The organism is Bacteroides sp. (assembly GCF_030151085.1).
Classification (GTDB): Bacteria; Bacteroidota; Bacteroidia; order Bacteroidales; family Bacteroidaceae; genus Bacteroides.
On the sequence record NZ_JASLER010000047.1, the window covers coordinates 1 to 57,671 of the forward strand.

The window sequence follows — 57,671 nt, forward strand, 5'->3', positions numbered from 1 at the left end:
TTCTTCAATTTCACCACTGTTCATTTTCTGGAACAGTTCAAGGGTTTCATTGATGGGGCGGTCACGATAAGGACTGTTTACTCCCGGTTGTGTGGGGGTACCTTTTTGAGCGGCAATCTGTTCGGATGTCTGCTCGTCTATATATGCTTTACCTTCTTTAATGAGATGAATGGCGAAATCCCATAATTGTTGAAAATAGTCGGAAGCGTAGTATTCGTTACCCCACTGGTAGCCCAGCCATTGGATATCTTCCTTGATGGCTTCTACATATTCTACATCTTCTTTGGTGGGATTGGTATCATCGAAACGCAGGTTGCAGACGCCACCATGAGCAGCAGCGATACCGAAATCAAGGCAAATGGCCTTGGCGTGTCCGATGTGAAGATAACCGTTAGGCTCCGGCGGGAAACGTGTTTGTACTTTTCCACCGTTTTTACCTTCTTTTAAATCGTTTACTACTATTTGCTCTATGAAGTTCAGGCTTTTCTTTTCACCTGTTTCTTCGCTTTTCATTTCTGCCATAATGCTATCAGTATAATCATTTTGTGGCACAAAAATACGACTATTTTTTTGTATATTGTTATTTCACGGGAATATATCCACTCTTTTTAATGATTTCTTGACCTGCAGGGGACAATATGAACTGAAGCAGAGGATTTGTTTGTTCAGAGTTTTTCTTGTTATAATAATAGAATAACGGACGTACAATGGGATAAGTTTTATTAATTGCATTTTCGAGTGTAGGAGTCGCAAAATGCTTATTATCGTATGATATGGCAAGTGGCTTGATGCGTGGAGATACGTATGCAAGACCTACATACCCAATGGCTCCGCGAGTCTGACTGACAGATTGTATAATGGCTCCTGTTGCAGGCATGGAGAGACTGCTACTCATATAGTTTTTGTTTTTCAGGACGCTTTCTTTGAAGAACTCGTATGTACCGGAGGAAGTTTCACGGGAGTAAACTACGATTTTACGATCATCGCCACCTACCTGTTTCCAGTTGGTGATTTTCCCCCTGAAGATATCTTCCAGCTGTTGACGTGTCAGTTGTTTCACAGGGTTGGAAGGATGAACCACAACGGCAAGTGCATCATAGGCAATAGGGACTTCTTCCAAATCTTCGCCGGCAGCTTTAGCTTTCATCTTTTCGCTGAACTTGATACCGCGGGATGCCATGGCAATATCCGTTGTTTCATCTAGTAGGGCTGATATGCCTACACCTGTTCCTCCTCCGGTGACGGTGACACGTGCATTCGGATTTATAGCCATAAAACGTTCTGCAGTCTGTTGTGCGATAGGAAGTACCGTATCACTACCTTTGATGCGTTGCGCCTGTATGCCGGTTGTGGCAGTAGTCAGGGCAAGTAATAAAAAAAATGTTCTTGCTTTCATATTAAAGTTAGAATTATGCATGCTGCAAATTAAAACAATGAATATTACAATATTGTTACATAGATAGCGATCTTATTTATTGTAACAGGTTTGTAACAGGTTTGAAACATTTCTTTCAAACGTTAGTCACATCATTTTAATAATTAGCTCGTTCCTTTGCATTCAGAAAATCAATAGGTAACATGAAAAAGATTTTTGAGAAGATAGTAGAAGGTATATTGGCTTGTAGCGGATTTGTGACAAGCCTTACCATAGTGCTTATTGTCTTGTTTCTTTTTTCCGAAGCATTTGGCTTATTCAGCAGTAAAGTGATTGAAGAGGGTTATGTGCTGGCATTGAATAAAGATAATAAAGTGAGCGAGCTTTCTCCGACTCAGATAATGGGCGTTTTCGATGAAGAGATTACAAACTGGAAGGAATTAGGTGGAAAAGATCTCCCTATTCAGCTTTTTCGTTTAGAAGATGCTACACATTACTTTACTGAAGAAGAACTTGGTGCTTCCTACGAAAATGCGGGTGCTTGCATTACAAAGTTGGTAGAGAGTGAGCCGGGCATGATTGCTTTTGTGCCGCAACAATTCATAGTCCGACCGGACTCTGTACATTTATTGAAAGACAATACGATTTCAGTAAAAGATGTTTTTGCTGGTGCTGAATGGTTCCCAACCGCCACTCCTGCTGCACAATTCGGCTTTCTGCCATTGATAACGGGAACTCTATGGGTCAGCCTCTTTGCAATTATTTTTGCTCTCCCGTTCGGTTTGGCAGTTGCTATTTATATGTCCGAAGTCGCAAACTTCAAAATACGAAATCTATTGAAACCCGTTATTGAGCTATTGAGTGGTATTCCTTCGGTGGTATATGGTTTCTTTGGATTGATAGTCATTGTACCTTTCTTGCAGAACGTTTTCGATTTACCGGTGGGAGAGAGTGGGCTGGCAGGTAGTATCGTGCTGGCAATTATGGCATTGCCTACCATTATAACGGTGACGGAAGATGCTATGCGCAATTGTCCGCGAGCTATGCGCGAAGCTAGTCTTGCACTGGGTGCGTCGCAATGGCAGACTATATATAAGGTAGTAATACCTTATTCTATATCAGGTATTACATCCGGTGTAGTGCTGGGTATTGGGCGTGCTATAGGAGAAACGATGGCGGTATTGATGGTAACCGGTAATGCAGCTGTAATCCCTCATACCATTCTGGAACCCTTACGTACTATTCCTGCAACAATTGCTGCGGAGTTGGGAGAAGCTCCTGCAGGCGGTCCTCACTATGAGGCACTTTTCTTACTGGGTGTAGTGTTGTTCTTTATCAGTTTGCTGATTAATTTTACGGTAGAAGCCGTGTCATCTAAACGAAAATGAGTATGATAAACAAGAAGCATCTTTCACAAAATATAGCGTTCGGTTTGTTCCGCTTACTTAGCTTGAGCGTGGTAGTGGTACTTTTCGCTATTCTTGGTTTCATTATATATAAAGGTATAGGCGTTATTAATTGGGAGTTTCTAACTACCGCTCCAACAGATGGTATGACTGCCGGTGGTATATGGCCTGCCATTGTGGGTACTTTCTACTTGATGGTAGGTAGTGCGCTCTTTGCTTTCCCGATAGGAGTAATGAGTGGTATCTATATGAACGAATATGCTCCGAAAGGATGGGTTGTACGTTTTATCCGTATGATGACGAATAACTTGAGTGGTATTCCTTCCATCGTATTCGGATTATTTGGTATGGCCTTATTTGTTAAATACATGGATTTTGGAGATAGTATTTTGGCAGGTTCACTCACGTTGGGGTTGCTTAGTATGCCGTTGGTAATACGTACCACTGAAGAAGCATTGAAAGCCATACCTGATAATTTGCGTGAAGGCAGTCGCGCATTAGGGGCTACCAAACTTCAAACGATTTGGCATGTTATTCTACCGATGGGGATGCCCAATATCATAACCGGATTGATTTTGGCATTGGGACGTGTGTCCGGCGAAACGGCACCTATCCTCTTTACATGTGCTGCATATTTCTTGCCACAGCTACCGGATAGCATACTTAGTCAATGTATGGCATTGCCCTATCATTTGTATGTCATTGCTACCAGCGGCACAAATATGGAAGCCCAGCTCCCCATAGCATACGGCACTGCTTTGGTATTGATTGTAATCATTCTCTTGGTTAATCTGTTGGCAAATGCTTTGCGGAAATACTTTGAGAAGAAAATAAAAATGAACTAATTTAAATTGTACATTCTAAAATCGAACAATAAAATGGAGAATAAGATAGAAACCCGTGAAGTCAACTTTTGGTATGGCGATTTCCATGCCTTGAAGGGGATCAGTATGGATATTGAAGAGAAGTCCGTAGTTGCCTTTATTGGTCCGTCGGGGTGTGGTAAATCTACCTTCCTTCGTCTGCTGAATCGGATGAATGATTTGATTCCCAATACCCGCCTGACCGGAGAAATCCGAATAGACGGACAGAATATTTATGGAAAAGGAGTCCAGGTAGATGAACTTCGCAAGAATGTAGGCATGGTATTCCAGCGACCCAACCCCTTCCCGAAAAGTATCTTTGAGAATGTAGCATACGGTCTTCGGGTAAATGGCATCACTGATAACTCCTTTATTCGCCAGCGAGTAGAGGAGACTTTGAAGGGTGCAGCCCTTTGGGATGAAGTAAAGGACAAACTGAAAGTTTCTGCATACGCTCTTTCCGGCGGTCAGCAACAACGTCTTTGCATAGCCCGTGCCATGGCGGTTTCACCTTCTGTTTTGTTGATGGACGAACCGGCCTCTGCACTCGATCCTATCTCCACAGCTAAAATAGAAGAACTTATTCACGAGTTGAAAAAGCAATATACAATAGTTATAGTAACACACAATATGCAGCAAGCGGCACGTGTCAGTGATAAAACAGCTTTCTTCTATTTGGGTGAGATGGTCGAATTCGACGAAACCAAGAAAATATTTACGCATCCTAATAAGATAGAAACACAGAATTATATCACAGGGCGTTTCGGGTAGCGCCGTCTATTTTTGGTGTGGCTATATCCCATCTTTTGCCATCGTATTGGCAAAGTTTTGCCAACACGATGGCAAGGTCTTGCCAATACGATGGCAAAGCTTTGCCACTTCAATGGCAAGAATTAATAGAAAGCTAAGTAGAATTCTCCATTTATAGTAATAAAGTAATTTTAAAATAGAAACATTATGGTAAAGTTTATCGAATCGGAACTCGTCTTACTGAAGAAGGAAATAGACGAAATGTGGACCTTAGTCTATAATCAGCTCGACCGTGCAGGAGAAGCCGTGCTTACTATGGACCGTGAACTGGCACAACAAGTACTAGTGCGTGAACGTCGCGTTAATGCCTTTGAATTAAAAATAGACAGTGATGTCGAAGATATTATTGCTCTTTATAATCCGGTTGCCATCGACCTGCGTTTTGTCCTCGCCATGCTGAAAATAAACACTAATCTGGAACGTTTGGGTGACTTTGCCGAAGGTATCGCACGTTTTGCCATTAACTGTACAGAGCCTGCTTTGGATGGTGATTTAGTGAAGAAACTTCGTCTGGAAGAGATGGTTTCCGAAGTACTTTCTATGCTCGAACTTGCTAAGACTGCTCTTAAAGATGAGAGTCAGGAACTAGCCACAGCTGTATTTGCTAAAGATAACTTAGTAGATGAAATCAATGCTCATGCCACAGCTGTTCTTTCAGAATATATCAGTGAACATCCGGACAGTGTGCTTGCCTGTTTAAATCTGGTTAGTGTCTTCCGTAAACTAGAACGCTCCGGAGACCATATCACGAATATTGCCGAGGAAATTGTCTTCTTTATTGATGCCAAAGTGTTAAAACATAGTGGTAAAACAGACGAACAATATCCAAATGATAAGAAATAAGCTAAATTTTAGGATAATTTTAGGGTTTAATCGAAAATAACCCTATATTTGTCCATTGAAAACGATTGCAGGTGTAGAAAAGTGCTTTGAAATGATAATAAAATCAAAAGATTCTTCAAAAAGATGTTATAAGACATGTTTTTTAATTTGGTTAGTATCACGAAAAGCCGCTATATTTGCAACGTTATCCTGAAAACAATCTTTTTACCTTAAAAAAAAACTAATACCTATTGAAAACTGAAAAATGGGGCTTTGTGAAAAGCTCCATTTTTTTTGTGCCTATATGAAGTCATTTTCGTATCTTTGTCAGGAAGAAAATCATTAATAGAAAACTGCTAAATTATAGATAGACTTATGTTTTCCGGAATAGTAGAAGAATGTGCCACATTGGTGGCAATGGTTAAAGACCAGGAGAATGTACATTTCACTTTTAAATGTTCATTCGTAAATGAATTGAAAATCGATCAGAGTGTTTCTCACAATGGTGTGTGTCTTACAGTTGTCAGTATGACGGACGAAACCTATACGGTTACTGCTATGAAGGAAACTTTGGATCGCTCCAACTTAGGATTACTGAAAGTGGGAGATGAGGTGAATGTTGAGCGTAGCATGATGATGAACGGACGTCTGGATGGACATATTGTTCAAGGGCATGTGGACCAAACAGCTAACTGTATCGATATAAAGGATGCAGAAGGCAGCTATTATTTTACTTTTCAATATGCTTTTGATAAGGAAATGGCAACTCGTGGTTATATAACAGTAGATAAAGGTTCGGTAACAGTGAATGGTGTGAGTCTGACTGTATGTAATCCTACTGACAACACTTTCCAGGTAGCTATAATCCCTTATACATTTGAACATACTAACTTCCATACTTTCAAAGTAGGAAGCGTGGTTAACTTGGAGTTTGATATCATTGGCAAGTATATCAGTCGTATGATACAATATAAATAGAGATACCGATAAGTACTTCTTAAAAGAAAAAACGTCTACTTCTTGGAAGCAGACGTTTTTTCTTTTTATTTAATAGTACGTGCCGGTGGAATAGGAGCATCCATTATTGCACGAGTATTTGGCTGATCGTACTTAGGACCCGGTATTAGCGGACTGTAATACAAAACGTGGCGCATGCGCTCGCGTTGGTCAGGAGTGAATTCGTTACCCCAAGTCCAAACGTAGTCCATGATATTGCGCGAAGAGAATTCGCTGCCTGTGATACTGGTACGTTTTATTAATTCGGAAAACTTCCTGTCTTTCGATGGTGTAGTTGTATTGTACACATCCAACCATTCTTCATACCCTTTGCGGTCGTAGTTTGGGGTGTCTTCACAATAATCGGTATCCTCACGCCAACTTATCTTTTTTTCCTCATTATCCACTCCAAAAGCATGATACAAACCGATGTAGTGAGCTAGCTCATGAGCGATTGTTACGGTTATATCAGCGGGGTCAGCGTAACCATACTCCGGCATCCGGTCAATGTAACTATTATTGATAGATACGCAGTGAGGATAATCCAATTTGGAGTTGGCAAAGTATCTGTCTCCGCTATAGAGGCCGTCCAGTGGGTGGCGGGAAGATGCGTAAGGAATGTAAGATATACCTAAAACATTATCTTCTTCAAATGTATAGAGAAAGATGTTGATGTATTTGTTTAGATCCCATAGTAAAGGAATAGCTTCTTTATTATCTGCACTCATAAAGTCGTCGCAGCTCATCACCGGAGTACTCCATTTGATACGGTTTATACCGGGTTCGGCAAGGGTTTTTCCATTAGGATCCGTGGTAGCCATTACGAATTCAAGATTGAGGTTGACACTTTGCTTTTCTTTATCGCCATCATCGAATGTATTGGCGTATTTCTGATTACAGATACTGATGATTTGGGCTAGCAAATCTGCGTTAGGGTTTTGATTTGCATCGTTTGCATTAGTGTATAGGACATGGAAAATGACTGGTAACTTATAATGGTTTTCAGCATCTTGGGTGACTTTAACTTTGAGGGTGACGGTAGGGGCAGTGATAGTAAGGATAGCATTTCGTTCCTGAGAACTCTCGTTGGAAGTGAGGTGGATACTCAATGTAGCTTTGCCGGTACCTTGTAGCTTATTGGGTACGCACCAAGTGGCGTCACTGCTGACTTCCCAATTATCTTGACTGTTAATCTCAAGAGTAATGTCTGTTTCGGTAGACGCTACATCGAACGAATTGGCGGAAAGAGTCATCTTATCGACATCGTTATCTTCCTTACATGCTCCAACTGCGAAAAGTAGGAGAATAGATAATATCAGAAATAAAGGATTGGTTTTCATGAAATTTAAAAATTAAACTGTTTGGGCAAAGATAACTCTTTTCCTAATTAAACAGAATAATTCTTTCATTAGTTCGGGCTATTCTGCAATTTATAAGTCTTTCAGTAAAACTTTGCTTGCACTCCTATAATATTCTTCCCGTGCATCGAGCAAAGCTCTCCATTGTCCACTGAATTCATTCTCTTTGTCAATCTTGAAGTCTTCGGAACCATGTGTATCCAGTCTATCTAGTAAGAGGGCTACATTAAGTTTGTTGATGTCTATTGAAGGCTGATAAGCGATGTCTTCGCTTTTTTCATCGGTCACCACTTCATGTAACAGATTTATTTCCTGCAACTCATAGAGGGTTTGATTCGTCAGACGTATTGGAATCTGGCACTCTTCGGAAATGTCTTCTGCGGTATATGGAGGAAGATCGGTTTCAAAACGCTTCGCTATGAGGGACATAATGAGGATAGAAATAAAATCACGGTATCGGCGGCTGATATTGCGTGCATCTTTATCGAAACTGAAGTTCCTTATATTTTGTCCGGCATACGTCAATTCTGCACCAAAGAGGCAGATAGTCCAGGAGATTTGCATCCACAACAAGAACATCGGAAGAGCGGCAAAGCTACCATAGATTGCATTATAACGGGATACCCACAACTGGCTGCTAATGTACAGGAACTGAAAAGCCTGATGCGCTGTACCTGCCAGAATACCTGATATTAATGCATGCTTGAACTTGACTTTTGTATTAGGCATGTAAACGTATAGCCCGGTAAACATAAACCAAGTCAATGCAAAAGGAATCAGCCTGACTAAGAACTTACTGAGTGGAGCAAGTAGGGCAAAGTCCGCTACATTTTTTAGCATCGTACTCATGAAGATAGAAAGACCTCCGGATACAACAAGCAAGATGGGTATCAACAAAAGCATGGAGAAGTAATCTGTGATTTTGCGGAACATACTGCGTGCTTTCTTTACCTGCCAAATGCGGTTGAAGGTGATTTCCATGTTGTTGATCAAGTTGAGTACCGACCACAACAACATAACCAAACCCACTCCGATAAATATTCCGCTTTTGGTTTGCGACAAGTATGAGTTTACAAATTGCAGGATAACTTCGGTTGTTTCTGTTGGACCACCAAAACCGCTGATTATTTGATTCTCCATCAGGCTGTCGAATCCAAAACCACGTGCTATGGCAAACAAGATAGCAAGTATGGGCACAATGGCTAGTAAAGTACTATACGTAAGTGCTGATGCCTTATTGACGAGCCGGTCTTTAGTAAAACGGTTGATGCAAAGATAAATGGTCTTTATGATATTGTACACCGAGAATGTAGTCCGGGTGACTTCATCTTCCGTAATACGCCAAATGTCGTAAGTGAGGAATTTCCAAAGTTTGGCTATTCGTTGGTCCATTGAACTTAAATTACAGATTACTAACTACTAATTACGAAATACATACTACAAAACACTTGGTGATGTGATAATGTTAAGGCACAGTCGTAATTTGTATTTAGTAATTCGTAATTATTAAAAAAAAGCAGTCAGTCTGTAAGCCGAGTTCTGTTCCTTATATAATAAGGTGTCTATCATTTATCTGAGCCGCATGTCACCACACAGGCTTTAGCGGTCTACCCTCCGACATGGAGCGAGCAACTCTCATAACGTCGGTATACATGACCTTACAACTCCTAAGACACACAGCCCTTGTGTCACCACAAGACTGGTGGGCTCTTACCCCACCTTCTCACCCTTACCGTAGCCTGAAAGACTAAGGCGGTTATTTTCTTCTGCGTTACTCTACCCTCACGGACAGCTTTCTGTTAGGAAGTAGGATGCTCTATGTTGCCCGGACTTTCCTCATACGCACGAGGCGCAAGCGACAGACCGACCAACTGCTTTAGGAGGGCAAAGATACGAAATAGCAGGAGAGGGCACAACTTTTTAATGATAAATTCTATTTCGCTGATTTAAGCACCATGTATGAAACTTGATTCAAGGAACGAGGTTATGTTTTATTTGGAATGGAGAACCTCTTCTACTTTTTCGTTAATTCCCGATCCTCGAAGCTGATTGTCTATGATGGTTCCGTCCGGTCCTATGAGCATGATTCGTGGGATACCTGAAAAACCATATAGTTTCATCGGGGTCATGCCTGCATTAATCATTCCTTTCCAATTTATTTCGTGATTCTTAAACATCTTTTGGGAGTTTTCCGGTTTATCCCATACGGCAACCGTTACCATATCAAACTGTTCTCCCTTGTACTGCTCATAAATATTTTTCAGATTAGGAATTTCTGCCAGACATGGTGCACACCAGCTGGCACTGAAGTCAACAATTACATATTTGCCTTTTCCCACATAATCTGACAGCCTAACTTTATTTCCTTCTAAATCTTCTGCCTCAAAATCTATGAAAGGATTACCGGGGGACATCTTACGCGAGGTATTGATTTGAGCTATTTGTTCCTTAATTTGCTGACGTGAAAGAATCCATTCTCCCAAATAAGGATAAATCTCATCTAAGCTCTTCGGTGAAGCCCAACAGAAATAGGCTTGACAAATGGCAGCTCCTAATTCGTTATTCGAGTTTTGGAGGATGAACGGTTTTAAAGTTCTGCATCGTATGCGTTCTTGTGTTTTTATATCATCCAACTCATTCTGCCGTTTAATGCGTTCCTCTCTACTTATGTTTTTATCTTTAATAATGCTTTGTCGGATAGAATCCAACTCATTATGTATCTGGTCTTCCGCTTTACTCATTTGGGCGTACCTCTCATTCAAAAGCGTACCCGAAGGGAAATTATGTGTGAGCATATCTACATGTATTTCACCTTTTTCTATGATGAAATTGGCATAAGTTCCGGCTCCTTCTATCCGGCAATACATAGCGCTGTCAGCGGTACCATTATACAGGAACGAATTACCGACTATTTTTATAGTATCTATAAGCTTGTTATTGTCATAGCGTTGTATGCTAACTTTAGCACCATCAAAAGTTTTCGAAGGTAGTTTTCCTTTCAATGTGTATGAAAAAGTAGTTTGTGCATAGCTCTGCACAGATAATAGGCAGGTGATAAATAAGAGTATATTTTTCATAAATCAAATATTTAGTGTTTGGTAACTGATAAAAGAAGTATTACTTTTCTTTGGTACGCAAAATACACATTTTATTATAAGAAATGAAATCTGAAATCGAAAAATAACTATCTTTAGTCTTCTGTATAGTCATGAACTATCCTTAGCCATTGTCTCTAACTCTTTATGTTTAATAAATCTGAAAATATGTATCTCTTTCGGAAATATTTTGTAGCTTTGCTAACACTAACAACCCCCAAATAAATGTAGCCCATGAAAACGTTATCTTCCTTTTTGGCTTTATTTCTCTTTATTCCTCTTTTTGCGTTCGCTTCGGAAGTAGGAGACCGTACTTTACCTGTAGAAGTGGCACAACTCTCTGACAGTTTGAAACGTGTATATGCTCCGGACAAGCGTGTGGCTCTGTTCGATGTAGATTATTCTTTTGCCGGTAAATACGTGATGTTACGTGGTGTAACTACTTCGGCAGAAGCAAAAGCGGCATTGTTGCAAGGATTGGCAAAGGCAAATTACAAAGTGATGGATTGCCTGCAACTCTTGCCTGATGAGGAAGGGTTGGAAGGTAAAACCTACGGTATTATAAATGTATCAGTAGCTAATCTGCGTGTAGATCCTGATTTTTCTTCGGAAATGATGACCCAAGGCTTGATGGGAATGCCCATACGGGTACTGCAACGTGATGGCTGGTATCGTATTCAGACCCCGGACAATTACATCACATGGGTTCACTCAGTAGGCATTCATCCGGTTACTAAAGCGGAACTGACTGCATGGAATAATGCAGAAAAAATAGTGGTGACTTCGCATTACGGATTTGTTTATTCCCAACCAGATCAAAACTCACAAACCATCTCAGATGTTGTTGCTGGTAATCGTTTGAAGTGGGAGGGAACAAAAGGTGCTTACTATAAAGTGACTTATCCTGATGGTCGTCAAGGTTATATCTCCAAATCGATTTCCATGCCTGAGAAGAAATGGCGTGCAGGTTTGAAGCAAGATGCTGCCAGCATTATCCATACAGCTCATACATTGATGGGAGTTCCTTATCTTTGGGCAGGTACTTCCTCTAAGGGAATAGATTGCAGTGGATTCATGCGTACTATTCTTTTTATTCACGACATCATTATTCCGCGTGATGCTTCTCAGCAGGCATACGTAGGCGAACATATTGATATTGCGCCGGATTTCAGTAATCTGCAACCCGGTGACTTGATTTTCTTTGGACGTAAAGCAACGCCTGAACGCAAGGAACGTGTAGTACATGTAGGAATGTATATCGGTAATAAACGTTTCATACATTCGCAAGGTGATGTGCATATCAGCAGTTTTGCACCAACAGATGAGTTGTTTGATGAATACAACCTCGGACGTCTTTTATTTGCAACCCGTGTACTACCTTATATAAATAAGGAAACACCGCTCAATACAACAGCTACCAATCCATATTATAAATGGTAGACCGAACATTAAATATTAATCATTAAATATAATACCACATGCAAAATCGAAGAGATTTTCTGAAAACCGCTGCTTTTGCCACACTTGGCTCAGGCGTGGCTATTAATAGTGTTTTTGCAGGAGAAAACAATAGTCCCTCCTTGTTTAACATTAATAAGAGCGGAGTAACTCCGAAAATGAAACTGAACTTCTTTCCATACGAGTTGAAACTACGTCATGTATTTACGGTGGCTACATACTCACGTACTACTACTCCGGATGTACAGGTGGAAATAGAATATGATGGTATTACCGGTTATGGCGAAGCATCTATGCCTCCTTATTTGCAACATGAGTTAGGCACGATGGATAGCGTGTTGGCTTTCTTGAAGAAAGTGCAAGACACTATTGGCCAGTTCTCCGATCCTTATCAACTGGAAGATATTCTGGCTTATATAGACAGTCTTTCTCCCGGAGATGCTGCTGCAAAAACTGCGGTTGATATAGCGCTTCACGATCTTGTAGGCAAGATGCTGCAAGCACCATGGTATAAAATATGGGGATTGGATAAGGAAAAAGCTCCTTCAACTACATTTACTATTGGCATAGATACGCCGGACGTAGTACGCGAAAAGACAAAAGAATGCATCGGGAAATTTAATATTCTTAAAGTGAAATTGGGACGTGAAAACGACAAAGAGATGATTGAAACCATACGTTCAGTCACCAGCCTTCCAATAGCTGTAGATGCTAATCAGGGATGGACCGACCGGAAGTATGCCCTCGATATGATTCACTGGCTAAAAGAAAAAGGCATTGTTATGATAGAACAACCCATGCCCAAGGAGCAATTGGATGATATAGCTTGGGTTACCCAACAAAGCCCGTTGCCAATATTTGCCGACGAATCTGTACAACGCCTGAAAGATGTGGCTGCATTGAAAGGTGCATTTACTGGTATCAATATCAAGTTGATGAAATGCACCGGTATGCGTGAAGGCTGGAAAATGGTGAACCTAGCACATGCTTTGGGCATGCGCGCCATGGTAGGTTGTATGACTGAAACCTCTTGTGCTTGTTCTGCTGCCGCCCAATTCTCTCCGGCTGTTGACTTTGCTGATTTGGATGGGAATTTGTTGATTGCCAACGACCGTTTCAAAGGAATGGAAGTGGTAAGAGGCAAGATAACATTACCCGATTTGCCCGGTATTGGAGTCGTTAAATTGTAATCACTATTCACTATGAAAAACTTATTATATATCGTTTTCTTATTCATTCTTGCTTCTGCTTGCAACACGAAGCCGGAGAACCAGTCTTATAGCTGGGATGAAGACCTTCACCAGCGCCTGCTTACTGATTTTTGTATGACGGAAGCTCAAGTGAAAGATTACATCCGCAAGTATATTCCTGATGTTACGGATGAGCAGATGCATCAATGGGAAGCTTCTAAAGCTTTGGAATGCATGACTCTGGATGGTGAAAAACGTTATTTCCGTAATGCCGGTCCTAACTTGTTTCGTGTAGATTCTGCCTGTTATGATATTAAGATAGCAAAAGAAGGAACTGCTTTGGGAGGTAGCGAAAAAGTGAATATGGAAAACTTGCCCGAGATTATTGCTGCGGCTAAAAAAGAAGGAAATCCCATTGTCGCCCCCAAACGTATGCGCGTTACTTATACCTTAACGGTAGACACTAATGCCGTACCTGCCGGAAAAGTAATCCGTTGTTGGTTGCCGTTCCCTCGTGCCGATCAAGCACGTCAACAGGATGTTAAGTTTATCTCTGCTAGTGAATCGGAATATACTTTCTCTCCCAAAGATAGCCGCCACAGTACACTCTATATGGAGAAACGCGCTGTTAAAGGTGCACCGACTGTATTCTCCGAAACATTTGAATATACATCCAACGGCGAATGGTTCAATCTGAAAGCGGAAGATGTTCTGCCTTACGATACAACTTCTGCTTTATATAAAGAATATACAGCCGAACGTGAGAAACATATTATCTTTTCACCTCGCTTGCGTGAACTTGCTGCCAAATTGACAGCCGGCGAAACTAATCCTTATTTAAAAGCCAAACGTATTTTCCGTTGGGTAAATGATAACTTTCCATGGGCGTCCGCACGCGAGTACTCCACTATAGAGAATATTCCGGAATATGTGCTTGACAACCGTCATGGTGATTGTGGTCAGGTAAGCCTGTTGTTTATCACTCTTTGCCGTATCAGCGGTATTCCGGCACACTTTCAGAGTGGTTTCATGATGCATCCACGCGCATGGAATCTGCACGATTGGGCGGAAATTTATTTTGAAGGTGTAGGATGGGTGCCGGCCGATCAATCATTCGGTATTCCTACTTTTGCCCGTAATGCCGATGAAGAGAACTTCTTCCTAGGTGGGATTGACTCTTGGCGCATGATCGTAAATACGGATTTCGGTATGCCGTTAGTCCCCGAAAAGAAATACCCACGCAGTGAGACTGTAGATTTCCAGCGTGGCGAGGTGGAATGGGAGGGAGGCAATCTCTACTTCCCGCAATGGGACTATCACATGGACATTAATTATCTGAATTACTAAGTATTTACGTCTTCTCTAAACAGATCATCTGTTTAGCCCAAATGCATCATCTGTTTGCCCCAAACGCATCATTCGTTTGCTCCAAACAGATGATGCGTTTTTTCTATACTCTATATGTCAGTCTTTTAACAGTCAGTAATCGTGCATAAATGCTAAATTGTCAGTCTCCGTCGTTAACCGCTGTTAAGTCCCAAATAGTCACTGTTAAAAGTGGACAAAAAAGAGTGACAAGCGGAATAACTGAACGTTTTTTGTCGTTATTTTAACGTCGAAAGGTTAAATGAGATTTGAATATTAACAATTAAAGATCGAATAAAATTAGTATGAAACAGACAACAAAAAACATCCTTGGAGTTGCGGCTATCGTGCTCCTGAGCTCGGGAGTGGCTGGTATCACCACTTATAAGATGCTGAAGAAGGAAAGACCTGCCGCATTCAGCGAATTGTTCGAACAGAATCCTGGCAATTTGAAGCTAGCAGCATACAATGCAGTAGATGCTCAGCCTGTGGATTTGACTCAAGCTGCGGAGAACTCAGTTCACGCTGTAGTACATATACGTGCAAAACAATTGGCTAAAACTCAAACTGTACAAGGTGGTGGCGGTATGCCGGAGGATATCTTCGAATTCTTCTTTGGTGGCCGTGGTCAGCAACGTCAGATGCAGACTCAGCCTCGTGTCGGATTTGGTTCTGGTGTTATCATCTCCAAAGATGGTTATATCGTAACTAACAACCACGTAGTGGAAGGTGCAGATGAAATAACCGTTAAGTTGAATGACAATCGCGAATTGATAGGTCGTATTATCGGTACTGATCCCAGCACTGACTTGGCTTTGATTAAGATTGAAGGTGATGATTTTCCGACTTTGCCGGTTGGTGACTCCGAAGCACTGAAAGTAGGAGAGTGGGTATTGGCAGTAGGTAATCCGTTCAACCTGAACTCTACCGTAACAGCCGGTATTGTAAGTGCAAAAGCACGTTCTATCGGTGGACAAGCATCCAATGGACAAGGAGCGAATATTCAATCGTTCATTCAGACTGATGCTGCCATCAATCAAGGTAATAGTGGTGGTGCACTCGTTAATGCCAGAGGTGAACTGGTAGGTATCAATGCGATGCTTTACTCACCGACAGGCGCTTATTCCGGTTACGGATTTGCAATCCCCACCAGTATGATGACCAAAGTAATTGCTGACTTGAAACAATTCGGTACTGTGCAACGTGCTCTTCTAGGTATCAAAGGTAGTGCTTTGGATACAGACTTACAAACCGATGAAAGATGGGCTGAAGAACTGAAAAAGAAGGCCGAAGAACTTGGCGTGAAAGAAGGTGTAATAGTTGCCGAAGTTGTTGACGGCGGTTCTGCTGCAGGTATTTTGAAAGAAAATGATGTCATTGTATCATTGGATGGTAAGAGAATCAGTAAATTCACCGATTTGCAAGAAACTTTAGCTAAGCATCGTCCGGGTGATAAAGTGAAGGTGAAGGTAGTTCGTAACAAAAAGGAACAAGAGTTTGAACTCACCTTGAAGAACGAACAAGGAACTACGAAAGTTGTAAAAGATGCCGGAATGGAAATCTTAGGCGCAGCCTTCAAGCCTGTATCTCCTGAAATGAAGAAACAACTGAATCTGGGTTATGGTCTCGAAGTAACCGGTGTTTCTGGTGGTAAAATGGCTGATGCTGGTATCAGAAAAGGGTTCATCATCTTGAAAGCTAATAATGTTCAGATGAAATCAGTTGATGATATGGAAAATGTGATGAAAGCCGCAGTGAAATCTCCTGATCAGGTATTGTTTATCACCGGTATGTTCCCGTCAGGTAAACGTGCAAGCTTTGCAGTAGATTTAACTCAAGAATAAAAAATAGGATCAACTAGGTAAGAAGATTGTAATTTAAGCAAACAAAAACGAAAAAAGGGTGTCGTCATAATACTTGTCGACATCCTTTTTGTTATAAGGGATAAGATATAAATTAGGTGAAAAAGTTAACATATAATGTACGTAACAAAATATTTTATCGTAACTTTGCAACCCAAATCTGTTTTATAAGAATGAGACAACTAAAAATTACAAAAAGTATCACTAACAGAGAGAGCGCTTCTCTAGACAAGTATTTGCAGGAAATCGGTCGCGAAGACCTCATTACTGTCGAAGAAGAGGTGGAGCTCGCTCAGCGCATCCGCAAGGGTGACCGTATTGCGCTTGAAAAGCTGACACGTGCCAATTTGCGTTTCGTTGTATCTGTGGCCAAACAGTACCAGAACCAAGGTTTGAGTTTGCCTGACTTAATTAATGAAGGCAATTTAGGACTGATTAAGGCTGCCGAAAAATTCGATGAGACACGTGGTTTCAAGTTTATCAGTTACGCAGTATGGTGGATACGTCAGTCCATTTTGCAAGCTTTGGCAGAGCAGTCTCGTATCGTGCGTCTTCCGTTGAACCAGGTTGGTTCGCTGAACAAAATCAGCAAAGCCTTCTCTAAGTTCGAACAAGAAAACGAACGTCGTCCGTCTCCCGAAGAACTTGCTGATGAGCTGGAAATCCCTGTTGATAAAATCTCTGACACGTTGAAGGTTTCCGGTCGCCATATTTCGGTAGACGCGCCTTTCGTTGAAGGAGAAGACAACAGCTTGCTTGATGTGCTGGTCAACGATGACTCCCCCATGGCGGACCGCTCATTAGTGAACGAGTCTCTTGCGAGGGAAATTGATAGAGCACTTTCTACGTTAACCGAGCGCGAAAAAGAAATCATACAGATGTTTTTCGGCATCGGACAACAAGAAATGACATTAGAAGAAATCGGCGACAAATTCGGTCTTACCCGTGAGCGTGTACGTCAGATTAAAGAAAAGGCAATAAGAAGATTAAGACAAAGTAATCGTAGCAAATTGCTCAAATCTTATTTGGGATAAATAAGAAATATCAGTTTCCGACAAATAGAAGGAATTAAAAACCGGTCTGTCTTTTATAGATAGCCGGTTTTTTTGTTATCTTTGCCCCGATTGGCAATTTTAAATTGGCAATTCATAATTTATAAATCATAATTCATAATTTAATGAAATACATTCGGATTATTTTTGCTGTAGCTTTGGCTTTTATGTTTTGCTCGGCATTTACTCTCAAAAACAAAGAGAAGCAAGTGTATGCATTTGGTGTTGCTGCTTCTTTCAATGACTCAGTGGTATATTGTACTGAAATTCAAGTATTGGATAGTGCAGAATTGGACAAGAATGGCTTTTTGCCCAAACGCGAGTTATATACCTATCAGTTGAAAAATCATTTAGAATATGAAATGAAGAAACCTGATTATACCTGTATGATCTATTTCTCTGAAAGTAAAAGCAAACTTGAAAAAGAGGCTTCAAAAGTAAAAGGCAAATATAAGAAGGGAAATGGTCAGGTTTTGCAAACAGTGACTTCGGCAGATTTTACTTTTAAGAAACCTCAAGACTAATTTTCAAATCAAATCGGTTTTTCATTTGTTGTTATGACATGAATACTAAGTTGTATATATTATTATGGATTTGTTGCTCTGCCTTGCTAGTTGCATGTGAGAGCGATAATCCAATACCTGAACCTCCAGTTAGTGGCTCTCGTACGGTTTTGATTTATTTAGCGGCCGATAATAGTTTGGATAGACAGGTTGCTGCGGATCTTGCAGAAATGAAAGAAGGTATAGCAAAGTTGGATGGCTCTAATATGCATTTATTGGTTTATTTTGATACCGGTTCCTCCCCGCGTCTTGTGGAATTGAAAAAGAAGAATGGAGAGGTAATAGAAAATCTGATAAAATCGTACGAATCACGTAATTCTGTTGGTACAGCTGAAACAATAGAAGTTTTTAATGAAGTATTTTCCAGTGGTCAATTCCCGGCAGAAAGTTATGGGTTGGTTTATTGGTCGCATGGTGATGGCTGGGTACCTAACCCTCTTCCTTCTTCAAGATGGATTGGTCAGGATGTAGGTAGTGGAGCTTATATGAATATCTCAGATTTGGTTACAATTCTAAAAAGTGCCCCTCATTTCGATTTTATCTTGTTCGATGCATGTTTTATGCAATCTATCGAAGTAGCTTATGCGCTGCGCAATTACACGGATTATTTAATTGGCTCCCCTACTGAGATTCCCGGACCTGGTGCATGTTATGATATGCTTGTTCCTGCTATGTTTGCTGCTGGAGATGTAGCAATGAAAACTGCTGCTGCCTATTATACTCCTTATGAGGAAACTTATACCGGAAAAACTCCGATTTCTAATGATAACTGGACTGCAGGTGTATCTGTTTCTCTACTGAAGAGTTCAGAACTAGAACCTCTGGCAAATTTGACTAAACAAGTTTTGTCAGATGCTGTAAATGATGCAGAGCTTCGTTCTAAAGTCTTTGATTATGACAAGCGTTCGTCTTTTTACGGCCATATAGGTTATTATGATATGGTGGAAATGGTACGCTTATTGACAGATAATGCCAGCTTCACTGCCTGGAAACAAGCCTATGATGCTGCACAGCTCTATTGGGCCACTACTCCAAAGAATTTTTCCAGCTTTACCTATAATGTATTTTCAATGGAAGGTACCAATGGTATTTCCCATTATATTCCATCTTCTAACAGTTCAGCTATCAATATCGCATATCGTTCTACTGAGTGGTATGAAGCAGCAGGACTTTCAAAACTTGGTTGGTAAATCACATTTCAACGTTATTGATTACACGTCTTTATACAGATAAGTCTTTTTTATAATCTGTATAAATACGTGTTTTTATTATACTATAGCTATTAAAAATAAGTCAGTTAACATTATTTTCCAATGGAAATTATTTTATTATAGAAATAATTGCTTTATTTGTATCGTAAAACGTAAAAACAAAGAATTATGAAATATGTAATCATTGGCGGTGTGGCAGGTGGAGCTACTGCAGCCGCCCGATTGAGAAGAGTAGATGAAATGGCTGAAATTATTTTATTGGAAAAAGGACCTTACATCTCGTATGCTAACTGTGGTTTACCTTATTATATAGGTGGTGTCATAACTGATCGTGAAAAATTGCTGGTACAAACGCCGAAATCTCTCGGAAAGCGTTTTCGTATCGATGTGCGGGTGCAGAATGAGGTGCTTGCCATTCATCCCGAAACTAAAACCGTCACCATACGTCGTGCTGGTGGAGAAGAATACGAAGAAAGTTATGACAAACTGTTGTTGTCTCCGGGAGCCAATCCCGTAAAACCACCCTTGGAAGGAATTAATTCTGAAGGTATTTTCACTCTGCGAAATGTGGAAGATACTGACCATATTAAAGCTTATATTGCAGACAAACATGTGAAACGTGCTGTAGTTGTAGGTGCCGGATTTATTGGACTAGAAATGGCTGAAAATCTGCATCATGCAGGCATAAATGTTTCTATTGTCGAAATGGGTAATCAGGTAATGGCACCTATTGACTTTTCTATGGCTGCGCCTATTCATCAGCATTTGTTGCAAAAAGGTGTTTCTCTATATTTAGAAGAAGGCGTAACTCACTTTCAGCGTACCGATCAGGGAATAACCGTTTTCCTGAAGAGTGGTAAAACGATACCTGCCGATATGGTGTTGCTTTCCATCGGTGTGCGTCCTGCAACTGCATTGGCCGTACAAGTTGGTTTGAAATTAGGAGAAACGGGTGGTATTTGGGTGGACGGGCATCTGGAAACATCTGTGAAAGATATTTATGCTGTTGGCGATGCCATTGAATATCCCCATCCACTGACCGGCAAACCTTGGCTTAATTATCTGGCAAATCCTGCCAATCGCCAGGGACGTATTGTTGCAGATAATATGGTGTTTGGTAATATAGTTACCTATGAAGGCGCTATCGGTACTTCTATCGCTAAAGTTTTCGATATGACAGTAGCTTCTACCGGACTTGCTGCCAAGCGTTTGAAGCAGTGGGACATGGAGTATCAGAGTTCTGTAACTCATTCTGCCTCTCATGCTGGTTATTATCCGGATGCATTGCCTCTGACGTTGAAACTGACTTTCCATCCCAAAACCGGTAAACTTTACGGTGCACAATGTATAGGTTACGAAGGTGTAGACAAACGCATTGACCAGATATCGGAGCTTATTAAACACGGTGGTACGGTATACGATCTTATGGAAACGGAACATGCATACGCACCTCCTTTCTCTTCTGCCAAAGACCCGATTGCCATTGGTGGCTATGTGGCATCCAATATTATCAGTGGTGCAATGCCTGCTATTTCATGGCGTGAACTGGTGGAACAGAATGATCAAATGATATTGATAGATACTCGTACTCCGGAAGAATATTCTTTCGGCACTATTCCGGGAGCAGTTAATATACCGTTGGATGAAATGCGGGAGCACCTTTCTGAGATCCCCAAGGATAAGCCTATAGTGTTTTTCTGTGCAGTAGGTTTGCGTGGCTATTTGGCTCAACGCATTTTGATGGGACGTGGTTATCACAATGTTCGTAATTTGATAGGCGGATATAAGACTTATTCTACGAGTGTGACTCCTATACCAAGTTCTGTGGTAGAGACTTCTGCTGCTATGCCCTCAGTTTCGCCGGAATCGGATGTATCTCTTACCTCTGCATCGAGAAAGGAGACTTTGAAAATCAATGCGTGTGGTTTGCAGTGTCCCGGTCCCATTATGCAGGTAAAGAAGGCAATAGATAGCATAGCTACCGGTGAGCGTGTGGAAATTATAGCAACCGATGCCGGTTTTGCCCGTGATGCTTCTGCCTGGTGTGATACTACCGGCAATAAGTTGGTTGATAAGCATGAAGAAAAGGGCCGTTATACCGTTGTCATAGAGAAAGGTGATCCGGATTGCGTATGCCCTTCCAATGTCCATACAGGCGGGGGTAGGGGAAAGACTCTGATTTTATTCAGTGATGACTTGGATAGGGCGTTGGCAACGTTTGTTTTGGCAAATGGTGCGGCTGCAACGGGGCAGAATGTAACTATCTTTTTTACTTTTTGGGGATTGAATGTACTGAAGAAGGTGCAAAAACCAAAAGTACAGAAGGACTTTTTTGGAAAAATGTTTGGTATGATGTTGCCGTCCAGTTCGCTGAAACTCAAACTATCGCAGATGAATATGTTTGGTATGGGTAGTCGCATGATGCGTTTTCTGATGAAACGTAAAGGAGTAGATTCACTGGAATCTTTGCGTTCGCAAGCATTGGCGCAGGGGGTAGAGTTCATTGCTTGTCAGATGTCTATGGATATGATGGGTATCCAACGTGAAGAATTATTGGATCAAGTAACCATAGGTGGTGTAGCAACTTACATGGAACGTGCAGACAAAGCCAATGTGAACCTTTTCATATAGAAGCAATTTTATAAACGGAATATTATCTATTTTTGCACCATTAAAGAAAAAAGAGAAGAAAACGATATGGAGACTTTATGTAAAATCCGTGATATCTATCGGTCGATTGCCGAGTTTGAAGTACAGTTTATGCAAGTGTATGATCTTTCACTGAATGAAGGAATGTTGCTGTGCACCTTGATGAATCGTCCAAAGCTTACTTCCAGTGAGATAGCGGAGGCTTTGGGGTTGTCTGCCTCCAACACCTCAAAGGTAATTCGTTCCGTAGAAGATAAGAAGTTGATTACCCGTCTCATTGGCAAAGAGGATAAGCGCCAGATGCATTTTACGCTAACTTCGGAAGGGAAGAGCCGTATTACTGATATCAAGAATGCTGCTTTTAAGATGCCTGATTTGTTGCAGCAAGTAGTTAATATAGTTTAGTATTAATCAGCATTTCGCATATTCCAGATAGGAAATTAATATCGTGTTTGTAAGAAGTTAACTTCGTGCGGACACGATATTAATTCTTTGTATTACACGATGTTAATACCTTGTAAAACATGATATTAAATTCTTGTACTATATGGCGATCACTTTTTATTTGGTGGGTGTTTAATTAAGAATGTATTATCCTATGTTTTAATTATAGCTATTTATATCTGTTATGCATCTTTCTATTGCTTGTTCTTATATATTATAGCTTTTAGCAAGGGCGATGAAGATGTAAGAACCTTCACCGCTTTTTTTTGTAATTGTTTGTATAAGTAATATAGTTTCATTTTCTTTGCAGTATTAACTAAAATAATACCCCCAATTTATTATGAAAATGAAATGCACATTTTTTTTGGCTACAGGATTACTTTGTAGTTTCATAACATCAGCTCAGGTTATTAATATCTTTCCGCAACCTCAACAGTTGACAACCAGTAATAACGTTATTACTTTGCCAGATACTTATCAATTAGTTGGTGAAACCGAGGCGAATGTATATGCTGTAAATAAACTGAAGACACTTCTTGCCAGCAAACAGGCTGACAATGAAGATTTCCAAATCATTATAGGTGAGAAAGGCGATAAATCTATCCGTAAATACGCTCGTCTTATACCTAATTGTGCAGAGGGGTATTATCTATCTGTTACAGTGAATTCAATCATTATAGCAGGACAAGATGAAAGAGGCACATTCTATGGTGTGCAGACTTTGAAACAACTCTTGAAGGATAACCAACTGCCTGAAGTAGAAATCAAAGACTTCCCATCCGTCGGTTCACGCGGTGTAGTAGAGGGGTTCTATGGTATACCATGGAGTCATGAAGCACGCCTGCGCCAATTGGAGTTTTATGGTGACAACAAGATGAATACTTATATATATGGCCCGAAGGATGATCCCTATCATAGTGCTCGTTGGCGTGAACCTTATCCTGAAAATGAAGCTAAACAGTTACAAGAGCTTGTGCAGATTGCAAAAGAAAACGAGGTGAATTTCGTTTGGGCCATCCATCCGGGACAAGACATTAAATGGAATGAAACAGATCGTGGCTTGGTACTTGATAAATTTGAGAAGATGTATGCATTAGGAATACGTTCGTTTGCTGTTTTCTTTGACGATATCACCGGTGAAGGAACCAAAGCGGAGAAACAGGCTGAATTACTAAACTACCTTGATAAGAACTTTGTCAAAGTGAAGAAAGATGTGACTCCCCTTATTATGTGTCCTACGGAGTATAATAAAAGTTGGTCGAATCTTGAAAAAGGTTACCTGCCAACTTTGGGAAAAGATTTGAATAAAAGCATACATATAATGTGGACCGGCGACCGTGTTGTATCGGATATAACTAAGGAAGGCATTCAGTGGATTAATGCTGCCATCAAACGTCCAGCTTATATTTGGTGGAATTTCCCAGTCTCCGATTATGTACGTGACCGTCTATTGCTAGGTCCTGTTTATGGTAACGCTACTGATATTGCCAATGAAATGTCGGGCTTTGTTTCAAATCCGATGGAACATGCCGAAGCTTCGAAAATTGCTATATTCGGAGTAGCTGATTATGCCTGGAATCCTTCGAAATATGATAGTCAGGCTGCTTGGAAGAATGCATTCCGTGTTGTTTTACCAGATGCTTCGGACGAACTGGAGTTTTTTGCAATGCATAATTCAGATTTAGGAGAAAACGGGCATAAATACCGCCGTGAAGAATCCAATGATATACAACCAATAGCTCAGCGCTTCTTGCAAAGTTACACAACTAATGGCAATTTTGATAAAAAAGATGTGACCGCTTTGTTTGAACTATTTGATCACATGAAAGAGAGCAGCGACATTTTGATGACAAGCACCGGAAATGTACCTCTTATTCAAGAAATTACTCCTTGGTTGTATCAATTTAAGCTGTTAGGAGAAGAAGGTACAGCAGTGTTTGCTATGGTTCAGGCCTTTGAAAATGATAATCCGGCTCTTTTTGTGCGGAAATATAACCAAGTACATTCATTGCAGCAACAAATATCCAACTTGAATAAAACATATAATCAGAATTCTTCCCAACCGGGAATGAAAACAGCGACTAAAGTTGTAAAACCGCTTATTGACGAGACTTTTATTCAAGCTGTGAAACTTTATAACGAAAAATACAAAGGTAATTTGTAGAAGTCATACGTTTGGTAAATTGAGATATGCAGAAATTATTGTCTTTGCCGCCTAACTTGGTGTCGGCATTCTATGAACTGGAAAATGTAGATCGTGAGGAATGGTTTTGCACTTCCGATCCGGTAGGAATGAAATTGGGGTCGGGTGGGGGAACGACATGGCTTTTACGTGAATGGTATAAAAATCGAAAAGCAGAGCATTCGACCGAAAAACGAATATTACTTCACGCCGGAGGGCAAAGCCGACGTTTGCCGGGATATGCTCCTTCGGGTAAGATTTTAACTCCGATACCTGTATTTCGTTGGGCGCGCGGACAAAAGTTGGGACAGAATTTGCTTTCCCTTCAACTTCCTCTTTATGAAAAGATAATGGAACGCGCACCGGAAAAACTTCATACCCTGATTGCGAGTGGTGATGTCTATATTCGTGCGGAGAAGCCTTTGCAACAAATCCCGAATGCCGATGTGGTATGCTATGGTTTGTGGGTCGATCCTGTTTTGGCTACCCATCATGGTGTATTTGTTTCAGATAGAAAACATCCGGAAGCGCTCGACTTTATGCTACAAAAGCCATCATTAGAGGAACTGGAAAATCTCTCCAAGACACATCTTTTCCTGATGGACATTGGCATCTGGTTATTGAGTGACCGTGCAGTGGAATTATTAATGAAGCGTTCTCAAAAGGAAGAAGGTGCATCGGATAGAAATATACCTTATTCTGATCTCAAATATTATGATTTATACTCAGATTTCGGTTTGTCCTTGGGGAATCATCCGTGTATAACTGATGAAGATTTGAATAAACTTTCAGTGGCAATATTGCCATTACCCGGAGGTGAGTTCTATCATTACGGTACAAGCCGTGAACTACTTTCTTCAACTGTAACTTTGCAAAATAAGGTATACGACCAACGGCAGATAATGCATCGTAAAGTGAAGCCTAATCCTGCAATCTTCGTGCAGAATGCAGAGGTGCATGTTTCTCTTTCTCCTAAGAATGATAGTCTTTGGATTGAAAATAGTTATGTAGGTGCTTCGTGGACACTGGGTGCCCGGCAAATTATTACCGGTGTACCCAAGAACGACTGGATGCTGGCCGTCCCCGATGGTGTGTGCATAGATGTAGTACCGCTTGGAAATCAGCGCCACGTTGTGCGTCCATACGGCTTTGATGATGCTTTTAAGGGAGATATTCGTGATGAAAAGACATTGTTTATGGGAAAACCATTTCCGACTTGGCTGAAAGATCGGGGATTGGTGATAGACGATATAGAAGGAAGGAAAGATGATCTGCAAGCTGCTGCCATTTTCCCCGTAGTAGAAGATGAGGATGAATTAGGAAAGGTACTTCGCTGGATGGTTTCTGAGCCGGGAATGGTAGAAGGAAAAGATATTTGGCAGAAGAGTCACCGTTTGTCTGCTGATGAAATTTCCGCTCAAGCTGATTTGCGCTTGCTTTATGTCCAAAGAGAAAACTTCCATAAAAGTAATTGGGAAGTTCTGGCACATAATCATGAGAAAAGTGTTTTCTATCAACTCGATTTGACGAATGTAGCCGGAGAATTCCATCGATTCGATCTTGATAAGCCGGACCTATTGCCGGCCGATGCTCCTTTGATGCAACGTATTCATAATCGGATGCTACGGGCACAGATCGAAAAATTGAGTGGTGAAGATTCTAAAGCAGATGAGCAAGAAGCTTTTGGGTTGTTACGTGAAGGGTTACTCGCCGATTTGTACGAACGAAAGAGCCGCCCCCATTTGAATGTATATAGTGACCAGATTGTCTGGGGACGTAGTCCGGTTCGCATAGATATGGCCGGTGGATGGACGGATACCCCGCCTTATTCTTTGTTTGCCGGTGGAAATGTAGTGAACTTAGCTATTGAATTAAATGGTCAGCCTCCTTTGCAAGTTTATGTGAAGCCTTGTACAGAACATCGTATAGTGTTACGTTCCATAGATATGGGGGCAATGGAAGTAGTGAATACGTTCAAAGAATTGCAGGATTATTGTAAAGTAGGTTCTCCTTTCTCTATTCCTAAAGCAGCATTGGCATTGGCGGGCTTTGTCCCTGCTTTTTCAGAAGTTATTTATCCTTCGTTGGAAAAGCAATTGGAAGCTTTTGGCACAGGACTTGAAATCACATTACTTTCCGCTATACCGGCAGGATCGGGGTTGGGAACAAGCTCAATTCTTGCTTCTACGGTGCTGGGCTCGCTAAGTGACTTTTGCGGATTGATGTGGGACAAAAATGAGATATGCCGTCGTACACTGGCTTTGGAGCAGTTGTTGACAACCGGAGGAGGTTGGCAAGATCAATACGGTGGCGTACTGCAAGGTATCAAGCTATTACAGACGGAACCTGGCTTTAACCAACAACCATTAGTGCGTTGGCTGCCGGAGCACCTGTTTACCCATCCCGAATATAGAGATTGTCATTTACTGTATTACACCGGCATCACACGTATGGCAAAAGGAATTCTGGCTGAAATAGTTCGTTCCATGTTTCTTAATTCTTCTCTGCACTTAGGATTATTGGAAGAGATGAAAGCACATGCTTTGGATATGGCAGAAGCGATTCAAAGGAATGACTTTAATAGCTTTGGTGCGCTGGTTGGTAAAACATGGTTGCAGAAAAAAGCATTAGATAGCGGCACGAATCCACCAGCTGTGGAAGAGATTATTAATCAAATAAAAGAATATACATTAGGATACAAACTACCGGGAGCCGGTGGGGGAGGTTATTTGTACATGATAGCTAAAGATCCGCAAGCAGCAGTCCGCATTCGTGAAATACTGACGCAACATGCCCCTAATCCAAGAGCGAGATTTGTAGAAATGTCACTTTCAGATAAAGGGTTTCAAGTGTCACGAAGCTAGGAAAATAGTGATTAGTGATCACTAATCACTATTCATGATGATACGGTCCTCCATTAAGTATTGTCATTGCCCGGTAGAGTTGTTCTACAAAAATAAGTCGTACCATTTGGTGGGAGAAGGTCATCCGAGACAGTGACATTTTCTCGTGCGCTGTTTCGTACACTTTTTCGGAGAATCCGTAAGGACCTCCTATAATAAATACAAGCCGTTTGTTTACGGTATTCATTTTGCGCTTCATATAGTCTGCAAACTCTATGGAGCGCATTTCTTTTCCACCTTCATCAAGCAGTACGATGACATCACCCGGTTGAAGAGCTTTCAATATCAGTTCTCCTTCCTTTTCCTTCTGCACTTCCATGGAGAGACTCTTGGTGTTTTTCAGTTCGGGGATAACTTCCATTTCAAACGAAAGGTAGCGTTTCGTGCGTTGCACATAGTCATTGATGGCAGTTATAAAGTGTTGTTCTACAGTTCGTCCTACGACGAGCAGAGTTGTTTTCATGCTGGTTCTGATTTGATTAGCGCACAAAATTAGTACTTTTTTATTGTATTTTACGATAAATGCTTACCTTTGCCTATCATTAATACTTGTGAAAATGAAAAAACGAGTAGTTTTATTGTTGACCTGTCTCTTCATTTGGATGTCCTCAGTCTTCGCTCAGGATGTGCCGGTGGGGGTGATTGTGGCCTTCAAGAAAGGGAACTCTCAGGAACTTAGCAGGTATCTGGGTGATAAGGTGGATTTAATTATTCAGAATAAATCTACCGACGCTAATAAGGTTACGGCAGAAGGAGCGATTTCCGATTTCTTCTCCCTGAACAAAGTCAGTGGTTTTAATGTAAACCACCAAGGCAAGCGTGATGAATCCAGTTTCATCATTGGCACCTTGGCTACTGCGAATGGAAACTTTCGGGTGAATTGTTTCTTCAGAAGAGTGCAGAACAAATATGTCATAAATCAAATAAGAATAGATAAGACTAATGAATAAGGAAGAAGAATTGATTGACAGGTTGATTGACCTGGCTTTCGCCGAAGACATAGGCGATGGTGACCATACCACCCTTTCGTGCATACCTGCTACGGCAATGGGTAAGTCCAAACTGTTAATTAAAGAAACCGGTATTCTTGCCGGCATTGAAATTGCTAAGGAAGTATTCCGTCGTTTTGACCCTACTATGAAAGTGGAAGTCTTCATCAATGATGGCACGTCGGTGAAACCGGGCGATGTTGCCATGATCGTGGAAGGTAAGATACAATCTTTGTTGCAGACCGAGCGTCTGATGCTGAATATCATGCAACGTATGAGTGGTATTGCTACCATGACCCAAAAATATGCCGAGAAGCTGAAAGGTACGAATACCCGTGTACTCGATACTCGCAAGACAACTCCGGGCATGCGTATTCTCGAAAAGATGGCTGTGAAGATTGGTGGCGGTGTAAACCACCGTATCGGACTGTTTGATATGATTCTATTGAAAGACAATCATGTAGACTTTGCCGGAGGAATTGACAAAGCTATTACCCGTGCCAAAGACTACTGCAAGGAGAAAGGTAAAGACCTCAAGATAGAAATCGAAGTACGTAGTTTTGACGAATTGCAGCAAGTACTCGACTTGGGTGGAGTAGACCGTATCATGTTCGACAACTTTACACCTGAGATGACGAAGAAAGCTGTTGAGATGGTAGGTGGTCGCTATGAAACCGAGTCTTCGGGTGGTATCACATTCGATACCTTGCGTGACTACGCCGAATGTGGTGTAGACTTTATATCAGTTGGAGCGCTGACTCACTCCGTAAAAGGATTGGATATGAGCTTTAAAGCATGTTGACAAAGGTAGGAACTGTATTACTGAATAAATAGAAGAGCCTTTCATAAGTTTGCCTTCATGAAGCAATTCTTATGAAAGGCTTTTCTGTTAATAATCAATAGATTATCGATAATGGAAAACAGATGGTGCGTCAGCCCGAAACGGATGATGCGTTTTGGGGAAATAGATGATGTGTTTCGGAGTGATAGATGATATAATGGAAATATATGAAAAACATAAATTGGAATAAAATAAAAACTACCATTAAAGGCTGGAGACTGAGCGATTACTTTCGTCAGTTTAGTATTGTGGCTGCGGGCATCATTGTCACTTTTTGGGGAAGTGACCGGATTACCGAGAATGCCCGTCAAAAGGAAGTACGTGCCACGATGCAGTTGGTGGCGGAAGAGCTGGCATATAACAGGCAGGAACTCCGTAACATAAAACATTTATTGGATATTGATATACACATGAGCCAGCTACTGAATAGTCATGATATGAATGTATCCGAGATTCTTGTAGATACTTTAACTAAGTATGGTAAGCTTTTCAATAGTATGGATGGATTCTCTTATAGAACAGATGCACTGGATGTACTGAAAGGTTCTTCATTGATGCAGTATATTCCCGACAAACGTATGTTGCAAGATGTATTGCAAACTTATTTTGAGTTAGGTAGGAAGCAGAAGGATATTAGTGATTACTATACAACAAAAACAGATGTACTTATGGATGCTGCTATATCCAGGGATTTGACATATACTTTTGATGATGACAATAGTCTTCGGGACCAGGCTTTATTTCTTATGCAGCATAAGAAATTTATCAATTATGTTATCATGGTTCCCAGTTTCTTGGATTGGGATGAGTTTGATGAACTAGATGAAATGCTGGATAAGCAAATTCAGGTTTTGGAAGCTAAATATAAATAACCTCCATTCTTTAACTTCTTTTTAGAATTAATTCAGCAGCATTTTCAAAGGTGCTGCGTCTAACTAACAAACGACGCGAAGAGGCGTCCGTAAAACGAGCACTGACATTGGAAAATGACATAGAACTGATAGAGGGTTGCCGGGTAGGAAAGGATTCCGCCCGAAAGGAATTATACACCCTCTATTCCAAGCAGATGCTGGCGGTATGTTACCGTTATACGGGCGATGTCGACACGGCCCATGACGTATTGCACGATGGTTTCATCAAAATCTTTACCCACTTCACGTTCCGTGGAGAATGTGCATTGAGCACATGGGTAACCAGAGTAATGGTGACGCAGTCTATAGATTATCTGCGGAAGCAGCAACGCTTCAATCAGCTGGTGGTGAATGAGGAACAACTTCCCGACATACCCGACGAAACAAGTATTGCCGAAAGTGGCAATCGTCTTTCCGAGGAAGTGTTGATGGCATTTGTTGCTGAACTTCCCGATGGATGTCGTACCGTGTTCAACTTGTATGTCTTTGAAGAGAGATCTCATAAAGAAATAGCAGAGATGCTTCACATCAAAGAACATTCGTCCACTTCGCAATTGTATCGTGCCAAATGTTTGTTAGCAAAAAGAATTAAAGAATATACTGAATATGAGAGAAAATGATGAAATAACCGGTTTGTTTCGTAGTCGTCTCGCCGGTGCAGAGATGACAGTACGGGAAGACTTCTGGGAAAAGCTGCAAAGCGATTTGCCTTCGGCTACGGCAACCGGCGGGAAGAAAGCCTTACTGACTCCTCGGTTCTATCGTGTGGCTGCTGCTGCATCGGTAATCTTCGTATTGGGAGCAGCTTCAGCCGCATTCTGGTATTTCTCTCCGAAAGAGGAGATACAGGAAGCCTTCACGCAGGTAGCCGCTATGAATCCTGATGGCAGTCTCAACGGAGATGTGGTACAAGAGAGTTTTCCATCCATACACCAAACAAATCCTACTGCTCAGAAACCCGGTATAAAACAGCCAGCCAATGGTGCACCGGCAGGAATATTAGCAGATGCGGAAGATGAGTCTGTCTCCGTTCATGTTTCAATTACAATAACCCAACGAGTTTACGGTAACAACCAGCCGGGTAATGGCTTTTATGGCATTCGGAATTCCAGTCAGAATAATAATTATCAGTCAGGTACCGACGATACAAATTCAAGTACAGACATTACTTCAACTGTTCCTTCCGATGATGAATCAACTAAAATCACTACGGCGCAATCGACGATGAAACCCCGCAACTGGGCAATTAAAGCTGCCTTGGGGACTTCTCTGCCGAAAGGAGATTTCAATATGCCATTTACCGCAGGAATAAGTGCAGAACGTCGTTTGAACAAGCACTTGTCTTTAGAAGCAGGATTACAATATAACTGTTTGCCTGGCGATAATCGTACTTTACATACTTTGGGAGTTCCTGTAAAACTGAATGTTATGTTGGCAAGTACCTCTAAAGTAGATTTGTATGCTACGGTAGGGGGAGCAGTAGAAAAGTGTATTGCAGGTGCCTCCAGCAATGGTTTCGGAGCAGAACCTGTACAACTATCCCTAGCTGCCGGTCTGGGAGTTCGCTATAAAATGAATGACCGTTTCGCTTTATTTGCCGAACCATCTGTTTCCCATCATTTTGATACGGATTCTCAAACAAGAACATTGCGTACAGAACGTCCTACAAACTTGAATTTATTGTGTGGCGTGCGCATGACTTACTAATCATAATACGATATGAATATGAAGACTCAATCTAATACCTTACATAAACTCGGGCGGATGATGCTGCTCGTTCTCTTTACTCTTTCTTTGGTTTCTTGTAACAAAGAAACGTTAGACTTCAACCATCCGGATGTAGATTTGTTTGTTAAGCAGTTAAAAGCCGGTAAGTATTCAACTCAAAGTCCGGATGGGTTGAATAACATGCCGAAGTTTGCTACCGAAGATATTGATGCACTACTGAAGTATGCCGAAGATTTGACGGTGATACCTTCGTTCCCTTTGGCACCGGTATCCTATTCGGCAGGCGGCAAGCTTCGTTTGGGTGAGTGTATCTTGTGGACGGTAGAAACAATTCGTCTCGGACACAATGCCTCAATGGGTTGTAAAATGGTACATACGGATGCTGAGAATTACGAAGGAATTTATTTCCTTTCGGATGACGAAGTGCTGGATGCTGCTACACGCTACCGTCGTTGGTGGGAGGGTAAGAAATACCCACGTACCGTATGGACGATAGATCCTTGCTACGATGAACCGCTCTGTGGAAGCGGATACATGTGGTGGTAAGTTTTAAATTTAGGTAATTAGTATTAGGTATTAGTAAAATCGACTTCTAAGTGAAACAATTTGTATGCTTATTTGGGCTGCTTTGTGCGGTAGCCCTTCCCTTTTACGCTCAAAACTGGACACCCCAAGACTCCTTGCGGTTACAGCAGTTATTGAAAGGAGACGGGGAGGTGAAACTGAATCCGGAAGTACTGAAGGAACTTGAAATCAATGGTCCGTCAGGTGGTCCGAAAGCAGTCATCAATAAATCGTGGATGGATTTTAATACCGCTATGCCTATGATGCCCAAGATACCCGAGAAGAAAGTGGTACTTACTTTACATCCCTATACTGCCAATACTAAGTATAACTGGGACCCGGTATATCAGAAGAAAATAAAAGTGAAAGAAGATACATGGCGGGATGAACCGTTTTATGCCATGGGTGCACTTTTTATTTATAGTAACTGGGCGAAGAAGCCTCTTGATGCCGGTCCGCGTGAGAGTTTAGAACAGATTGAAGCTACCGGCATACGCTACCGGGTAACGGAACGTGCTAATGGCATGGCAGTGGGTAGTTGGCAGAAAGCCGAAGGAAATAGTATTGCTTCTGGTGATTTTATGGCACCCTTTACACGTGAATTTTGGAATGTCAAAGGAAGGAAACGCCGTGCCCGTACGCTCGAAGTACTCAGGTCTTACGGAGACTCTACTACCGTATTGATAAAACAACCAGTTAGGGCTATTACAGAAAAATAATAGGGTATCTGCAACAGACACCCTATTATATTATTTTCGTTATATCAGAGATATTCTCGAATTACTTGCAATAAGAAGCTTTCACAAACGGAGCATCCAGCAAATAATCTAAGCTCTGTTTCACGCTTTCTTCTACCGGACAGCTGTATTGTTCGATTTCAGCAACGATGTGCTTAACTCCAGCTTTATCGGCATTCTTGAAGATAGCATCGAATCCAACCATTCCGCTTTGACCTATTTCTCTGTTATCCTTGATATGAAGTACAGTGAAACGTCCGGGATATTTGTTGAAATAGTCTACAGGACTGTTTTGTCCTCTGACTACCCAATATACATCCATTTCAAAAAATACATCTTCCGGATTGGTGTTTTCGAGCATATAGTTCAACATTACCACCTTGTCTTCTACTTTTTGAAACTCATGAGCATGGTTGTGATATCCATATTTCATACCATTCTGCCGACACTTCTTACCTATTTCATTGTAATAGTTACAATAGGTCTTCAAGTCTTTTACAGTCTTAGGAACCTCCATCCAAGGCGTTACAATGTAAGTCATACCTGCTGCTTTGTGTGCGGCAATACATTGATCCCACCATTTCATAGATTCGGCAAAATTACCAGAAGCCAGTTCTTCATTCGAAAGTCCCTTGGTAGTATGTGAAGACAAAACTGTCATACCTGCCGCTTCGACTGCACTCTTAAATTCTTTGGGAGTTTTACCGTAGAATTTTCCGTCATTATAATTAGCCGCTTCAACACTTGTATAACCCATCTGGGCTAGTTCTTTTAAAACATTGTTGAGATCAGCTCCATTATTCAGTTTGTCTCTAACGGAGTAGAGTTGTATGGAAACATCTTTTTTTGTCTTCGCATCTATAACCTGTGGTATCGCTATCAACAAGGCTATCAATATCCATATAAATTTTTTATCCATGATGTAGTATATTAAATTGTGACCTTATTTACACTAAATTTAGCGACATTACGATCATCAATCGAGTATCTTAACACGGATGTTACGGAACCAAACATCGTCACCATGATCTTGGAAGCCGATGAATCCTTCTCTGTTATCGCCACCGCAGTTGTTCAGCAATTCGAATGCCAAAGGCCATTTTTCTTCGCTGAATTTACTTGCTTGCAACATATCAGTCCATTGTTTAGTCCACAAATGGTATTCAAGAACGTTTTCATCGTTTTGGCCATGAACTACAGTTCCTTTGTAAACCATAATTTTAGCTTTGTTCCATTCACCGAACGGTTTCTGGTTCTGAGGAACGGCAGGAATCATATCATACAAAGAAGCTGATTGTCTGTTATTGTCTTTTCCTAATTTAGCATCCGGATGATTGGCATTATCCAATACTTGATATTCGGGAGCTGAGATATAGATCGGTTCCAATACTTCGTTTCCATCTTTATCTTTAGAAGTAACTTCTTGAGCCAGATAGAAGATACCAGAGTTAGCACCTTTCGCTACTTTCCATTCTACTTCCAATTCGAAGTTTTTCAGTTTATGAGCGAAGATAATATCACCGCCATCTCCGTCTTGAGCTTCTCCGCCACCGGAACCGTTGAACTTAATACATCCATCTTCGATAGTCCACTTGGAAGGCACTTTGTCTTTACCGTATCCGCGCCATCCGTTGAAGCTAGTTCCATCAAAAATAGTAATGTAACCATCTTTGTCCATAGGCAGTTGGATGCTATCGGTTTCGGCACCCTTCAATGATTTGGAAACAGCCCATGATACCATTTCCTCTGCTTGTGCGTCAGCTGAATTATCAGCTTTTTTAGCTCCACCACAAGAAGTTAATGCTGCGGCAAACATGCAGCATGCTAAAGGATAAAATACTTTTTTCATATTCTTTATTTTTAATACTTTAATTCTTTCATTGATAATTATCTCGGCATATCAGGCAATTTCCATCCGTCGCGATAATTATGTTTCACCAATTCGGCTGCAAATTGCTGTGCATTAACTGGGTCAGTCCAAGTTTTATCGAAAGTAGGATGGCCATTATGAATTTTAAATCCGTCTTTCACAACGGTTCTGATTGTTTCAGTATCACCGATATTAGTGAAGCGCATGTTAGCACCATCCCAATTCAAAGTCTTGTTCAGACCTTGCAAACGAATAGCCAATACACCCATTACTACCATTTCGTTCATAGGTCCTGCTTCTGAGAAATCAGATTTACACATTACGCGACTTGAACGATCTTCCTTACATGCACGTACCCAGTCCATTTCATGACCGCCACCCATTGCATTAGGAATACGACGACAAACTTTCGGAGCGTTAGGAACACGACCTGACAGCAAGAATGGTTGTTCTCCGTAACATCCGCAAATCAATGTATCTTTAGTTCCGTGGAAAATGGTCAAACCACCACCAGGTCCCATCAATTGTTTTCCTTCCGGGAAACCTTTCGGACGTTCGGGCATCATACCGCCATCATACCAATGGATTTCAACTTCCGGCATTCCAACCTTCGGCATATTGTCACGAGATGGGAAAGTCATCTTCACGTGTTGAGCTTGTGGAGCACATGCACTTAGTAACAGAGTAGAAGAACCTTCCACTTTTGTAGGATAACCCAGTTTCAAAGCACGGAACGGTTGATGCATGATATGACAAGCCATATCACCCAATGCGCCTGTTCCATAATCCCACCATCCACGCCAGTTCCAAGGATGGTATACATCATTATATGGATTCAACTTGGCAGGTCCTGTAAAGAGATCCCAATTTAAAGTACTTGGAATACGATCAGCCTTTTCCGGTGCATTTAATCCTTGTGGCCAGATAGGACGGTCAGTTGCACATTCTACCTTAGTAACTTCACCGATTTCACCATTCCAAATCCATTCACAAACTAAATCAGTACCTTCAGCAGATGATCCTTGATTACCCATTTGTGTAGCAACTCCCGTAGAAGCAGCCAAATTAGTTAATAGACGAGATTCATAAACAGAGTGGGTCAATGGTTTCTGGCAAAATACATGTTTGCCCATTGTCATAGCATCCGCTGTAATGATAGCATGAGTATGGTCGGCTGTAGCAATGATTACACCGTCGATAGATTTACCCATCTCATCGTACATCTTGCGGTAGTCCCAATACTTCTTTGCATTTGGAAATTCGTCGAATACACCTTTGGCATATCTCCAATCCACATCACAGAGGGCTACGATGTTTTCAGTACCCTTCACGTTATTGATATTGGAATGACCCATACCACCAATTCCCACAGCTGCAATGTTAAGCTTGTCACTTGGGGAAACATGTCCGTGGCTCATACCCAAAATAGAACTCGGAGCAATAGTAATTCCGGCTAAAGCAGCAGTTCCGGTTTTCAGAAATTGTCTTCTTGAAATCTTTGACATGATATTATTTTTAAGTGTTAATAATTGACTTAGGATTATTATTTTGTAATAATCCATATCCATTTTTCATATTTCTTCTTCGGTGCCATATTTGCTCAAGTATTGCCTGATCACCTATGGCTGGTAAATCGTGTGCATGAGCATCGCGCAAAAACTCCCATGCATATTCGGATGCAATGGCCGAATCACGTATCAAGGGTAGTTTGGGGCTTCTTATTCCGGTTTCTATAGAATCGGCGAACAAATCGCATAAGGTATCGATATTTTTGCCTCCGAACGGTTTTTCTATATGATGAGTGTGGTGTACGCCGTGGAGTTCGACAGTAGCAGTTTGAAAATCGTGTGTCATTCGGGCAATGCCTTTGGTTCCTATAATGTCCACATAAGAATTATGCGTCTGATCCTTGGATAATTGTCCGTAAACAAATCCCTGTGTGATATCGAAAACGACGCCATTCTGGAAAGTTCCGTGACATTGCAACCACCAAGGATCTTTGTAATTCCACATATTGATGCCTTGTGCATGCCAAGTCTTATATTCACATCCGGCATACCATCGGGCAATATCAACATAATGCATACCACAATCATGAAAAGCAGGACCTTCGTATTCATGACCTTCACCCGGAGCGAGTCCCGGTGTCATGTGACAAATTCGTAGGATGGCTAGTTCGCCTATTTCGCCTTGATCTATAAATTCTTTGATAACTCGATGATACCAAGAGTTGCGTAGGTATAAATTGACAGTCGATATACAATTGGAGTTTTCCGTGATGTCAACTACATCCCACTCTCTATCAATTGAATCGGCAACCGGTTTTTCGGATATGATGTGTTTTCCACTTTGAACAGCTTTTCTTATCTGCTCCTTCCGAGAGTTTGCCAATGTAAAAAGTCCGACTACCTGAACAGCTTCGTCGTTAAAAATATCTTGCTCGTTTTCTATGACTTTAGATTCAGGGGATAGACGTCTTGCCAATTCACGGGAATCAGGATTGATATCACAAATATATGCGATATCCCATCGGCCGCTCTTTTGCATTTCTTCTAAATAAAATTGCCCCATTCTGCCAAAGCCAATCAGACCCACTTTTATTTTCATAGTGTTTATAAATTTGTCATGAATGTTTGGTGTTCGCGTAAATCGGTGGCAAGATATAAATTTTATGCTAAATCTGCAAGAAAGGTTTATACTCTTTTACTAAAAACTTAAATCAGTAAACACTTTATTAGATATTTATTATAAATTTGAACTTTATTTCGCTTTTCCTTGTTCTTCTTGAGATAAACTTTAAAAAAAATAACGATGAACAGAGTCACTTCTCTTTTCGGAATAAAATATCCGATTATCCAAGCCGGCATGGTTTGGTGTAGTGGTTGGAAGCTTGCATCTGCTGTTAGTAATGCCGGTGGACTTGGACTGTTGGGTGCAGGTTCTATGCATCCCGAAACTTTGCGGGAACATATTCGTAAATGCCGTGAAGCTACAGGTAATCCTTTTGGTGTAAATATTCCTTTGATGTATCCGCAGATTGATGAAATAATGCAGATAGTGGTGGATGAAGGTGTGAAGATTGTATTCACTTCCGCCGGTAGTCCTAAAAAATGGACCGGTTGGCTTCATGACCGTGGTGTCACTGTGGTACATGTTGTTTCATCTTCCCGTTTTGCTGCGAAAGCAGAGGAGGCAGGTGTTGATGCTGTAGTTGCCGAAGGCTTTGAAGCTGGCGGACATAATGGGAGGGAAGAAACTACTACTTTGTGCCTGATACCTGCTGTACGTGCGGCAACTACGTTACCTCTGATCGCTGCCGGGGGAATCGCTACAGGTGAGGCAATGCTTGCTACCCGTGTGTTGGGTGCAGAGGGAGCACAAATAGGCACTCGCTTTGCTTTGACTGCTGAGAGTTCTGCCAGTGAAGTATTTAAAGATTATTGCTTGCATTTGGAAGAAGGAGATACGAAGTTATTGCTCAAAAGGTTGGCTCCGGTTCGGTTAGTGCGCAATAATTTCCGTGATGCTGTAGAGGCTGCTGAAGCAGTAGGAGCAACCGATGAAGAACTGCGTATTCTTTTAGGTCGTGGACGTGCCAAACGTGGTATTTTCGAAGGTGATCTTGAGGAAGGTGAATTAGAAATAGGTCAAGTCTCTTCTTTACTATATGGGAAAGGAATACAATCAGTCGCAGCTGTGATGCAAGAATTGATAGAAGAATATACCCGGGCATGGGAGGCACTCCGATAGCTAAAAGGCCACTTCAATAAATCATATAATAAAAAAGGAATATCTCCGTATACGACGGAAATATTCCTTTTTTATATTTAGAGATTATGCTCTTTACTCTTTTTGTGGAGTATCTGTTCCTTTAGCGGCACCTCCATTTGGTGCGGATGCACTGCTACCGGGAGCTGCTGATGCGCTTGTACTTGCAGATGCAGATGTACTTGCGGATGCAGTAGCGTTAACGGTTGCGGCAGATGCCTTACCGGCTACTTGTGCAGCAGGTTGTACTTCCCAATGGAACGGTTCGAAGCTACTGTTCGGGTCAACCCAAGACGGCTTTTTGGAAGCGTAGATAATAAACGGAGCAATCACAACGATGAGGGCACCGATGATAAGTACGGAGAACCATACTGTGTTGCTACCTACTGAAATCTGGCTAGGCGGGATGAAACTCAGCACGAATGCTAACAAAGAACCTAGGAAGCCAAGTCCACCGACAATCCACATCAAACCATTACCACCCTTACCAATACGGAACGGACGGTTCAGTTTCTTCATCTTGTAACGCAATGCGATAGCTCCGGAGAACATCAGCATATACATAATAAGGTAAAGAATAACAGTCAGCTGTGACAGAATCTGATAGAAACTCTGTACAGAAGGCATAACTACGAATAAAAGGCTCAATACGGTTACTGCGATACCTTGTACATAAAGAATATTCTTCTGAACACCCAGTTTATTGGTTTTCTGGAAGAACGGAGGCATATAGCCTGCTTTACCTACGGCAAAGATACCTTTGGAAGGACCGGCAACCCACGTCAATACACCTGCCAATACACCGAATGCCAATGCTATGGCTATAATGGGTGACAACCAGGAAGCGTGGATATACTTGAAGTAGTTATCGAAACCAACCAGCAAGCTTTGTGTCAAGCTGATATCCTTGGCAGGGATAATTACACCCAAAGCAAACGTACCAAGCACGAAGATGATTACTGTGATGGCGGCACCGATGAACACTGCCTTCGGATAGTTCTTAGATGGATTATCCATATCTTTTACATGGATACCACCCATTTCCATACCGGCATAAAAGAGGAAGATACTAGCTGCAAGTACCACATTGTCAAAGTTCGTTAAGTCAGGGAAGAAACTGCTATCGAAGTCCATGTTGGAATGTCCACCGGAAGCCAGATAAACGATACCGAGGATAATCAACAATGCAGCAGGGATGATAGTACCTACCATACCGCCGACTTTGGCTACTTTACCTACCCAGCCCATACCCTTCATAGAGATGAACGTTGCCAGCCAGTAGATGATGAGCACCACGGCCAGTGTGTAATACTTGTTATTTGCCAGAGACATGTCGTGTGCGTCGTTCATGCCGATGAAAGCGATAGAAACAGCACCGAAAGTCAGTACGGTAGGATACCAGATTGTACTTTCAATCCATTGTACCCAGATGGCAAGGAAACCTAGTTTCTTTCCATAGGCTTCACCCACCCAGCGGAATACACCGCCTTGCTTGTCCTGGAACATAGCAGCCAATTCCGCGGCGACAAGAGATGTCGGAATAAGGAAAACGATGGCTGCAAATAAGTAGTAGAAGGCCGAACTCATTCCGTACACGGCCTCGGCTGGTAGTCCACGGAGAGATACTACCGCCGTCACATTCATGATTGCCAGGGTAAATACTCCTAGCTTCACTGTTTGTTTAATATTTGCCATAAGTTAAGGTTTTAGGTGAAAATTTATTCAAAAACAGCATTTATAACAACATCTGGGTACAGTTGTTTTAGACGATCTAATGAAAATTAAGGTTTTAACAATTAAGATACATTGGTGTTAGGCGTAGGGGCAGATGATTGCTCTTGCGCTTCTCCTTGTCTATGGGTTATCTTGTTGTAGAAATCTTCTTTTTCTTTGTTACGCCGTTGTACCAGACTCGTTACATACACTGTAAAAATAGGGAACATCATCATGCCAAGTGCTGCCAACAACACAGACAGCACCCGTCCTGTGGGGGTGACGGCTATGATATTGGAGCCGACCGTCGTTACATCCATGAATGCCCACCACAAAGCATCACCGTACCCTTTTACCAAAGGGTTGACGCCATGCTCCATGACGTAGAAAGCCAGACTGGAAAAATAAACGGTAGCCAACAACATTGTCAGATAGGACACGAACAGTCCGGATGCACGATTGTACGTCAGCCATCCCACCACGATAGCCATAGCGTATCCACCCCGTACCAAAGGAATGAAACGCAGCATATAGGTTATTTCGGGTGAGAAAGTCCAGCCCATATAAGCAATGATGTTTTGATAAGGTATAGCTACCAGTAGGAATATGAAGTGTGTGGATACATAACGTGCTTTGTTTTCCGCCAGAAACCATTCCAGCACAAAATCCGCCATAAACAGGGCGCAAATCCACAGCTGCACCTTCATATATACCGATTGTTCGTAGAAAGGAATCCCTTTGAACGTATCAACGGAAATACTGATAACTAAGAATAGCGAAAGTAGCAGAATGATGACATGTAATATGCCGTAAATGCCTTTCTCCCGCAAAGAGAATTCTGTTAGAGCCATTTTCATAATGATGTCCTATTATAAAGTTATGAGTTATAAGTTAAGGGTTATTTGTCGGTATGCACCGTAATCAGCAAATAACTTATAACTAATAACTCATAACTAAGAAAGAGCTTATTCTGTAATCGTCACGTTGTCACCGTTGAACACACCTAAGTTAAGCTTGTTCATGATGAACTTGATTGCTGCTTGGGCTTTAACGGAGTTTCCTGCTACGTCCAAAGGAGGAGCAAAGGCCGAAACACCCATTACACCGGGCAATACAGCCATAACACCACCACCTACACCACTTTTAGCAGGAATACCGGCAGTATACATCCAGTCACCTGAGTGTTCGTAGAAACCTACGGTAGAAATCATAGATGTAATTTTAGGAGCTAGGCTAGCTTCAAAAACCGATTTTTTGGTGACGGGGTTTACACCGCTGTTGGCAATGGTTCCGGCAGCAACAGCCAGTTGCTGGGCAGTGATACCCAATGAGCATTGGCGGGTGTACAGGTCGAGTGCCAAATCCGGATCATCGTAGATACGGTTGTAATTCTTCAGCAACCAGGCGATAGAGCGGTTATTGAAGTTGGTAGCTGTTTCCGATTTGTACAGTTCGTCGATAAGCTGTGGAGCAGATCCGCAAAGATCGGTCACGTTTTGTACAATAGCTTCCCATTTCTTGTCTGAATTGCCTACCGGCTGCACCATGGAACAAGCAGAAATGGCTCCTGCATTTACCAACGGAGTAGAGGGATGGTCATTTTCCAGTAAAATGGCGATGATAGAGTTGAACGGCAGACCCGTAGCATCGGCTCCAATCATTTCCAACACTTTCTGTGCACCGTATTGACGCAAGATGAGGATGGCAGTGTGTACTTTAGATACAGACTCTATACCAAAGCGGTAGTCTGTATCACCGATATTAATTGTCTGACCATTCATCAGGCAGATGCTGAGACCAAATAATTTGGAGTCTATATTGGCAAGATAGGGTATGTAATCCGCATTTTTACCTCCGGTTTGCCCTTTCACTTCATTATAAGCTGCTTGGGCAACTTCTTTTATTTGCGAAATTGATATTTTCTTTTCCATAATGTATATAAAGTGTTAAAGTGATAGGGTGTTAGGGTGATAAAGTAATATCACTCTTTCACCCTATCACATTATAGCATTATCACTTTTTCTTATTAGAACGGCGACCTCCGTGGTTGAATATTTTAGCTTCTACTGGCAAATTCTTGTCTTGAGCAATGCGGGTAGGAGTCGGATAATCTAATTTCTCCAGTGCGGTAATAGCGTTCTTGATGTCACCTAATAACATGTCTGCCATATCGCGGCTGAATCCTTGACGTACAACGACACGCATTACTACGTAGTCTTCCAGTTTTGAAGGCAATGTATAGGCAGGTACCATCCAGCCATTTTGAGACAACTTATCCTGCAAATCGTACAATGTCCATTTGGCTGTTTTTGCATATTCCGGTTTCAAATACCAGATGAACAATGGGTTCACCACTTCTTTGGAGTAGTTTACGAATGGAGCCATCTTGCCGATTTCGTCATGGATGTATTTGGCAATGGTCAGTGAGTTGAACTGTACTTCTTTGTAACCCTGGAATCCTAAGCGGATGAATTGGTAATATTGACCTAGAATTTGAGCGGCAGGACGAGAGAAGTTCAAACCTACCTGAGTAATGTTAGCACCGAGGTAGTTTACGCTGAATGCCATTTCTTCGGGCAGATATTCTTTGCCTTTCCAGCAAACCCAACCCAGACCCGGATAAACCAAGCCGAACTTGTGACCGCTGACGCTGATAGAGAGTACCCATTTCAGGCGGAAGTCCCATTTTGTATCAGGATAAAGGAACGGAAGGATGAAACCGCCACTGGCAGCATCTACGTGAATAGGAATATCGTAACCGGTCTTAGCGTTGTAAGCGTCGAGTGCTTTATCCAAAGCTTCAACATCATCGTTCAGACCAGTCCATGTAACACCTTGGATAGGAACGATACAGATGGTGTTTTCGTCACACATCTTCAATGCTTCTTCGGGGTCGAGCGTGGTCTTATCAAGAGTCAAAGGCACTTCACGCATTTCAATTTGCCACAATTGAGCGAATTTTTCCCATACCACCTGGAAACCGGTTGAGATAACGAAGTTCGGTTTGTCGAACGGTTTGCCTTGAGCCTGGCGTTTTTTGCGCCAACGCAACCAAGCGGCAACACCACCCAGCATACATGCTTCTGAAGAACCAATGGCAAGTGCACCTGTTTTCCAAGTGTCCTTTTCGGGAGAGTTCCAAAGGTTGGCAACAATATTGATACATTTACCGTTCATCACAGCGATGCGCGGATACTCAGTTTCATCAATATAGTTGATGTTGATGGCTTCGTTCATCAGCTTGGTAGCATATTCGTCCATATAAGTAGTAACGAATGTAGCAAGATTCAAGCGAGGCTGTGTTTGAGCGAAGGTCTCATCTTTCACCATTTGGTAAGCAATTTCCGGTGTAGTGGGTCCATCAGGAATTTTTTCTACAGGTGAGGGTTGTAACATACGGTTTGAACCGAATACTTCAGTTTTGGCATCTCCTTTTCTGAAATTCAAATCTTCCATATAACTATAAGTTTTTAAAGGTTTAGGTGGCGGGGTGTTTCCCCGTCAAGTTTTCCACAAGAACGGCGTATTTATGAGAAAGTTCGGAGATTTACATTATTTGGCGTTTGTTAATGGGAGCGATTATCGATTCTACTAAGGACAATATGCTGGGAGGTAGTTGTTTGCTATTAAAATAATTGCCGAAACACTTGACATCGCTTTTCTGATGTTGTATATTTGTAAAGTGAATTTATAGATACTTCAATTTTAAATTAGGATAGACGGAGGGGCATTGCTTCTCCGTTTCTTTTTTCCCTTTACATCTTCTTGTTTGAAATGCCGCATGTTTGCTCTCCTAATGCTGCACTTTAGCTCCCTAAACGTGACATCTCAGTAGGTGAAATGGCTGGCATTTGCTCTCAAAACCTCTGTGGTTTTGGTGAAAAGCCCCGGTATTCGGGACGATGAAGTGTGGCAAAACGGATGGTCTGTTCAGAGCAAACGGATGATGCGTTTGGAGTAAACAGACGGTCTGTTTTGGGTAAACGCATCATCCGTTCCGATAACACAAACGAGAGGCTTTAGCCTCCCGTCCGTTAATCTTCCGTAAATCTGCTCTTGACGAGAAAGAGGTAACTATTTACCAAATTCCATCGAATCCGAGGTTGCATTATAGTACTATCGGCTCATATTTCAGTCCGAATACATCGGCAACAGCTTTATATACTACTTTACCTTCTACTACATTCAGCCCTAACGCTAATGCCGGGTCGTCCTTGCAAGCTTTTTGCCAACCTTTGTTTGCCAAAGCTACGGTGTATGGCAATGTAGCATTTGTCAGTGCCATGGTAGAAGTGAAAGGTACGGCTCCCGGGATATTGGCAACGGCGTAATGTACAATGCCGTCTACTATATAAGTCGGTTCACTATGCGTAGTAGGGTGAGATGTTTCAAAACAACCGCCTTGGTCAATGGCAACGTCCACGAGTACGGTGCCGGGCTTCATCATCTTTAGCATCTCTTTGGTGATAAGATGAGGCGCTTTATCGCCGGGTATCAATACAGAACCTATTACAAGATCTATATTGGGTAACTCCATCTTGATGTTGTGGGTAGAAGAATAGAGTGTCTTTACATTCTTGGGTAATACTTCGCTGAGGTAACGCAAGCGAGGCAGGTTGATGTCGGTAATCAAAACTTCGGCACCCATTCCGGCAGCTATCTGTGCAGCATTGGTTCCTACGATGCCACCACCGAGGATAAGTACACGTGCAGGGCGTACACCTGTTACACCACCCATTAATTTCCCTTTTCCACCTTGAGGCTTTTCCAGGAAACGGGCGCCTACTTGGGTTGCCATGCGTCCGGCTACTTCACTCATAGGGGTGAGTAGGGGCAGGTAATGATCCTTTTCTTCTACAGTTTCGTAAGCAATGCAGACGGCACCGCTTTCAATCATGGCTTCGGTTAATAATTTATCGGCAGCAAAGTGGAAATAAGTAAATACCACTTGTCCTTTTTTTATCAGTTTGTACTCAGGTGCGATGGGCTCCTTTACCTTGACAATCATGTCGGCTATGGCATAGACGTCTTCAATGGTCGGTAAAGTTAGTGCACCTACGGCGATGTAATCATCGTCAGAGAAACCGCTGTTTGCGCCTGCTGTTGCTTGCACATACACTGTATGACCTTTTTTCACCAACTCGGCTACTCCGGCAGGGGTCATTCCTACACGGTTCTCATTGTTCTTGATTTCTTTAGGTACTCCGATAATCATAAACTTAAGAGTTTAGGGGTTAAACGTGGTGCAAGATAGCGATTTATCGAACTCAATGTCATCGGGAAGTAGGTGTTTTATAACAGAAAATAGCTGTATAAAGCAAGTTGAATGTTAATTATATAACATAATGTGTCTAAATGATAAAATTACTTTTCTGTAGGCTAAGAAAAGTATTCTTTCTATATTTGCAAGCAGTAAAATAATGTTGATTAAGCAAGATATGAAATATCCTATATTCTTCTCTTTTTTGTTTTTCCTTGGTAGCGTACAGAGTGGACAAGCGCAAGAAGTGTCCGGCAATGATAAAGCGTCTTTTGTTCCTCCTTTTGACTTTCCTATCACCTTTTCCGGTAATTTCGGTGAGATACGTGCCAATCATTTTCATGGCGGACTGGACTTCAAGACCGGCGGTACTATCGGCAAACAGGTACATGCTTTGGCAGATGGATACATTTCGCGTATCCGCGTCACTCATGGTTCGGGGTATGTACTCGATGTAGTTTATAATAATGGTTATTCAACCATCAACCGCCATCTTAGCGCTTTTGTAGGCGAGATAGCCCGCAAGGTGGAGAATCTTCAATACGAGAAGGAGAGTTGGGAAGTTGAAATTACTCCTGAACCCGGCGAATTTCCGGTGAAGAAGGGACAGGTGATTGCTTTGAGTGGTAACACTGGATATTCTTTCGGTCCTCATTTACACTTGGATATGATTGAAACAGAGACCGATGATTATGTAGATCCGCTGCCTTTCTTTATGGATAAAGTGAAAGATACTACGGTTCCGCGTGCCGAAGGTATCATGTTATTCCCTCAACCGGGTAAAGGTGAAGTGGATGGTAAACAGGTCCGTCAGGCTTTTCCGGCAAGACCTTTGAAACCCATTACTGCTTGGGGATTGATAGGAACCGGTATCCGCGCATACGATTATATGGACGGAGTACATAATAAATATGGTGTAAAAAATGTCGTTCTGGAAGTAGATGGCAAAGAAGTATTCCGAAGTGTAGTAGATCGTTTCTCGTATGATGAAAACCGTTTTATCAATTCGTGGACACATGGGCAATACATGAAATCTTTCATAGAACCGGGTAATCGCTTGCGCCTTCTGCATGCCTCTAATGGTAATCGTGGTTTGGTGGATATTAATGAAGAGCGTCCCTATCAGTTTGTTTATTCCTTGAGTGACGCATTAGGCAATACATCTAAAGTTCGCTTTACGGTACAGGGGAAGAAAACTAATATTCGTCCGGTAGAACATCGTGAGAAATATGTATTTAAGTGGGACAAGGTGAACTATCTTCAGGAACCGGGCTTGGAACTTGTAATTCCTAAGGGTATGCTTTACGATGATGTCTGGCTGAATTATACTGTACGTGCCGATAGCGGTGATATTGCTTTTACTTACCAACTGAACGATACTCGTGTTCCTATGCACGGAGTTTGTGATTTGCGTATCGGATTGCGTCGTCGCCCGGTCGAAGATATGTCTAAGTATTATGTGGCAGGAGTTACTGCTCGTGGCGGAAAATATAGCATAGGTGGCAAGTATGAGGATGGTTTTATGAAAGTTGGTATTCGCGACTTGGGTACTTATACAGTAGCCATAGATACCATTCCACCTGTAATAACTCCGGTAGGTCAGGCTCAGTGGGGACGCAACGGGCGTGTCGTTTTCAAAGCAAAAGATAAGGAAACAGGCATTAGCAGTTATCGGGGAACTATCGACGGGAAATATGCTTTGTTTGGTAAACCGAACTCTATCAGTGGTGATCTGATTTGTGAACTCGATCCGAAACATGTAGAGAAAGGTGGGAGTCATGTGGTAGAAATGACTGTAACCGATGGCTGCGGCAACCAGACAACGGAACAATTTAATTTTGTGTGGTAATTGAAAAACATGTATAATAATAATCTGATTAAAAGTATGAAAAGTAAAAGATTAACTCTTTCCATCCTATTCGTGGTAACGGCAGTAGTCAACGCACTGGCTTGTACCAATCTTATTGTAGGAAAGAATGCCTCAACAGACGGTTCTACGATCGTTTCTTACTCTGCCGACTCTTACGGACTATTTGGTGAATTGTATCACTATCCCGCCGGCTTGCATAAGAAAGGTACTATGATCGATGTTAATGAGTGGGATACCGGCAAGTATCTGGGACAAATAGAACAAGCTCGTCAGACGTACAACGTAATTGGCAATATGAACGAATTCCAGCTTACGATTGGTGAAACTACATTTGGCGGACGCCCTGAATTAGTTGACACTACCGGTATCATTGACTATGGAAGCTTGATTTACCTCGGACTGCAACGTTCGCGTACAGCTCGCGAAGCCATTAAGGTAATGACCGAACTCGTACAGGAATATGGATATTATAGCAGTGGCGAATCTTTCACAATTGCCGATCCGAATGAAATATGGATTATGGAAATGATTGGCAAAGGTCCGGGTGTACGTGGCGCTGTTTGGGTAGCTGTACGTGTGCCTGATGATTGTATCTCCGCCCATGCCAACCAAAGCCGCATCCAGCAGTTCAACATGAACGATAAGGAAAATTGCATGTACTCTTCGGATGTAGTTTCATTTGCTCGTGAGAAAGGTTACTTTGACGGAGTGAACAAAGATTTCAGTTTTGCCAATGCGTATGCACCACTTGACTTTGGCGCACGCCGTTATTGTGAAGCCCGTGTATGGAGCTACTTCAACATGTTTACCGACAGAGGCAACGAGTTCTTACCTTATATATTAGGTGAAAATAATACCCCGATGCCTTTGTTCCTGAAACCTAGCCGCAAAATATCCGTGCAGGATGTGAAGAATGCTATGCGCGATCATTATGAAGGAACTCCTCTCGATATCAGCAAAGACTTTGGTGCAGGTCCTTACCACGCTCCTTACCGTCTTTCACCGTTGTCATTCAAGGTAGGCGATCAGGAATATTTTAACGAACGCCCTATCTCTACTTTCCAGTCTGCTTTCGTCTTTGTAGCACAGATGCGTTCTAATCTTCCCGATGCCATTGGTGGCGTACTGTGGTTTGGTTTAGACGATGCCAACATGACCGTATTTACTCCGGTATATTGCTGCACTACCAAAGCCCCCGTATGCTATACCCGGGTAGATGGTGCCGATTATATCACCTTCTCCTGGAATTCCGCCTTCTGGATTTACAACTGGGTGGCAAATATGGTTTATCCTCGCTACGACCTGATGATGGGCGATGTACGTGCCACTCAGACTGAATTGGAAACCACCTTTAACGACGCACAAGAGGGTATTGAAGCCGCTGCCGCCAAACTGTTGGAGAAAGATCCTGCCAAAGCCAAAGAATTCTTGACCAATTATACCAATATGACTGCCCAAAGCACCATCGATACTTGGAAGCGCTTGGGTGAATTCCTGATCGTAATGTATAACGATGGCGTTGTTAAGCGTGTGAAAGACGGTAAGTTCGAACGCAACTCCATCGGTCAGCCTGCAGGCGTAATACGTCCCGGATACCCTAAAGAATTCCTTGAAGAGTACGTTAAACAGACAGGAGATAGGTATAAAATGCCTGAATAATATTAGGATATTTGAACTTAATCTCATACATTTGTGTCTTGACAAAAAGTTTATACTAACCGATATAATAATAAAAGACTTATGGAAAATCAGGAATTGATTAAACAGGTGACTGAAAAAGCTGAAAAATGGCTTACCCCGGCATACGATGCCGAAACTCAGGCAGAAGTAAAACGACTGTTGGAAAACCCCGATAAAACCGAATTGATAGATAGTTTTTACAGAGACCTCGAATTTGGTACAGGTGGTTTGCGTGGTATCATGGGTGTAGGTACGAACCGTATGAATATTTATACTGTGGGTGCCGCAACGCAAGGTCTTGCCAACTATCTGAACAAATGTTTTGCCGGTAAAGACCAAATCTCAGTAGTGGTAGGTTACGACTGCCGTAACCATAGTGATTTGTATGCTAAAATCTCCGCAGATATTTTCTCTGCAAATGGTATAAAGGTTTATCTCTTTGATGATTTGCGTCCTACTCCTGAAGTTTCATTCGCCATTCGTCATTTCGGTTGTCAAAGTGGTATTAATATCACTGCAAGCCACAACCCGAGAGAATACAACGGCTATAAAGCCTATTGGGATGATGGTGCACAGGTACTTGCTCCTCACGATACTGCTATCATTGACGAAGTAAACAAAGTGACTGTTGCCGATATTAAATTTACGGGTAACAACGATTTGATTCAGATTATCGGTAAAGAGATAGACAAGATTTATCTTGATATGGTTCATTCTATTTCTATCGATCCCGAAGTAATCAAACGCCAAAAAGATCTTAGTATCGTTTATACTCCGCTTCATGGTGCAGGCCGTGTATTGATTCCTGATTCATTGAAAGAATGGGGATTTGAGAATATAAATTGCGTGCCCGAACAAATGATAAAGGATGGCAACTTCCCGACAGTAGTATCTCCGAATCCCGAAAATGCCGAAGCTCTTTCAATGGCTATCGCACTTGCCAAGAAGTTGAATGCTGACATCGTAATGGCTAGTGACCCTGACGCCGACCGTGTAGGTATGGCTTGTAAAGACGATAAAGGCGAATGGGTACTTATCAATGGTAACCAAACCTGCCTGATCTTCTTGTACTATATCATCAAGAACCGTATTGCCATGGGCAAGATGAAACCGAATGATTTCATTGTCAAGACCATTGTAACTACCGAATTGATTAAGGCTGTTGCCGATAAGAATAAGATTGAAATGCGCGACTGTTATACCGGTTTCAAATGGATTGCCCGTGAAATCTTCCTGAGTGAAGGTAAGCAGCAGTACATTGGTGGTGGTGAAGAAAGTTATGGCTTCCTGGCTGAAGATTTCGTTCGCGATAAAGATGCTGTTTCTGCTTGTTCTTTACTGGCTGAGATCTGTGCTTGGGCGAAAGATCAGGGCAAGACACTGTATGATGTATTGATGGATATCTACGTAGAATATGGTTTCTCTAAGGAAACTACTGTTAATGTAGTGAAACCCGGCAAGAGCGGTGCAGATGAAATCAAAGCTATGATGGATAACTTCCGTGCTAACCCACCGAAAGAAATCGGCGGTTCTCCCGTAACGCTGATTAAGGATTACAAGACACTGAAAACGACTGATGCTAAAGGTAATGTAAGCAATCTGGATATGCCGGAAACTTCTAACGTACTCCAGTACTTCACAGAAGACGGTACAAAGATTTCAGTTCGTCCTTCAGGTACAGAACCTAAAATTAAGTTCTACATTGAAGTGAAAGGCATGATGGGATGTTCAAAATGCTATTTCAATGCAAATGCAGAAGCTGAACAGAAAGTAGAAGCTGTACGCAAATCACTTGGTATTTGATAACTTACTAAGTTGCTGAAATATAAAAAGAAAGGTATAATCCATCCACGGGTTATACCTTTTTTGTTATGCTATGTTATGGCTTGCTATAAATTTATTCCGCAATAGTTATGATATGCGTGGCAGAGGGTAAATCAGCGTTTTGAAGATTAAAAAATAATAATAATATATTAAAGCTCTACCCCCGATGAACAAAGACGTTGAAGAGAAGTTCTATATACGCAGATTGCGGCTGCACGCCGATTGGTTGATGTGAATGAGAGTCGTTTCATTCGTAGTTGTTCGTTTGTAGTGCGTGTCTTCCGCAATCTGTTTTTATTTCCTTTCTTCTCTTTTAATTTTTAGTTATTAATTATTTTCCAGCCACCAGTCAATCAATTTTCTTGCAATACTCAGTTTGCGTGGTATTTCTGGCAGATTATCTTTCGAATAAAAGCCTGCGGCGCTGAGTTCTTCGTCTTGTAGTTTAATTTCTCCACCGTCGTAATCGGCAATGAAGCCTATCATCAATCCGCTGGGATAGGGCCAGGGCTGATTACCGAAATAGGTGATATTCTTCACCCGTAATCCGGTTTCTTCCAATACTTCCCGTTTCACACACTCTTCCAGTGTTTCACCGGTTTCGAGGAAACCTGCTACCAGACCGTAGAATGTGCCGCGGAAGTTGCGAGCATGTACCAGTAGTATTTCATTTCCTTTGCGTATCAGTACGATAACGGCGGTAGAAACAGGAGGGTACATTTCATTTCCACAATTGGAGCATTTTTTCATAATCGGCTCTTTTTGCTCCATTGGAGTGCCACATACGGGGCAAAAACGGCTGTGACTATCCCAATATAGAATCTGGGAAGCTTTCCCGGCGGCTTGGTAGTCGGCTAAGGGTAAATATTCATAGGAGGCACGTAGTCCAATCATGATCCATTCATCATTTTCATCAATGGGTTGTTTGATAGCTAAGGCTTTTACTTTCTTTCCATTTGTGAGGGTTACATCGTGTATCTTCAGATCTGATACTTGCTGTAGGGGTGCTTGTGCTCCGCACGGCACACTATATTGGTTGTTCTCTTCTTTTTTCAGCAGTAGTTGGTCGTTGAAGAAAACGAACCACTGCATTGAGGTTTGTATTTCTGTTGTTTCCATAAGTTTGAAATTTCGTGCAAAGGTATAAATAAATGATAGTAACTGTTTATCCACCTTGTGAATTCTTTCCTTTGCCTCAAAATAGAAAGTTAATACCTTGTATATCTATTTGTATAATCATATCAGAGGAATTAATTCTTGAATATAGCATTTTTTCGGAAGGATACTTTATCTTTGCATTCAAGGAGTGTTAAATGACATAATTATGCTTTTTATGTACTATTTTTAAGTATAGGTATTTGCAGTAAGGATGCATTGTTTATTCATGACTACTATTTAATGTAACAGCTGTCCCACTATGGAAGAGAGCCGATTTTTGCAAGATTTGTGGATGAGTATTTCCCTTGATGCACAATTAAGGATTAAAGAGGTCCAAAACCCCGATAGTACATTGTTTTTCGGGATTTGCCCTGAAAAAGGAAATGAGTTAGCAGATTCTTTCTCAAATAATGAGAAAGATAGACAACAGTTTGCACGTATCACCGAAGGAATAGAACGTGCAGTGCGAGAGAAACGCATTGTCTTTTTAACTTACTACTCATCAATAGGAGAAGATGAGATTCCGATTAGTATGTTCATCGAGTGCGGAGAGAATGAAGTACGGTTATATGCCACAGCTATTAATGCTGATGATATGCAACGAGTGCAAGAAGTGTCAACAACGGTAAACGTGCCTCCAACAGTTGTTAAAACATCCACAACGGTTACAGAGAACTTCAATCTTAACCATACTTTATTCGAATACCTACCGGTTGGTTTGGAAGTATACGATGCCAATGGCAGATTGATTGAGGTCAATTCGCAGGAGCTCAACGCTATGGGAATTGCTGATAAGAAAGATGTATTGGGGCTTAATCTTTTCGAGAATCCTAATTTCCCGCCTGATGCACGTACAAAACTGTTGGCTGGCGAAAATGTACATTTTCTCTCAGATTATGATTTCAGTAAAGCAGTGGAGGCTGGATATTACCCCACAACCAAGGTGGGAAATAGCTTGCTGAGTGTATCGATAACTGTTATTCGTAGTAGTGTGGGTGAGATAGAGAATTATTTGCTCATCTCTCAAGATATAACTGAACGTACAGAGTACCAACAAAAGTACGAGACGCTCTATAATCAGAATATGACCATTCTTAACTCTCTGCCTGTAGGTGTGGAGATCTACTCGCCTGATGGAAAGCTGAACTTCCTTACGGAGGCTGATTGTCGTATCTTTGGGGTAGATCAGCAAGAAGTGCTGGCTATGAATTTGAGTATCGATGATAATCCGAATCTTCCTCTCGAAGTTAAGGAAGCAGTGCACAAGGGGCTTCCGGTTCAGTCTCGGTTTATTTATCGTTACGAAGCTGTGGCCGAAAAAGAATATTACCACTCTTCTCTGCAGCGACCAATTTTGCACATTGAATGCACTGGTCAACCGGTCATCGGACCCGATGGGATGATTCAGAATTATGTCTTTATTGTACAAGATGTTACTGAAGATGTTTGTCATGAGGAAGAACTGCGTCAAAGTAAGCGTAAAATAGAGATTGCTACGAAGGATGCTGAGATTATACTTTGGGAATTCGATGTATATAAACAAATTTTTTTTAGCGAGAACGATCAACTGACCGGATATGATAACACTCATCCTATCACTGTTGCCGAATGTACGGGATTCTTCTATGCTGAAGACCAGATCGTCGTTTCAGAATATATCCAGCGAATGATTTCGGGCGAAGACTTCTCTTTCACGCTTGATGTACGCCTTACTTTTCCCGGAAGTAACGAATTGCAATATTGTACATTTAGCGGCATCCCTTATGAACGTGATGCTAGTGGAAAAGTAACCCGTTTTGTAGGTTCACGCAAGAATAACACAGAACTTCAACGTAGGAAGATTTTGCAGGATAATATCCTCAATAGTATTCCCATCCCTATTCATATTAAGGATCTTGACAATGATTCGTGCTATGTTTTTTGTAACGAAGAGAGTACTCGCATGTTCGGTACTAGTATTGGCGGAAGCATTTACGATGTAATGAATGAAGCACAAGTAGCGCGTGTGGAGAAAACGGATAAAGAAGTATTCTCTACCGGGAAACCTTACTTCGGAGTGGAACGTATCGAACTCCTGAACGGACAAAGCTATGATGTACTTGTTCGTAAAAGTGTTATTTATGATGGCAATAAACGTCTGTTGCTGAATGTACGTTGGGATCAGAGTTTGCAAAACGATCTCCAAAGGCGTGCTAAAGTCCTCTCACTCTCTATGCAGGCTATGAATGCCTATACTTGGTTTTATGATCCGGAGAAGAACCGTGTCAGTTTTGGTGAAGGTTTCGAACGTATGGGGCGTAATGCACAGATGCTCAATACGCGTGAGACGTTTGCGGTATTCATTCATCCCGATGATAGACAACTTTTTATTGATACCCAGGTAGAGCAACTCGAGAAAGATAGTGGGGAATGGGTAGTGGAATATCGCATTGACCTTGAGGGTACCGGAAATTATGAATGGTGGGAAACCCGTGGTATCATTGAGACCACGGTGATTGATGACATTCCCCATAAATTTATGTTGGGTATGTCGGTCAGTATTGATTCGCACAAGAGGATTGAGTTGGAGTTACGAGATGCAAAAGCACGTGCCGAGCAGTCAGACAAGTTGAAATCGGCTTTTCTTGCTAATATGAGTCATGAGATACGGACGCCACTCAATGCTATTGTTGGTTTCTCCGATCTGTTGATGAATACCGATGAACTGGAAGATCGGGAGGAGTATATGCGTATTATTAGTAATAATACCGAATTGTTATTGAAACTTATTGGTGATATTCTCGATCTTTCAAAGATCGAGTCCGGAGCTATTGAACTGAAATACGAGGAGTTCGATCTATCCCACTTTTTCAATGATATGACTACTTCGATGAAGCAGCGTGCTACAAAGCCTGGTGTAGAGTTGATAGACCGGAATCCTTATGAGAAATGTATCGTATATTTGGATCGTAACCGCATAGCACAGATTATGACAAATTATGTAACCAATGCTATCAAGTATACACCGAAGGGTTTTATCGAGATGGGATATGAAGCTGTGGACAAGGGAATTCGCTTCTATGTAAAAGATACCGGAATAGGCATTGCCGACGAGAAAAAAAACAAGGTTTTCCAACGTTTCGAGAAGCTCGATGAGTTCGCCCAAGGTACAGGATTGGGGTTATCTATTTGTAAGGCAATAGCCGAGTCGATGGGAGGTAGTGTAGGTTTCGATTCTATGTATAATGAAGGATCATTGTTTTGGGCAATATTACCCTGTAAACCCCACGTTAGTTCTTCTGAAGATTGAGATAATACATTCTTGATATTAAATGCCCCGTTCGTTTATAATGAAGATATCTTTCATTTATAATGAACGGGGCATTCATTTATATTGAACTTTTTCATATCTGTTTTGTTTTTTCGAAGAAAAAGAGAATAAAATGGGCAGATATTCTTTAATCATAGGATGGTTGTTATTGCTTTCAGGAGTTACATCTTGCATTAGTGACCCTCCATGTGATATACCTGCTAAGATGGAGAATGTTGAACTGGTATTTGTTTGGCCGGATACATTGACTGCACCACCTACTGTTTATGTCGACTGTTATCCGCAGGCAGGAGGAAACTCCATACGTAATTTCCTTCCTCCCACCGGAGGAAAGATTTTTTTGCCTGAAGGGGGATATAATTTACTGGTCTACAGTAATACTTCTCCTAAGATTCTTTTTGAGAATATAGATTCGTTTAGCTCGGCAGCGGCTTATACAGATGGAGGTATCCAGCCCGATGAACTGTTTTGTGGTAGCTTTATCGGGGCTGAGATAAAAGGAAAGGGTATTAGCCAACAGTTTTCTATATCGATGGTGAGCAGAGTGTATTCGTATCATTTCCGATACAGTGGAGTAGAAGGACTGAAATATGTAAATAGCATCAAAGTCAGTATTGACGGAATAACCCGGGCTGTGCAGATGGCAAGTGGTAAGCTTCTACCTGAAACCTTTACCGTCAGTTGTATCTACCGACTACTATCCGACGGATTTTATGGAACACTACGTTGCTTCGGTCACGGGCTGGCTGAAACAAAACATACATTTACAGTTAATTTTGAGTATGGAGGACAATCGAAGATACTCAATTACGACGTCACTCAAATGTTGAACCAGAATGGATATATAGATATTCGCGATTCACTTGTTTTCGAGCCCATCGGTGGAGGAGGCATCGACACCGGAGTGGGGGACTGGGAAGATGATGCTGTGGATATTCCTATTAATTAACTACAATGCCTATAAACCATTAACCATTAACTATATGAAAAGTAATTATTTGTTTCTGTTTTCAGCTTTGGCTATACTCACTGCTTGCAATGAACAAGATACGATGACTTCGACGCAAGGAAATACAGTGACTTTTAAAACTTTTGTCAGTCCCCAGGGGCGTGGTGTACCTGCTACACAAGACGATAAAGCCAATCTTCAGCAAAATTTTGGAGTTTTTGCCTATCGCAATGCTACAGGAATTGCTGATGCGTCAACACCTCCGAATACATTGTACAATGAACTTGTCACTTATACGCCGGGGATAGGATTTAGCTATACCAATACCATTTACTGGCCTGCCAATGATAAACTGGGCTTCTATGCCTACAGTCCATATTCGGCAGGTGGAACGGGTGCGAATGGCATTTCTAATTTTGTCCCGGCTAATAATACCACCAACGGTACTCCTGGATTTACATTTACGGTGAACAATGATGTGGATGATCAAATAGACTTGTTGACAGCTAGAACAGAAGGTTTGAGTGGAGGTACAGTACCTTTGGCTTTTCTTCATGCATTGTCTAAAGTGGAATTACAAGCGCACACTTCTGCAATAAACTACCGTGTTGCTATTATGGGAGTGAAATTGACAGGCATTTATAGTACAGGCGATTTTCGTTTTATCGGTCTGCCTACCTCGTGGGTAAACCAACGAACTGAAGCTGCCTATACCGGTGCAGTACTCACTACTGGAAATTCTCAGCCTAATGGTGCAGGTGTTCCGGCGGCTGTTATCGTGTACAATAATAATAGCTCGGAATACACTGATGTGACTGATCCTAGTAATGCTTTGTACCTGTTGCCTCAAGCCTTGGGAGCCAATGCACGCTTGGTAGTGACCTATAATATCTAT

Annotated in this window: 45 protein-coding genes, 1 other RNA gene and 1 pseudogene (1 of these 47 running past the window's edge); 30 read left to right on the forward strand and 17 right to left on the reverse strand. The window is 41.7% G+C overall.

Annotated elements, in window-relative coordinates; translation table 11 throughout:
- Positions 1 to 522, reverse strand: a 522-nt coding sequence (locus Q1W14_RS08705; protein WP_300700799.1) for a glutamate--tRNA ligase family protein, incomplete at its 3' end; no start/stop codon positions are given.
- Positions 523 to 580: 58 nt separating this feature from the next.
- The gene (locus Q1W14_RS08710) at positions 581 to 1,396 is read right to left on the reverse strand and encodes a PstS family phosphate ABC transporter substrate-binding protein (RefSeq protein ID WP_300700801.1); all 816 of its coding nucleotides are present in this window, start codon (positions 1,394 to 1,396) and stop codon (positions 581 to 583) included.
- Between the two features lie 182 nt (positions 1,397 to 1,578).
- On the opposite strand from Q1W14_RS08710, the gene pstC reads away from it, so the two are divergent.
- The 5 genes from pstC (at position 1,579) to Q1W14_RS08735 (ending at position 6,254) form a co-directional block, all read left to right on the forward strand.
- Complete coding sequence (gene pstC, locus Q1W14_RS08715) at positions 1,579 to 2,763, forward strand: phosphate ABC transporter permease subunit PstC (protein WP_300700803.1); 1,185 nt, start codon at positions 1,579 to 1,581, stop codon at positions 2,761 to 2,763.
- A gap of 2 nt (positions 2,764 to 2,765) precedes the next feature.
- Entirely contained in the window at positions 2,766 to 3,626 is an 861-nt protein-coding gene (gene pstA, locus Q1W14_RS08720) for a phosphate ABC transporter permease PstA (RefSeq protein WP_300700805.1), read from the forward strand.
- A 33-nt stretch (positions 3,627 to 3,659) separates the two neighbouring features.
- Positions 3,660 to 4,415, forward strand: a complete 756-nt coding sequence (pstB, locus tag Q1W14_RS08725) for a phosphate ABC transporter ATP-binding protein PstB (RefSeq protein WP_300700807.1) — start codon at positions 3,660 to 3,662, stop codon at positions 4,413 to 4,415.
- A 186-nt stretch (positions 4,416 to 4,601) separates the two neighbouring features.
- Positions 4,602 to 5,297: a phosphate signaling complex protein PhoU gene (phoU, locus tag Q1W14_RS08730; RefSeq protein ID WP_300700809.1), complete on the forward strand. Its 696-nt coding sequence runs from the start codon at positions 4,602 to 4,604 to the stop codon at positions 5,295 to 5,297.
- Between the two features lie 354 nt (positions 5,298 to 5,651).
- Positions 5,652 to 6,254: a riboflavin synthase gene (locus Q1W14_RS08735; RefSeq protein ID WP_294592958.1), complete on the forward strand. Its 603-nt coding sequence runs from the start codon at positions 5,652 to 5,654 to the stop codon at positions 6,252 to 6,254.
- Between the two features lie 65 nt (positions 6,255 to 6,319).
- Here the strand turns inward: Q1W14_RS08735 and Q1W14_RS08740 are convergent, their stop codons facing one another.
- The 4 genes from Q1W14_RS08740 to Q1W14_RS08755 form a co-directional block, all read right to left on the reverse strand.
- Positions 6,320 to 7,612, reverse strand: coding sequence for a zinc-dependent metalloproteinase lipoprotein (locus Q1W14_RS08740; protein WP_300700810.1), 1,293 nt, complete (start codon positions 7,610 to 7,612; stop codon positions 6,320 to 6,322).
- 90 nt (positions 7,613 to 7,702) lie between these two features.
- Positions 7,703 to 9,022, reverse strand: a complete 1,320-nt coding sequence (locus tag Q1W14_RS08745) for a YihY/virulence factor BrkB family protein (protein ID WP_300700812.1) — start codon at positions 9,020 to 9,022, stop codon at positions 7,703 to 7,705.
- Between the two features lie 120 nt (positions 9,023 to 9,142).
- An RNA gene (gene rnpB, locus Q1W14_RS08750) (RNase P RNA component class A) lies at positions 9,143 to 9,505 on the reverse strand.
- Positions 9,506 to 9,621: 116 nt separating this feature from the next.
- The gene (locus tag Q1W14_RS08755) at positions 9,622 to 10,707 is read right to left on the reverse strand and encodes a TlpA disulfide reductase family protein (protein ID WP_300700814.1); all 1,086 of its coding nucleotides are present in this window, start codon (positions 10,705 to 10,707) and stop codon (positions 9,622 to 9,624) included.
- Positions 10,708 to 10,959: 252 nt separating this feature from the next.
- Between Q1W14_RS08755 and Q1W14_RS08760 the strand changes: the two genes are divergently transcribed.
- The 11 genes and pseudogenes from Q1W14_RS08760 to Q1W14_RS08810 all read left to right on the forward strand — a co-directional run bounded on the left by Q1W14_RS08760 (position 10,960) and on the right by Q1W14_RS08810 (position 27,565).
- Positions 10,960 to 12,165, forward strand: a complete 1,206-nt coding sequence (locus Q1W14_RS08760) for an SH3 domain-containing C40 family peptidase (protein WP_300700816.1) — start codon at positions 10,960 to 10,962, stop codon at positions 12,163 to 12,165.
- 38 nt (positions 12,166 to 12,203) lie between these two features.
- Positions 12,204 to 13,373 carry a dipeptide epimerase gene (locus Q1W14_RS08765; protein ID WP_300700818.1) on the forward strand — a complete coding sequence of 390 codons (1,170 nt, stop codon included), beginning with the start codon at positions 12,204 to 12,206 and terminating at the stop codon, positions 13,371 to 13,373.
- A 12-nt stretch (positions 13,374 to 13,385) separates the two neighbouring features.
- Positions 13,386 to 14,720: a transglutaminase family protein gene (locus tag Q1W14_RS08770; protein ID WP_300700821.1), complete on the forward strand. Its 1,335-nt coding sequence runs from the start codon at positions 13,386 to 13,388 to the stop codon at positions 14,718 to 14,720.
- A gap of 323 nt (positions 14,721 to 15,043) precedes the next feature.
- Positions 15,044 to 16,582, forward strand: a complete 1,539-nt coding sequence (locus tag Q1W14_RS08775) for a trypsin-like peptidase domain-containing protein (RefSeq protein WP_300700824.1) — start codon at positions 15,044 to 15,046, stop codon at positions 16,580 to 16,582.
- Positions 16,583 to 16,773: 191 nt separating this feature from the next.
- Positions 16,774 to 17,634, forward strand: a complete 861-nt coding sequence (locus Q1W14_RS08780; protein WP_009123897.1) for an RNA polymerase sigma factor RpoD/SigA — start codon at positions 16,774 to 16,776, stop codon at positions 17,632 to 17,634.
- 143 nt (positions 17,635 to 17,777) lie between these two features.
- Positions 17,778 to 18,176, forward strand: coding sequence for a hypothetical protein (locus Q1W14_RS08785; RefSeq protein WP_300700827.1), 399 nt, complete (start codon positions 17,778 to 17,780; stop codon positions 18,174 to 18,176).
- A gap of 38 nt (positions 18,177 to 18,214) precedes the next feature.
- On the forward strand, positions 18,215 to 19,405 hold the full coding sequence (locus Q1W14_RS08790; RefSeq protein WP_300700829.1) for a clostripain-related cysteine peptidase: 1,191 nt from the start codon (positions 18,215 to 18,217) through the stop codon (positions 19,403 to 19,405).
- Positions 19,406 to 19,594: 189 nt separating this feature from the next.
- Positions 19,595 to 22,057: an FAD-dependent oxidoreductase gene (locus Q1W14_RS08795; protein WP_300700832.1), complete on the forward strand. Its 2,463-nt coding sequence runs from the start codon at positions 19,595 to 19,597 to the stop codon at positions 22,055 to 22,057.
- Between the two features lie 66 nt (positions 22,058 to 22,123).
- The gene (locus Q1W14_RS08800; protein ID WP_300700834.1) at positions 22,124 to 22,480 is read left to right on the forward strand and encodes a MarR family transcriptional regulator; all 357 of its coding nucleotides are present in this window, start codon (positions 22,124 to 22,126) and stop codon (positions 22,478 to 22,480) included.
- Positions 22,481 to 22,859: 379 nt separating this feature from the next.
- Positions 22,860 to 24,668, forward strand: a pseudogene (locus Q1W14_RS08805) (beta-N-acetylglucosaminidase domain-containing protein); the annotation flags it as partial.
- Positions 24,669 to 24,709: 41 nt separating this feature from the next.
- A complete protein-coding gene (locus Q1W14_RS08810) occupies positions 24,710 to 27,565 on the forward strand; it encodes a bifunctional fucokinase/fucose-1-phosphate guanylyltransferase (RefSeq protein WP_300700837.1) in 2,856 nt (951 codons plus the stop codon).
- A gap of 28 nt (positions 27,566 to 27,593) precedes the next feature.
- Here Q1W14_RS08810 and rlmH read toward each other — a convergent pair whose 3' ends face one another.
- Positions 27,594 to 28,067, reverse strand: coding sequence for a 23S rRNA (pseudouridine(1915)-N(3))-methyltransferase RlmH (rlmH, locus tag Q1W14_RS08815; protein WP_300700839.1), 474 nt, complete (start codon positions 28,065 to 28,067; stop codon positions 27,594 to 27,596).
- Positions 28,068 to 28,161: 94 nt separating this feature from the next.
- Here rlmH and Q1W14_RS08820 point away from each other — a divergent pair, with 94 nt between their 5' ends.
- From Q1W14_RS08820 to Q1W14_RS08850, 7 genes are all read left to right on the forward strand, one after another.
- Positions 28,162 to 28,554, forward strand: coding sequence for a DUF4783 domain-containing protein (locus tag Q1W14_RS08820; protein WP_300700842.1), 393 nt, complete (start codon positions 28,162 to 28,164; stop codon positions 28,552 to 28,554).
- Entirely contained in the window at positions 28,547 to 29,395 is an 849-nt protein-coding gene (nadC, locus tag Q1W14_RS08825) for a carboxylating nicotinate-nucleotide diphosphorylase (protein ID WP_300700845.1), read from the forward strand. Before Q1W14_RS08820 ends, nadC begins: the two co-directional genes overlap by 8 nt.
- 206 nt (positions 29,396 to 29,601) lie before the next feature.
- On the forward strand, positions 29,602 to 30,306 hold the full coding sequence (locus tag Q1W14_RS08830; RefSeq protein WP_300700848.1) for a hypothetical protein: 705 nt from the start codon (positions 29,602 to 29,604) through the stop codon (positions 30,304 to 30,306).
- 107 nt (positions 30,307 to 30,413) lie between these two features.
- Entirely contained in the window at positions 30,414 to 30,965 is a 552-nt protein-coding gene (locus tag Q1W14_RS08835; RefSeq protein WP_300700850.1) for a sigma-70 family RNA polymerase sigma factor, read from the forward strand.
- Positions 30,952 to 32,052 (forward strand): outer membrane beta-barrel protein, encoded by a 1,101-nt coding sequence (locus Q1W14_RS08840; protein ID WP_300700853.1) that lies wholly within the window; start codon positions 30,952 to 30,954, stop codon positions 32,050 to 32,052. Before Q1W14_RS08835 ends, Q1W14_RS08840 begins: the two co-directional genes overlap by 14 nt.
- Positions 32,053 to 32,070: 18 nt before the next feature.
- Positions 32,071 to 32,619: a DUF4943 family protein gene (locus Q1W14_RS08845; RefSeq protein ID WP_300700856.1), complete on the forward strand. Its 549-nt coding sequence runs from the start codon at positions 32,071 to 32,073 to the stop codon at positions 32,617 to 32,619.
- A 50-nt stretch (positions 32,620 to 32,669) separates the two neighbouring features.
- Positions 32,670 to 33,356, forward strand: a complete 687-nt coding sequence (locus Q1W14_RS08850) for a DUF4858 domain-containing protein (protein ID WP_300700859.1) — start codon at positions 32,670 to 32,672, stop codon at positions 33,354 to 33,356.
- A gap of 61 nt (positions 33,357 to 33,417) precedes the next feature.
- Here the strand turns inward: Q1W14_RS08850 and Q1W14_RS08855 are convergent, their stop codons facing one another.
- From Q1W14_RS08855 to Q1W14_RS08870, 4 genes are read right to left on the reverse strand one after another with little or no spacing between them, the layout of a single operon-like run.
- The gene (locus Q1W14_RS08855; RefSeq protein WP_300700862.1) at positions 33,418 to 34,293 is read right to left on the reverse strand and encodes a sugar phosphate isomerase/epimerase; all 876 of its coding nucleotides are present in this window, start codon (positions 34,291 to 34,293) and stop codon (positions 33,418 to 33,420) included.
- 57 nt (positions 34,294 to 34,350) lie between these two features.
- Positions 34,351 to 35,223 carry a DUF1080 domain-containing protein gene (locus tag Q1W14_RS08860; RefSeq protein WP_300700864.1) on the reverse strand — a complete coding sequence of 291 codons (873 nt, stop codon included), beginning with the start codon at positions 35,221 to 35,223 and terminating at the stop codon, positions 34,351 to 34,353.
- A gap of 38 nt (positions 35,224 to 35,261) precedes the next feature.
- Positions 35,262 to 36,749, reverse strand: coding sequence for a Gfo/Idh/MocA family oxidoreductase (locus tag Q1W14_RS08865; protein ID WP_300700866.1), 1,488 nt, complete (start codon positions 36,747 to 36,749; stop codon positions 35,262 to 35,264).
- A gap of 10 nt (positions 36,750 to 36,759) precedes the next feature.
- The gene (locus Q1W14_RS08870; RefSeq protein WP_300700868.1) at positions 36,760 to 37,851 is read right to left on the reverse strand and encodes a Gfo/Idh/MocA family oxidoreductase; all 1,092 of its coding nucleotides are present in this window, start codon (positions 37,849 to 37,851) and stop codon (positions 36,760 to 36,762) included.
- Between the two features lie 204 nt (positions 37,852 to 38,055).
- Between Q1W14_RS08870 and Q1W14_RS08875 the strand changes: the two genes are divergently transcribed.
- On the forward strand, positions 38,056 to 38,994 hold the full coding sequence (locus Q1W14_RS08875) for a nitronate monooxygenase (protein ID WP_300700870.1): 939 nt from the start codon (positions 38,056 to 38,058) through the stop codon (positions 38,992 to 38,994).
- A 93-nt stretch (positions 38,995 to 39,087) separates the two neighbouring features.
- Here the strand turns inward: Q1W14_RS08875 and gadC are convergent, their stop codons facing one another.
- From gadC to ald, 5 genes are all read right to left on the reverse strand, one after another.
- Positions 39,088 to 40,707: a putative glutamine/gamma-aminobutyrate antiporter GadC gene (gene gadC / locus Q1W14_RS08880; protein WP_300700874.1), complete on the reverse strand. Its 1,620-nt coding sequence runs from the start codon at positions 40,705 to 40,707 to the stop codon at positions 39,088 to 39,090.
- Positions 40,708 to 40,808: 101 nt separating this feature from the next.
- Positions 40,809 to 41,582, reverse strand: a complete 774-nt coding sequence (locus Q1W14_RS08885) for a potassium channel family protein (RefSeq protein WP_300700877.1) — start codon at positions 41,580 to 41,582, stop codon at positions 40,809 to 40,811.
- Between the two features lie 108 nt (positions 41,583 to 41,690).
- On the reverse strand, positions 41,691 to 42,656 hold the full coding sequence (gene glsA / locus Q1W14_RS08890; RefSeq protein ID WP_300700879.1) for a glutaminase A: 966 nt from the start codon (positions 42,654 to 42,656) through the stop codon (positions 41,691 to 41,693).
- 82 nt (positions 42,657 to 42,738) lie between these two features.
- A complete protein-coding gene (locus Q1W14_RS08895; protein ID WP_300700881.1) occupies positions 42,739 to 44,181 on the reverse strand; it encodes a glutamate decarboxylase in 1,443 nt (480 codons plus the stop codon).
- 652 nt (positions 44,182 to 44,833) lie between these two features.
- Positions 44,834 to 45,940 (reverse strand): alanine dehydrogenase, encoded by a 1,107-nt coding sequence (ald, locus tag Q1W14_RS08900; RefSeq protein ID WP_300700883.1) that lies wholly within the window; start codon positions 45,938 to 45,940, stop codon positions 44,834 to 44,836.
- A gap of 223 nt (positions 45,941 to 46,163) precedes the next feature.
- Here ald and Q1W14_RS08905 point away from each other — a divergent pair, with 223 nt between their 5' ends.
- The 3 genes from Q1W14_RS08905 (at position 46,164) to Q1W14_RS08915 (ending at position 51,338) form a co-directional block, all read left to right on the forward strand.
- The gene (locus tag Q1W14_RS08905) at positions 46,164 to 47,834 is read left to right on the forward strand and encodes a M23 family peptidase (RefSeq protein WP_300700884.1); all 1,671 of its coding nucleotides are present in this window, start codon (positions 46,164 to 46,166) and stop codon (positions 47,832 to 47,834) included.
- Between the two features lie 36 nt (positions 47,835 to 47,870).
- A complete protein-coding gene (locus Q1W14_RS08910) occupies positions 47,871 to 49,514 on the forward strand; it encodes a C69 family dipeptidase (RefSeq protein WP_300700885.1) in 1,644 nt (547 codons plus the stop codon).
- A gap of 81 nt (positions 49,515 to 49,595) precedes the next feature.
- Positions 49,596 to 51,338, forward strand: coding sequence for a phospho-sugar mutase (locus tag Q1W14_RS08915; RefSeq protein WP_300700886.1), 1,743 nt, complete (start codon positions 49,596 to 49,598; stop codon positions 51,336 to 51,338).
- Positions 51,339 to 51,686: 348 nt separating this feature from the next.
- Here the strand turns inward: Q1W14_RS08915 and nudC are convergent, their stop codons facing one another.
- Positions 51,687 to 52,478 carry an NAD(+) diphosphatase gene (nudC, locus tag Q1W14_RS08920; protein WP_300700887.1) on the reverse strand — a complete coding sequence of 264 codons (792 nt, stop codon included), beginning with the start codon at positions 52,476 to 52,478 and terminating at the stop codon, positions 51,687 to 51,689.
- 298 nt (positions 52,479 to 52,776) lie between these two features.
- On the opposite strand from nudC, the gene Q1W14_RS08925 reads away from it, so the two are divergent.
- From Q1W14_RS08925 to Q1W14_RS08935, 3 genes are all read left to right on the forward strand, one after another.
- Positions 52,777 to 55,806: an ATP-binding protein gene (locus Q1W14_RS08925; protein ID WP_300700889.1), complete on the forward strand. Its 3,030-nt coding sequence runs from the start codon at positions 52,777 to 52,779 to the stop codon at positions 55,804 to 55,806.
- A 133-nt stretch (positions 55,807 to 55,939) separates the two neighbouring features.
- Positions 55,940 to 56,776 carry a DUF5119 domain-containing protein gene (locus Q1W14_RS08930; RefSeq protein WP_300700890.1) on the forward strand — a complete coding sequence of 279 codons (837 nt, stop codon included), beginning with the start codon at positions 55,940 to 55,942 and terminating at the stop codon, positions 56,774 to 56,776.
- 34 nt (positions 56,777 to 56,810) lie between these two features.
- On the forward strand, positions 56,811 to 57,671 hold the 5' portion of the coding sequence (locus Q1W14_RS08935; protein ID WP_300700892.1) for a fimbrillin family protein. It continues 222 nt past the right edge of the window; 861 of the gene's 1,083 nt are visible here — the first part of the coding sequence; it begins with the start codon at positions 56,811 to 56,813; its stop codon lies off the right edge, out of view.

Bases quoted from the DNA above. Each gene is read 5' to 3' on its own strand.
- Q1W14_RS08710 (WP_300700801.1), bottom strand. From the start codon at position 1,396: ATGAAAGCAAGAACATTTTTTTTATTACTTGCCCTGACTACTGCCACA.
- pstC (WP_300700803.1), top strand. From the start codon at position 1,579: ATGAAAAAGATTTTTGAGAAGATAGTAGAAGGTATATTGGCTTGTAGC.
- pstA (WP_300700805.1), top strand. From the start codon at position 2,766: ATGATAAACAAGAAGCATCTTTCACAAAATATAGCGTTCGGTTTGTTC.
- pstB (WP_300700807.1), top strand. From the start codon at position 3,660: ATGGAGAATAAGATAGAAACCCGTGAAGTCAACTTTTGGTATGGCGAT.
- phoU (WP_300700809.1), top strand. From the start codon at position 4,602: ATGGTAAAGTTTATCGAATCGGAACTCGTCTTACTGAAGAAGGAAATA.
- Q1W14_RS08735 (WP_294592958.1), top strand. From the start codon at position 5,652: ATGTTTTCCGGAATAGTAGAAGAATGTGCCACATTGGTGGCAATGGTT.
- Q1W14_RS08740 (WP_300700810.1), bottom strand. From the start codon at position 7,612: ATGAAAACCAATCCTTTATTTCTGATATTATCTATTCTCCTACTTTTC.
- Q1W14_RS08745 (WP_300700812.1), bottom strand. From the start codon at position 9,022: ATGGACCAACGAATAGCCAAACTTTGGAAATTCCTCACTTACGACATT.
- Q1W14_RS08755 (WP_300700814.1), bottom strand. From the start codon at position 10,707: ATGAAAAATATACTCTTATTTATCACCTGCCTATTATCTGTGCAGAGC.
- Q1W14_RS08760 (WP_300700816.1), top strand. From the start codon at position 10,960: ATGAAAACGTTATCTTCCTTTTTGGCTTTATTTCTCTTTATTCCTCTT.
- Q1W14_RS08765 (WP_300700818.1), top strand. From the start codon at position 12,204: ATGCAAAATCGAAGAGATTTTCTGAAAACCGCTGCTTTTGCCACACTT.
- Q1W14_RS08770 (WP_300700821.1), top strand. From the start codon at position 13,386: ATGAAAAACTTATTATATATCGTTTTCTTATTCATTCTTGCTTCTGCT.
- Q1W14_RS08775 (WP_300700824.1), top strand. From the start codon at position 15,044: ATGAAACAGACAACAAAAAACATCCTTGGAGTTGCGGCTATCGTGCTC.
- Q1W14_RS08780 (WP_009123897.1), top strand. From the start codon at position 16,774: ATGAGACAACTAAAAATTACAAAAAGTATCACTAACAGAGAGAGCGCT.
- Q1W14_RS08785 (WP_300700827.1), top strand. From the start codon at position 17,778: ATGAAATACATTCGGATTATTTTTGCTGTAGCTTTGGCTTTTATGTTT.
- Q1W14_RS08790 (WP_300700829.1), top strand. From the start codon at position 18,215: ATGAATACTAAGTTGTATATATTATTATGGATTTGTTGCTCTGCCTTG.
- Q1W14_RS08795 (WP_300700832.1), top strand. From the start codon at position 19,595: ATGAAATATGTAATCATTGGCGGTGTGGCAGGTGGAGCTACTGCAGCC.
- Q1W14_RS08800 (WP_300700834.1), top strand. From the start codon at position 22,124: ATGGAGACTTTATGTAAAATCCGTGATATCTATCGGTCGATTGCCGAG.
- Q1W14_RS08810 (WP_300700837.1), top strand. From the start codon at position 24,710: ATGCAGAAATTATTGTCTTTGCCGCCTAACTTGGTGTCGGCATTCTAT.
- rlmH (WP_300700839.1), bottom strand. From the start codon at position 28,067: ATGAAAACAACTCTGCTCGTCGTAGGACGAACTGTAGAACAACACTTT.
- Q1W14_RS08820 (WP_300700842.1), top strand. From the start codon at position 28,162: ATGAAAAAACGAGTAGTTTTATTGTTGACCTGTCTCTTCATTTGGATG.
- nadC (WP_300700845.1), top strand. From the start codon at position 28,547: ATGAATAAGGAAGAAGAATTGATTGACAGGTTGATTGACCTGGCTTTC.
- Q1W14_RS08830 (WP_300700848.1), top strand. From the start codon at position 29,602: ATGAAAAACATAAATTGGAATAAAATAAAAACTACCATTAAAGGCTGG.
- Q1W14_RS08840 (WP_300700853.1), top strand. From the start codon at position 30,952: ATGAGAGAAAATGATGAAATAACCGGTTTGTTTCGTAGTCGTCTCGCC.
- Q1W14_RS08845 (WP_300700856.1), top strand. From the start codon at position 32,071: ATGAAGACTCAATCTAATACCTTACATAAACTCGGGCGGATGATGCTG.
- Q1W14_RS08855 (WP_300700862.1), bottom strand. From the start codon at position 34,293: ATGGATAAAAAATTTATATGGATATTGATAGCCTTGTTGATAGCGATA.
- Q1W14_RS08860 (WP_300700864.1), bottom strand. From the start codon at position 35,223: ATGAAAAAAGTATTTTATCCTTTAGCATGCTGCATGTTTGCCGCAGCA.
- Q1W14_RS08865 (WP_300700866.1), bottom strand. From the start codon at position 36,749: ATGTCAAAGATTTCAAGAAGACAATTTCTGAAAACCGGAACTGCTGCT.
- Q1W14_RS08870 (WP_300700868.1), bottom strand. From the start codon at position 37,851: ATGAAAATAAAAGTGGGTCTGATTGGCTTTGGCAGAATGGGGCAATTT.
- Q1W14_RS08875 (WP_300700870.1), top strand. From the start codon at position 38,056: ATGAACAGAGTCACTTCTCTTTTCGGAATAAAATATCCGATTATCCAA.
- gadC (WP_300700874.1), bottom strand. From the start codon at position 40,707: ATGGCAAATATTAAACAAACAGTGAAGCTAGGAGTATTTACCCTGGCA.
- Q1W14_RS08885 (WP_300700877.1), bottom strand. From the start codon at position 41,582: ATGAAAATGGCTCTAACAGAATTCTCTTTGCGGGAGAAAGGCATTTAC.
- glsA (WP_300700879.1), bottom strand. From the start codon at position 42,656: ATGGAAAAGAAAATATCAATTTCGCAAATAAAAGAAGTTGCCCAAGCA.
- Q1W14_RS08895 (WP_300700881.1), bottom strand. From the start codon at position 44,181: ATGGAAGATTTGAATTTCAGAAAAGGAGATGCCAAAACTGAAGTATTC.
- ald (WP_300700883.1), bottom strand. From the start codon at position 45,940: ATGATTATCGGAGTACCTAAAGAAATCAAGAACAATGAGAACCGTGTA.
- Q1W14_RS08905 (WP_300700884.1), top strand. From the start codon at position 46,164: ATGAAATATCCTATATTCTTCTCTTTTTTGTTTTTCCTTGGTAGCGTA.
- Q1W14_RS08910 (WP_300700885.1), top strand. From the start codon at position 47,871: ATGAAAAGTAAAAGATTAACTCTTTCCATCCTATTCGTGGTAACGGCA.
- Q1W14_RS08915 (WP_300700886.1), top strand. From the start codon at position 49,596: ATGGAAAATCAGGAATTGATTAAACAGGTGACTGAAAAAGCTGAAAAA.
- nudC (WP_300700887.1), bottom strand. From the start codon at position 52,478: ATGGAAACAACAGAAATACAAACCTCAATGCAGTGGTTCGTTTTCTTC.
- Q1W14_RS08925 (WP_300700889.1), top strand. From the start codon at position 52,777: ATGGAAGAGAGCCGATTTTTGCAAGATTTGTGGATGAGTATTTCCCTT.
- Q1W14_RS08930 (WP_300700890.1), top strand. From the start codon at position 55,940: ATGGGCAGATATTCTTTAATCATAGGATGGTTGTTATTGCTTTCAGGA.